The 50,292-nt window shown below is 65.2% G+C and carries 44 protein-coding genes; 22 read left to right on the forward strand and 22 right to left on the reverse strand.

The features are described 5' to 3' along the window. Positions 1-106: 106 nt before the first annotated feature. The 9 genes from POF53_RS20215 to POF53_RS20255 form a co-directional block, all read right to left on the reverse strand. Positions 107-3,154, reverse strand: a complete 3,048-nt coding sequence (locus POF53_RS20215) for a multidrug efflux RND transporter permease subunit (RefSeq protein WP_498969153.1) — start codon at positions 3,152-3,154, stop codon at positions 107-109. Between the two features lie 13 nt (positions 3,155-3,167). Continuing rightward, entirely contained in the window at positions 3,168-4,310 is a 1,143-nt protein-coding gene (locus POF53_RS20220) for an efflux RND transporter periplasmic adaptor subunit (RefSeq protein ID WP_232854655.1), read from the reverse strand. 175 nt (positions 4,311-4,485) lie between these two features. After that, a complete protein-coding gene (locus tag POF53_RS20225; RefSeq protein WP_232854654.1) occupies positions 4,486-5,583 on the reverse strand; it encodes a DUF1513 domain-containing protein in 1,098 nt (365 codons plus the stop codon). Between the two features lie 2 nt (positions 5,584-5,585). Further along, complete coding sequence (locus POF53_RS20230; protein WP_203647884.1) at positions 5,586-6,650, reverse strand: imelysin family protein; 1,065 nt, start codon at positions 6,648-6,650, stop codon at positions 5,586-5,588. A 19-nt stretch (positions 6,651-6,669) separates the two neighbouring features. Beyond that, positions 6,670-8,091, reverse strand: a complete 1,422-nt coding sequence (locus tag POF53_RS20235; RefSeq protein ID WP_498969155.1) for a di-heme oxidoreductase family protein — start codon at positions 8,089-8,091, stop codon at positions 6,670-6,672. 298 nt (positions 8,092-8,389) lie between these two features. Then, the gene (locus tag POF53_RS20240; protein ID WP_203647882.1) at positions 8,390-9,727 is read right to left on the reverse strand and encodes an imelysin family protein; all 1,338 of its coding nucleotides are present in this window, start codon (positions 9,725-9,727) and stop codon (positions 8,390-8,392) included. A gap of 158 nt (positions 9,728-9,885) precedes the next feature. After that, the gene (locus POF53_RS20245; RefSeq protein WP_050703880.1) at positions 9,886-11,937 is read right to left on the reverse strand and encodes a putative bifunctional diguanylate cyclase/phosphodiesterase; all 2,052 of its coding nucleotides are present in this window, start codon (positions 11,935-11,937) and stop codon (positions 9,886-9,888) included. A gap of 321 nt (positions 11,938-12,258) precedes the next feature. Then, positions 12,259-12,855, reverse strand: a complete 597-nt coding sequence (locus POF53_RS20250) for a superoxide dismutase (RefSeq protein WP_203647881.1) — start codon at positions 12,853-12,855, stop codon at positions 12,259-12,261. A 354-nt stretch (positions 12,856-13,209) separates the two neighbouring features. Next, positions 13,210-13,809, reverse strand: coding sequence for a LysE/ArgO family amino acid transporter (locus POF53_RS20255; RefSeq protein ID WP_186713154.1), 600 nt, complete (start codon positions 13,807-13,809; stop codon positions 13,210-13,212). A gap of 125 nt (positions 13,810-13,934) precedes the next feature. Between POF53_RS20255 and POF53_RS20260 the strand changes: the two genes are divergently transcribed. The 3 genes from POF53_RS20260 (at position 13,935) to POF53_RS20270 (ending at position 16,782) form a co-directional block, all read left to right on the forward strand. After that, on the forward strand, positions 13,935-14,825 hold the full coding sequence (locus tag POF53_RS20260) for a LysR family transcriptional regulator ArgP (RefSeq protein WP_186713153.1): 891 nt from the start codon (positions 13,935-13,937) through the stop codon (positions 14,823-14,825). A 49-nt stretch (positions 14,826-14,874) separates the two neighbouring features. Next, positions 14,875-15,870: an NAD-dependent epimerase/dehydratase family protein gene (locus POF53_RS20265; RefSeq protein ID WP_203647880.1), complete on the forward strand. Its 996-nt coding sequence runs from the start codon at positions 14,875-14,877 to the stop codon at positions 15,868-15,870. An 87-nt stretch (positions 15,871-15,957) separates the two neighbouring features. After that, entirely contained in the window at positions 15,958-16,782 is an 825-nt protein-coding gene (locus POF53_RS20270) for an ATPase (protein ID WP_234562680.1), read from the forward strand. 65 nt (positions 16,783-16,847) lie between these two features. Here POF53_RS20270 and POF53_RS20275 read toward each other — a convergent pair whose 3' ends face one another. Continuing rightward, entirely contained in the window at positions 16,848-17,897 is a 1,050-nt protein-coding gene (locus POF53_RS20275; protein ID WP_203647878.1) for an alkene reductase, read from the reverse strand. Between the two features lie 24 nt (positions 17,898-17,921). Next, a complete protein-coding gene (locus POF53_RS20280) occupies positions 17,922-18,224 on the reverse strand; it encodes an ArsR/SmtB family transcription factor (protein ID WP_203647877.1) in 303 nt (100 codons plus the stop codon). A gap of 151 nt (positions 18,225-18,375) precedes the next feature. On the opposite strand from POF53_RS20280, the gene POF53_RS20285 reads away from it, so the two are divergent. Next, on the forward strand, positions 18,376-18,960 hold the full coding sequence (locus POF53_RS20285) for an acyl carrier protein phosphodiesterase (protein WP_203647876.1): 585 nt from the start codon (positions 18,376-18,378) through the stop codon (positions 18,958-18,960). A gap of 132 nt (positions 18,961-19,092) precedes the next feature. Here POF53_RS20285 and POF53_RS20290 read toward each other — a convergent pair whose 3' ends face one another. Then, positions 19,093-19,875: a lysophospholipid acyltransferase family protein gene (locus tag POF53_RS20290; protein WP_254464482.1), complete on the reverse strand. Its 783-nt coding sequence runs from the start codon at positions 19,873-19,875 to the stop codon at positions 19,093-19,095. Next, on the reverse strand, positions 19,875-20,630 hold the full coding sequence (gene olsB / locus POF53_RS20295) for an L-ornithine N(alpha)-acyltransferase (protein WP_028689712.1): 756 nt from the start codon (positions 20,628-20,630) through the stop codon (positions 19,875-19,877). Before olsB ends, POF53_RS20290 begins: the two co-directional genes overlap by 1 nt. A gap of 133 nt (positions 20,631-20,763) precedes the next feature. Here olsB and POF53_RS20300 point away from each other — a divergent pair, with 133 nt between their 5' ends. From POF53_RS20300 to POF53_RS20330, 7 genes are all read left to right on the forward strand, one after another. Next, positions 20,764-21,651, forward strand: coding sequence for an acyl-CoA dehydrogenase middle domain-containing protein (locus POF53_RS20300; protein ID WP_203647874.1), 888 nt, complete (start codon positions 20,764-20,766; stop codon positions 21,649-21,651). Positions 21,652-21,769: 118 nt separating this feature from the next. Then, a complete protein-coding gene (locus POF53_RS20305; RefSeq protein ID WP_498969161.1) occupies positions 21,770-22,846 on the forward strand; it encodes a serine hydrolase domain-containing protein in 1,077 nt (358 codons plus the stop codon). Continuing rightward, positions 22,843-23,139: a hypothetical protein gene (locus POF53_RS20310; RefSeq protein ID WP_498969164.1), complete on the forward strand. Its 297-nt coding sequence runs from the start codon at positions 22,843-22,845 to the stop codon at positions 23,137-23,139. The genes POF53_RS20305 and POF53_RS20310 overlap by 4 nt, the downstream gene beginning before the upstream one ends. Before the next feature lie 44 nt (positions 23,140-23,183). Next, a complete protein-coding gene (locus tag POF53_RS20315; protein ID WP_254464480.1) occupies positions 23,184-23,765 on the forward strand; it encodes a YceI family protein in 582 nt (193 codons plus the stop codon). Position 23,766: 1 nt separating this feature from the next. After that, entirely contained in the window at positions 23,767-24,924 is a 1,158-nt protein-coding gene (locus tag POF53_RS20320; protein ID WP_498969166.1) for a phospholipase D-like domain-containing protein, read from the forward strand. A 74-nt stretch (positions 24,925-24,998) separates the two neighbouring features. After that, positions 24,999-25,577: a DJ-1/PfpI family protein gene (locus tag POF53_RS20325; RefSeq protein WP_062572944.1), complete on the forward strand. Its 579-nt coding sequence runs from the start codon at positions 24,999-25,001 to the stop codon at positions 25,575-25,577. A 250-nt stretch (positions 25,578-25,827) separates the two neighbouring features. Next, complete coding sequence (locus POF53_RS20330) at positions 25,828-26,418, forward strand: GNAT family acetyltransferase (protein ID WP_203647869.1); 591 nt, start codon at positions 25,828-25,830, stop codon at positions 26,416-26,418. Between the two features lie 115 nt (positions 26,419-26,533). On the opposite strand, the gene POF53_RS20335 is transcribed toward POF53_RS20330, so the two are convergent. Then, on the reverse strand, positions 26,534-28,057 hold the full coding sequence (locus POF53_RS20335) for a fumarate hydratase (RefSeq protein WP_186713142.1): 1,524 nt from the start codon (positions 28,055-28,057) through the stop codon (positions 26,534-26,536). Positions 28,058-28,434: 377 nt separating this feature from the next. Here POF53_RS20335 and POF53_RS20340 point away from each other — a divergent pair, with 377 nt between their 5' ends. Continuing rightward, entirely contained in the window at positions 28,435-29,355 is a 921-nt protein-coding gene (locus POF53_RS20340) for an iron-sulfur-binding ferredoxin reductase (RefSeq protein WP_232854647.1), read from the forward strand. 95 nt (positions 29,356-29,450) lie between these two features. On the opposite strand, the gene pyk is transcribed toward POF53_RS20340, so the two are convergent. Next, positions 29,451-30,905, reverse strand: coding sequence for a pyruvate kinase (gene pyk, locus POF53_RS20345; RefSeq protein WP_023631128.1), 1,455 nt, complete (start codon positions 30,903-30,905; stop codon positions 29,451-29,453). A 181-nt stretch (positions 30,906-31,086) separates the two neighbouring features. On the opposite strand from pyk, the gene POF53_RS20350 reads away from it, so the two are divergent. From POF53_RS20350 to sbcB, 3 genes are all read left to right on the forward strand, one after another. Then, complete coding sequence (locus tag POF53_RS20350) at positions 31,087-31,473, forward strand: tetratricopeptide repeat protein (protein WP_050703897.1); 387 nt, start codon at positions 31,087-31,089, stop codon at positions 31,471-31,473. A gap of 123 nt (positions 31,474-31,596) precedes the next feature. Further along, entirely contained in the window at positions 31,597-31,956 is a 360-nt protein-coding gene (locus POF53_RS20355; protein ID WP_023631126.1) for a PilZ domain-containing protein, read from the forward strand. 61 nt (positions 31,957-32,017) lie between these two features. After that, the gene (gene sbcB, locus POF53_RS20360; protein ID WP_498969171.1) at positions 32,018-33,448 is read left to right on the forward strand and encodes an exodeoxyribonuclease I; all 1,431 of its coding nucleotides are present in this window, start codon (positions 32,018-32,020) and stop codon (positions 33,446-33,448) included. A 75-nt stretch (positions 33,449-33,523) separates the two neighbouring features. On the opposite strand, the gene mvaT is transcribed toward sbcB, so the two are convergent. Continuing rightward, positions 33,524-33,901, reverse strand: coding sequence for a histone-like nucleoid-structuring protein MvaT (mvaT, locus tag POF53_RS20365; protein WP_028690229.1), 378 nt, complete (start codon positions 33,899-33,901; stop codon positions 33,524-33,526). Between the two features lie 301 nt (positions 33,902-34,202). Here mvaT and purU point away from each other — a divergent pair, with 301 nt between their 5' ends. Further along, entirely contained in the window at positions 34,203-35,054 is an 852-nt protein-coding gene (gene purU, locus POF53_RS20370) for a formyltetrahydrofolate deformylase (RefSeq protein ID WP_186713139.1), read from the forward strand. A gap of 154 nt (positions 35,055-35,208) precedes the next feature. Here the strand turns inward: purU and gpgF are convergent, their stop codons facing one another. The 4 genes from gpgF to POF53_RS20390 all read right to left on the reverse strand — a co-directional run bounded on the left by gpgF (position 35,209) and on the right by POF53_RS20390 (position 40,166). Continuing rightward, positions 35,209-36,198 (reverse strand): glucosaminyl phosphatidylglycerol flippase, encoded by a 990-nt coding sequence (gpgF, locus tag POF53_RS20375; RefSeq protein WP_203647864.1) that lies wholly within the window; start codon positions 36,196-36,198, stop codon positions 35,209-35,211. Next, positions 36,195-36,959, reverse strand: coding sequence for an N-acetylglucosaminyl phosphatidylglycerol deacetylase (gpgD, locus tag POF53_RS20380; protein WP_234560694.1), 765 nt, complete (start codon positions 36,957-36,959; stop codon positions 36,195-36,197). Before gpgD ends, gpgF begins: the two co-directional genes overlap by 4 nt. Further along, positions 36,952-38,073, reverse strand: a complete 1,122-nt coding sequence (gene gpgS, locus POF53_RS20385) for an N-acetylglucosaminyl phosphatidylglycerol synthase (RefSeq protein WP_254464234.1) — start codon at positions 38,071-38,073, stop codon at positions 36,952-36,954. The genes gpgD and gpgS overlap by 8 nt, the downstream gene beginning before the upstream one ends. Positions 38,074-38,291: 218 nt before the next feature. Then, positions 38,292-40,166: a methyl-accepting chemotaxis protein gene (locus tag POF53_RS20390; RefSeq protein ID WP_203647861.1), complete on the reverse strand. Its 1,875-nt coding sequence runs from the start codon at positions 40,164-40,166 to the stop codon at positions 38,292-38,294. A 190-nt stretch (positions 40,167-40,356) separates the two neighbouring features. On the opposite strand from POF53_RS20390, the gene POF53_RS20395 reads away from it, so the two are divergent. Next, the gene (locus POF53_RS20395) at positions 40,357-41,814 is read left to right on the forward strand and encodes a helicase HerA-like domain-containing protein (RefSeq protein WP_498969175.1); all 1,458 of its coding nucleotides are present in this window, start codon (positions 40,357-40,359) and stop codon (positions 41,812-41,814) included. Positions 41,815-41,950: 136 nt separating this feature from the next. On the opposite strand, the gene POF53_RS20400 is transcribed toward POF53_RS20395, so the two are convergent. Both POF53_RS20400 and POF53_RS20405 read right to left on the reverse strand, forming a co-directional pair. Then, on the reverse strand, positions 41,951-43,423 hold the full coding sequence (locus POF53_RS20400; RefSeq protein WP_203647859.1) for an inorganic phosphate transporter: 1,473 nt from the start codon (positions 43,421-43,423) through the stop codon (positions 41,951-41,953). A gap of 312 nt (positions 43,424-43,735) precedes the next feature. After that, complete coding sequence (locus tag POF53_RS20405; protein ID WP_050703906.1) at positions 43,736-43,936, reverse strand: hypothetical protein; 201 nt, start codon at positions 43,934-43,936, stop codon at positions 43,736-43,738. Positions 43,937-44,503: 567 nt separating this feature from the next. On the opposite strand from POF53_RS20405, the gene pcaR reads away from it, so the two are divergent. The 5 genes from pcaR (at position 44,504) to pcaF (ending at position 50,164) form a co-directional block, all read left to right on the forward strand. Next, positions 44,504-45,373: a pca regulon transcriptional regulator PcaR gene (gene pcaR / locus POF53_RS20410; protein WP_232854642.1), complete on the forward strand. Its 870-nt coding sequence runs from the start codon at positions 44,504-44,506 to the stop codon at positions 45,371-45,373. A gap of 438 nt (positions 45,374-45,811) precedes the next feature. Further along, on the forward strand, positions 45,812-47,158 hold the full coding sequence (gene pcaK, locus POF53_RS20415; RefSeq protein WP_203647857.1) for a 4-hydroxybenzoate transporter PcaK: 1,347 nt from the start codon (positions 45,812-45,814) through the stop codon (positions 47,156-47,158). A gap of 167 nt (positions 47,159-47,325) precedes the next feature. Then, the gene (locus tag POF53_RS20420) at positions 47,326-48,186 is read left to right on the forward strand and encodes a CoA transferase subunit A (RefSeq protein WP_203647856.1); all 861 of its coding nucleotides are present in this window, start codon (positions 47,326-47,328) and stop codon (positions 48,184-48,186) included. Beyond that, complete coding sequence (locus POF53_RS20425) at positions 48,183-48,962, forward strand: CoA-transferase subunit beta (RefSeq protein ID WP_110737384.1); 780 nt, start codon at positions 48,183-48,185, stop codon at positions 48,960-48,962. Before POF53_RS20420 ends, POF53_RS20425 begins: the two co-directional genes overlap by 4 nt. Next, positions 48,962-50,164 carry a 3-oxoadipyl-CoA thiolase gene (gene pcaF / locus POF53_RS20430; RefSeq protein WP_498969178.1) on the forward strand — a complete coding sequence of 401 codons (1,203 nt, stop codon included), beginning with the start codon at positions 48,962-48,964 and terminating at the stop codon, positions 50,162-50,164. The genes POF53_RS20425 and pcaF overlap by 1 nt, the downstream gene beginning before the upstream one ends. Positions 50,165-50,292: the final 128 nt, after the last annotated feature.

Consider the following 50,292-nt stretch of genomic DNA (forward strand, 5'->3'; position numbering starts at 1 on the left):
AACGGTTTTGCCTACTTTTCCCTAGAGAAAAGTAGGTCGCCGTAAAGGCGAAAAGGTGACTAAGTGTCGACATATTCTACGAATGCGCATAAAAAAACCAAAACAATCACCCGCGAACACCAACGATACCCCGCCCTCCCTTATGCGCCAAAACACTATAAATACAAGGCAAAACAAACAACGTAAACAACGTCCCAACCGACATCCCGGTAGCAATCACCATCCCGATATCAAACCGGCTGACCGCCCCGGCCCCAGAGGCCAAAATCAAGGGCACCATGCCAAACACCATGGCCGCCGTGGTCATCAGCACCGGCCGCAAGCGAATCGCGGCAGCTTCCTCAATCGCCTCCCGTACCCCAAGCCCCCGCTCATCCCGTAGCTGATTGGCAAACTCGACAATGAGAATCCCATGCTTGGTGATCAGCCCGATCAGGGTCACCAAACCCACCTGGGTATAGATGTTCATGCTCGAAACCCCCAGGAACAACGGCAACAACGCCCCGCAGATCGACAACGGCACCGTCACCAGAATCACCAGCGGATCCCGAAAACTCTCGAACTGCGCCGCCAGCACCAGAAAGATGATCGCCAGCGCCAGGCCGAAGGTCACCCACAACGCGCTGCCTTCCTGGACGAACTGCCGCGCCGTCCCGGCATAGTCCAGCGAGAACCTCTCGGGCGCCTCCTCGCGGGCGATGGCGCGCACGGTCTCCAGTGCCTCGCCCATGCTCACCAGCGGCACGCCCTGGATGATCGCCGAGTTCAACTGCTGGAACTGGTTGAGCTGGCGCGGCCGGGCGCGGTCGCTGAGGGTGATCAGGGTCGCGAGCGGCAGCAATTGCCCCTGCTCGTTCTTCACGTAGTAGTTGTTCAGCCAGTCAGGGTTGGCCCGGTACGGGCGCTCGACCTGGGCGATGACCTTGTAGCTGCGGCCCTCCAGGGTGAAGCGGTTGATCTCGGCCTCGCCCAGCAAGGTCGCCAGGGTGCTGCCCAGGGTGTCCATCGACACACCCATCTGCGCCGCCTTGGCACGGTCGATGTCGATCACCACCTCGGGCTTGTCGAAGGCCAGGTCGATGTCGAGGAAGGCGAACTTGCCCGACGCCTGGGCGCGCTCCTTGACCTTCTGGGCCACCTCCAGCAGGGCTGGGTAGTCACCGGCGGTGTTGATCACCAGCTGGAACGGCAGACCCTCGCCAGTGCCGGGCAGCGACGGCAGGTTGAAGCCGAAGATCTGCAGCCCGCCGATCTGCTCAAGCTCGGCCTGCACCAGCGGCAACAGCTGCATCTGCGTGCGCTCGCGCTCGTTCCAGGGCTTGAGCAGGAAGCCACCGATCCCGCTCTGCACACCGTTGAAACCGTTGATCTGGAACGATGAGTAGTACTCGGGGAAGCGCTTGAAGATCGGCGTGAACTGGTCAGTGTAGGCGTTGAGGTAGTCCAGGTTGGCGGTCTGCGGCGAGCTGCTCATCATGAAGATCACCCCCTGGTCCTCCTCCGGCGCCAGTTCGTTGCGGGTGAACATCAGTAATACCGGGATCAGGCACAGGATCAGCACGGCGAACACCAACACCACCGGGCGGCTGTTCAGGGTGCCGTGCAGCAGGCGCTGGTAGCGCACCTTGAGCGCGTCGAAGATCAGGTCCAGGCGGTGCGCCAGGCCGCTGGGGTTCTGCTCGTGACGCAGCAGCAGGGCGCACATCATCGGCGACAGGGTGAGGGCGACGATGCCGGAAATGACCACCGCCCCGGCCAGGGTCAGGGCGAACTCCTTGAACAAGGCACCGGTCAGCCCGGTGAGAAAGCCGATGGGTGCGTACACCGCGGCCAGGGTGATGGTCATAGACACCACCGGCAGGGCGATTTCGCGGGCACCTTCCAGGGCCGCGTCGAAGGGCGTCTTGCCCTCCTCGATATGACGGTGAATGTTTTCCACCACCACGATCGCGTCGTCCACCACCAGGCCGATGGCCAGCACCATGGCCAGCAGCGTCAGCAGGTTCAGGGAGTAGCCCATCATCTGCATGAAGAACAGCACGCCGATCATCGACAGCGGGATGGTCACCACCGGGATCACCACCGAGCGCAGGGCGCCGAGGAACAGGAACACCACGACGATGACGATCAGCACCGCTTCGCCGAGGGTCTTGATCACCTCGTCGATGGAGGCCTGGATGAACAGGGTGGCGTCGTAGGCGATGGATACCTTGAGGCTCGAAGGCAGCTCCTCTTCCAGTTGCGGCATGATCCGCCGCACCTCCTTGATCACCTCCAGCGGGTTGGCCGCCGGCGTGGCCTTGATGCCGATGTACACCGATGGCGTGCCGTCGAACGAACTGACCGTGTCGTAGTTTTCCGCGCCCATTTCCACCCGTGCCACGTCGCCCAGCAGAACCCGGCTGTCGCCGCTGGTCTTGACCGGCAGGGCGGCGAAGGCCTCGGCCGATTTCAGCTCGGTGGTGGCGTTGATGCTGGTGACCACGTACTCGCCCTTCACCTCGCCGGCGGCGGAGAGGAAGTTGTAGCGGCGTACGGCGTTGGTCACGTCCACTGCCGACAGGCCGAAGCCGGCCAGCTTCACCGGGTCGATCCAGATGCGCATGGCGAACACCTGGTTGCCGAGGATCTCGGCCTCGGCCATGCCTGGCAGGGTGGCCAGCTTGGGCTGGATGACCCTGGACAGGTAGTCGGTGATCTGCGGGTTGCTCATCTCGTTGCTGTAGAAGCTGATGTACATCAGCGCCGAGGCATCGGCGGCTTCCTTGCTCAGCACCGGGTCCTCGGAGTCCTGGGGCAGCTTGTTGCGCACCTCGTTGGCCTTGGCCAGCAACTGGGTGAACAGGCGGTCGGTGTCGGCGCCGATCCGCGCATAGACCGAAATGATCGAGAAGTTCTGTCGGCTCACCGAGGTCATGTAGTCGATGCCGTCGGCGCTGGCCAGGCTCTGCTGCAAGGGCTGGGTGATGTAGCCCTGGATGGTCTCGGCATTGGCCCCGGGGTAGGCGGTGGTCACGGTGATCAGGGCGTTTTCCATCTGCGGGTACTGGCGGATCTGCAGCTTGCTCCAGGCCTGCAGGCCGAGCAGCAGGATCAGCAGGCTGACCACGCAAGCCAACACCGGGCGGCGGATGAACGGGTCGGTGAACGCCATGGCCGCCTCCCGTTCACTTCGCGCCGGGCGCGGCGGGCTTGAGGGCGCTGTCGGCGCTGATGCGGATCGCCGCGCCGGGCGTCAGCTTGAGCTGGCCGGCGGTGACCACCTGATCGCCGGCCTGCAGCCCCTTGAGCACCACGACCCAGCCCTCGCGACGCTCGCCGGTCTGTATGGTGAGCTGCTCGGCGATCAATTGCGGCTGGCCGTTGGCGTCGCGCTGGGGCTGGCCGTCCTCGCCCTTTTTCTCGCTGACCCGGTACACCGAGTTGCCGTAGAGGGTGTAGGTGATGGCGTTCTCCGGCACCACCACCAGCGGCTGCGGGTCGGGCAACAGTACTTGCAGGCTGGCGAACATGCCCGGCAGCAGCTTGCCCTCGGGGTTGGCCAGGGTGGCGCGGACCAGCAGGTTGCGGGTGCTTTCCTCGACCTTGGGGTTGATCGCGCTGAGGCTGGCGGGGAAGGTCTGGTCGGGGTAGGCGGCCACCTGTGCCAGCACCCGCTGGCCGAGGCTAAGGTGCGGCAGCGCCTGCTCGGGCACATTGAAGTCGACATAGAGGCTGGACAGGTCCTGCAGGGTGGCGATCACCGTGCCGCTGGCCAGGTAGGCGCCGACATCCACCTGGCGGATGCCGATGGTGCCGCTGAACGGGGCGCTGATGCTCTTTTTCGCCAGCGAGGCCTTGAGCTGTTCGACCACCGCCTGGTTGCGCCGGTACTGGGTGGTCAGGCGGTCGAACTCGCCGCGGGAGATGGCCGAATCACCGACCAGCTGGCTGCCTCGGCCAAAGTCGACCTTGGCCAGCCCCAGGTCGGCCTGGGCGGTGCCGAGCAGGGCGGTTTCCTGGTCGCTGTCCAGTTGCAGCAACAACTGGCCAGCCTTCACCTGTTGCCCGGACTCGAAGTGCAGCGACTTCACCGTGCCGGCGACTTCCAGGCTCAGCTCCACGCCCTGATAGGCCTTGAGGCTGCCGACCGCCGGCAGGCGCTCCTGCCACTGGCGCAGCTCGGCCTGGGCCGCGGCCACGCTCACCGGCGGCCGGGGCTGCGAGAACATCTGCACCTGCTGGTAGATGGAAAAGGCCTTGATGCCCCCCAGGATCAACACGATCAGCAGGACGACGGCCAACATGATCAGCATGCGGCGGCGCAACATGGTCCGGTTCCCTGGATGTGGGTTATCGATTTGTCGGGCACGACCACGGGCGATCCGGCCCACGTGCGGTGGGGGAAAGTATTGTCGGTTTTTGCGAAAAGAGGAGGGATAAACTTGTGCCGGCCAAATCGCGGGGCAAGTCGCATCGGCGCACCGCGATAGTCTCTACAGCCAATCAGACCAGGTGCAGGTGGTTATCCCAGAAGCCTGAAGGCAGGTTCATCGGCTGGCCGATCAGCTCTGCCTTGCGGCAATCGTAGAACCGGCAACGCCCCTGCCCGGAAGTGACGACGAAGCCATCCTTCACCGCCCCGACCCCGGCGCAATCTGGCATCGGCGCGTCGAGCTTCACCGCGCCGCTGTCCAGGTCCCAGATGAACAGGCGATTGGCCCGTGGCGCGGTCAGTGCCACCAGGCGCAGGTCGCTGTGAATCGCGACGCTGGCAGTGTACTGGGCCATCGACTGCAGCTGGCGCTCCGGCACCGGGAAGGCCTTGAACGGCTCGCCCGGACGCTTGATCGCCAGCAGCTCGGCGGTCTCCTCGGCGCCACCCATGAACTGCTGGCAGGCGGCGATGGTGCCATCGTCGCCCACCGCCAGGTGGCGCACGCTGTTCATCTGCTGGGCCAGGGTCTCCTTGCTCAGCAGGGTGCCGTCGCGCTGCATCAGCACCAGGCTCGGCTGCATGGCGTCGAGGTTCATCTCTACCCGGCTCTCGGCCTCGGTGCGGATACCGCCGTTGGCCACCACCAGGGTCTCGCCATCGGGCAGCCAGGCCACTTCGTGGGGGCCGATGCCGTGGGTGGAGAGCTCGCCGCTGTGCACCAGGCGCTCGCCTTCGAAACGGTAGACGCCCAGTACGCCGCGACCGGGGTCGGTGGTGTCGTTCTCGGTGGTGTACAGCCACTCGCCATCCTTGTGGATCACCGCATGGCCGTAGAAGTGCCGCTGCGGTTGCGAGGCGAGGGTCTGCAGCAGCCGGCCGTCGCGCAGGTCGACCAGGTAGCTCTCGGTACCGGGCCGGCGCGCGACGAACAAGGCGATCGGCAGCGTCGGGTGGTTGATGATCGCATGGCAACGCTGGGCCACCTGGGTGCTGAACACCTGGGTGCCGTCCAGGCGAAAGCCCACGGCGTAGTGCTGGCCGTCGCCGTCGTCGCGCGCCGACAGCAGCAAGGGTTCGCTGCCTTTGCCGCGGAACAGGCTCCAGCCGCCCAGGGTCAGGGCACTGAGCAACACGCTACCGAGTTTCAGGGCCTGGCGTCGCAGCATGATCAGTCACCGTCGTTGGCATTGAAGCCCAGCTGGATGTTCAACGCCTTGGCCAGCTCGCCCTCGTGCAGGCGGTGGACGACGTTGAGCGCGTCGTAGATCTGGTTGAGGGTCTGCTTGCCGGCGTCGTCGGCAAGCAGCTCGCCCAGGGTCTTCTGGTTGTCGGCCAGCAGTTTGATCGCCGCAGCGTAGGCGTCGTCGATCTTTTGCGCCAGTGCCGTCTGGTCCTTGCCCAGCAGGCCGCGCAGGCCCTGGTTGTCGACCCCGACCCAGACCGTCTGGGCGGCTTTGAGCGAGGCTTCCAGGCTCTTGATCGAAGAGTGGCTGCGCCAGGCTTCGGCCTGCAGCGGCTGCGCGATGCCCTTGCTCTGCCGGCCCATCGGTGCGCCGAGCTTCTTCTTCAGGGTATCCAGGGCGGTGACCTGGGCACGCAGCAGGTCGGCGATCGCCTCGTGGGAATCGGCGTAGCGCTGGTTGGGGAACTTGGTCATCTGCGACAGCATGCCGTCGGTGCTGTTCCAGCCCTTGAGGATTTCCTCGGCGAGGGCCTTCTGGTGTTCGCCGATGGCCACCAGCAGTGGGCAGTAGCGAGCTTTCTGCTCGGCGCTGGCGATGTCCGGCTTGCTGTCGAACAGGATGTATTCGTAGGCCGACAGGCCACGCACCACGACGCTGGCCTTGCCCAGCGACTCGGTGGTGACAGGCTGCTCGCCGCTGACCAGTTGCTCGACCTGGCGACCGACCAGGTTCTTCTTGTCCGGCCAGAACTGCACCTGCCAGGGGCGGTTGCCCTCGGCCAGCGGGCCGACCAGCAATGGCTGCAGCTCGGCCCAGGCCTTCTGCGCGTTGAGGAAGTCGGCGCGGGCGGTCTCCAGGGACTGTTTGCCTTCGCAGTAGGCCAGGGCGCTGGCGGCCAGCTGCCGGTCGGCCTCGACCCAGCGGCTGTAGGTCGGCAGGATCACCTGTTTGGCGATGGCCGCGGAGGTCACCGCCTGCGGGTCTTGCGGCGAACAGGCGCCGAGGGCGAGTGCGGCGAGGCTGGTGAACAACAGTTTGGGTCGGAACATGCCCGGCTCCTTGTGCGGTTTAAAGGGAATTCAGGAACGCCAGCAGCGCGGCGCGCTGCTCGGCATTGAAGGTCAGTACGTGATCGCGCGCTGCTTGGGCCTCGCCACCGTGCCAGAGCACGGCTTCGAGCAGGTTGCGGGCGCGGCCGTCGTGGAGGAACTGGCTGTGGCCGCTGACGGTTTCGCTCAGGCCGATGCCCCACAGTGGCGGGGTGCGCCAGTCCTGGCCGTTGGCGGCGAACTCGGTGCGCTCGTCGCTAAGGCCCGGGCCCATGTCGTGCAGCAGCAGGTCGCTGTAGGGGCGGATCACCTGGCCGGCCAGTTCCGGTTCGGCCGCATCGGCGGCAGTGGTGAATTGTGGCGTGTGGCAGCCCTGGCAGCCGGCCTGGTAGAACAGGTTCTTGCCCGCCAGCACCTGCGGTGCATCGACATTGCGCCGGGCCGGCACGGCGAGGTTACGGGTGTAGAAGGTGACCAGGCGCAGGATGTTGTCGCTGACTTCCTTCTCGCCGCCCTGGCCGTCGCCGTTGGGCGCGGCCAGGCAATCGACCTGCGCCGCGGTGCAGTCGTCCTTTGGCAGCAGGGTGGTGGTCAGGCCCATGTCGCCGGCGAAGGCGTGCACGTTCTGCTGGTTGACGTTGGGCTGCCCGGCCTTCCAGCCGAAGCGGCCGACCACGGTCTTGCCCTGGGCGTCGTCCCAGACCCGGTTGGCGCGGCCGCGGATGCCGTCGCGGTTGAGGTCATCCGGGTCCTCGTTGGCCAGCAGGTCGGCTTCGGGGATGGCTTCGAGCAGGCCCAGGCCGATCATCGGCGGGGCGACCCGGGCCGAGAAGCGGGTGTCCGGGTGCAGCGGGCCGTAGCCGAGCTGGCTGATCTGCAGGGTCGGGCGGCGCAGTTCGACCTGGTGGCCGTCCTTGAAGGTGACGCTGTGGTTGTCGTAGCCCACCCGTACCTTGCCTTCCGGGGCCACGCCGGGGATGGCCATGTCCTGCAGCTGGGTGCCGTAGACCGGTTCGGGGACCACGCCCAAACGCTCGATCTCGCGGGCGTAATAGGGCTGGTCGGGGATCGACAGGCGCACCAGCATCGACACCGCGTTGCTGTCGTCCGGCTCCGGCGGATGGCCGCGACCGTCACGCACATGGCAGTTCTGGCAGGCGTTGGTGTTGAACAACGGGCCGAGGCCATCGCGGGCGGTGGTGGTGGACGGTGCAATCACCCAGGGGTTGCGAAAGAAGCTGTTGCCCACGGCGAAATCCAGGCGCCGCTCGGGTGTGAGGTTGGCCGAGGGCAGCGAATAGGCGTTGCGGTCGCTGCGTTGCACCGTGGCCTTGCCGCCGGAGAGGGCTTCGCCGGGCTCGGCCTGGGTGAAACGCGGAGCGTCGTCACAGGCGGCGAGGGCGAAGGCCAGCAGCAGGGGGCTTAGGCGGAGCAAGGACATCGAGGATCCTGGGCATGGGCGAAAAACCGGCGTGCAAGCTTATCAGGCCAGGGATGTTTGAATAAGAGCAATTTGCAATTGCTGGATGAAATCGATGTCAGTTGGCCTATCGGTAGGAGCGGCCTTGTGCCGCGAAAGGGCCGCGAAGCGGCCCCGGGATTTCGGAGCTGATGCAGAAACTGCCGGGGCTGCGTTGCAGCCCTTTCGCGGCACAAGGCCGCTCCTACAAGGGGGCGGTGGTGTTGCTGGAAAACAAAAAGGCGGCCCGAAGGCCGCCTCTGCTGAACCACGACGCTGATCAGAACTCGTGATCGGCGGTATCCGGGTTCAGGTTGTCGATGCCCAGCTTGCCCGCGGCCTGCTCGATCGCGCCGGTCTGCTTGACCAGCGAGGCGATGGCGTCACGCACGATCTGGTTGCCGGCGGCGTTGTCGGCGGCGATCAGCTGGTCGTAGTGCTCGCCCTTGAGGGCGTGATCGACGATCACCTGGATCTTGGCCTCGGTGGCTTCCAGGTCGGCCTTGAGGGTGGCGTCGGTGGCCGGGTCGGCCTTGGCCACCAGCGACGACAGGCTCGGGCCGCTCAGCTTGGTACCGTCGACACGGGTGTACTCGCCCAGGTAGACGTTGCGGATGCCCTTGGCGTCGTAGAAGTGCGAGTAGTGGGTGTTGTCGCTGAAGCAGTCGTGCTCGTCTTCCGGCGAGTTGGCTTCCAGCGAGACCTTCATGCGCTCACCGGCCAGCTCGCCCAGCGACAGGCTGCCCATGCCGAACAGCATCTTGCGCAGGCCGTCGTTGGCCGGCTCGCCCTCGAGGGTGGCGCGGTAGTTGTCGGCGACGTTCGGCGCCCAGTTGCCGACCATCTCCTCGAGGTCCTTGACCAGCAGGTCGGTAACCGCTTTCAGGTAGGCGCGGCGACGGTCGTTGTGGCCGCCCGTGGCACCCTTGCCTTCCAGGTAGTCGGAAGCCGGACGGTTGCCCGCGCCTGGGCCTGTGCCATTGAGGTCCTGGCCCCAGAGCAGGAACTCGATGGCATGGTAGCCGGTGGCGACGTTGGCCTCCGAGCCGCCCAGCTCGTTGAGGGTGGCGAGCTTCTCGGGGGTGATGTCCTTGACGTCGATCTTGTCTTCGCCGACCTGGATCTCGGTGTTGGCGATGATGTTGGCGTTGGCCGCCGGGTTGCCCAGGGCGTGCTCGTAGCTCTTGTCGACGTAGTCGATCAGGCCTTCGTCCAGGGGCCAGGCGTTCACCTGGCCTTCCCAGTCGTCGATGATGGTGTTGCCGAAGCGGAACACTTCGCTTTGCAGGTACGGCACGCGCGAGGCGACCCAGGCATCACGGGCGGCCTTCAGGGTCTGGTCGTTGGGCTTGGCCAGGAACGCGTCGACGGCGGTCTGCAATTGCTTGGCGGTGCTCAGCGAGTCGCTGTACACGGCATGGACCATGTCGGCGTAGTGCTTGACCACGGCCTTGGCGGCCGCTTCATCGACAGCCCCCGGCGCTGCGGCGGCGGTGCTGGCGGCGGCAGGTGCCTGGGCTTGCGGTGCGGCGGCCTTGTCGTCCTTGCCTTCGCCGCAACCGGCGAGGGCGATGGCGATGGCCAGCAGACTGGCGGAGGCCAGAGGCATTCGAATCATTGTGGTTTCCTGCGTCGTGTGGTTGGACCAAGGGTGGACCGTGCGCCGTGGCACGCGAAACCGCCACATCATGCGAAAGATTTGCATTTGCTGTAAAGGGGCGGGCGCGCATTTCATGCAAACGCCCGTTCGCGGTGCACCGCCAAGGCCGGCGGGGCTTACAGGGCGGAAACCTGGTTGCGTTGCGCCTGTTTGAGGAAACTGGTCAGTTCGCGCGCGGACAACGGCTTGCTGTAGTGGTAGCCCTGACCCTCGTGGCAGCCCTGGGCGATGATGTAGCTCTCCTGCTCGGCGGTCTCGACGCCTTCGGCGATCACCTGCATGCCCAGGCTCTTGCCCAGCTGGATGATGGCGCGAACGATGGTGGCGTCGTCGTCATCGTCGAGCAGGTCCTGGACGAAGCTCTTGTCGATCTTGATCTTGTCCAGCGGCAGCGATTTCAGGTAGCTGAGCGAGGAATAGCCGGTGCCGAAGTCATCGATGGCGATCAAGGCGCCGGAGCGGCGCAGGCTCAGCAGGTGCTGGGCGGCGGTGCTGATGTCTTCCATCAGGCCGGTCTCGGTGACTTCCAGCTCCAGGCTGCGGGGTGGCAGGCGGTAGGCCTGCAGCAGGTTGTTGACCACCCGCGGCAGTTCGTTGTGGTGCAGTTGCACGGTGGACAGGTTGACCGCCATGCGCAGTTCGCTGAAGCCCTGGTCGTGCCATTCGCGCAGTTGCCGGCAGGCCTGGTCGAGCACCCATTCGCCGATGCTGATGATGCTGCCGTTCTGCTCGGCCAGGGGGATGAACTGGTCGGGCGGGACCATGCCCAGCTCCGGGTGCTGCCAGCGCAGCAGCGCCTCGACGCCGACCACGCGGTGGTCGCGGTAGCTGATCTGCGGCTGGTACACCAGGTACAGCTGGTTGCGCGGCAGGGCTTCGCGCAGGTCCTTTTCCAGCTCGCGACGGCGGCGCATCTCGCTGTCGACACTGGCGATGTAGAACTGGTAGCGGTTACGTGAGCGGGCCTTGGCCAGGGTCATGGTCTGCTCGGCTTTCTGCAGCAGCTTCTCGGTGCTGTCGCCGTCCTCGGGGAACAGGGTAATGCCGATGGTGGCGCGCAGGCGGATCTGCTGGTGGTCGAGGTCGAAGGGCGCCTCGAGGTCGTCGAGGATGCTCTGGGCCAGTTCGGCGGCTTCATAGGGCTGCTCGATGTTGGCCTGGACCAGGGCGAACTGGTCGCCCCCCAGCCGGGCCAGGGCGCCAAGGCGGCCGCTGTGGGCGCGCAGGCGGTCGGCCAGGGCCAGCAGCAGCTGGTCGCCGACCTGGTAGCTGAACTGCTCGTTGATGCCCTTGAAGTCGTCCAGGCCCACGCACAGCACGGCGACGCGGCGTTGCAGGCGGCCACCGTCGTCCAGGATCTTGTCCAGTTGCTGTTGCAACTGCTGGCGGTTGGGCAGGCCGGTGAGGAAGTCGTACTGGGCCATGCGCTGCAGGCTGTTCTCGGCCTCGTGGCGCAGGTGGGTGTTGCGTTCGATGGAGGCCAGCAGCTGGTTGGCGGTGTTGACCCAGAGGCCCAGCTCGTTGCGCTCGTGACCCTTGAGCTGCGGGATCTGGTGCTGGCTGGGGCGGTCGGGGTTTATCTGGGTCAGGTGGTCGATGATCTTCGACAGTGGCTTGGTCAGCAGCCAGTGGTACACCAGGTACAGCACCAGGCCCATGGCCAGTGCCCTGAGCACGCCGGAGATGAAGATGATCACGGCGTTGATCAGGAAGTCCTCGCCGTAGGAGGAGGTGTCGAGGGTGATGCTCAGGTCGCCGTAATACTCGCTGTACGGGCCGCGGCCGACCAGCTGCGTGGTGTAGGTGCGCTCCTGGCCGAGGATCAGGTCGGTCAGCCAGCGCATGGACATGTCCTGCAGCGGCCGGGATTTTTCCGCCAGCATGGTTTCGTTCGGGTGGCCGATGGAGGCCATGCGCACCGATTCGTCCTGGAACAGGCCTTCCATCACCTGCATGCCCATTTCCCGGTCGAGGCTGTACACCGCCTGGGTCGATGGGTCGCGGAACATGTCGAGGATGCGCTGGGCATCGTTGTTCACGGACTGGCGGGTCTTGTAGGCGTCATAGACGATCTGCGCACAGCTGAGTACGACGCCGACAGCCAGCGCCGAGAGCAGTACGACCCTCAGCAGCTTGACCGATAAGCTGTTTCGAAATTCCAGCTTCAATGGGGTTTCCTTAATCCATGCGCATGCCATTATTTTGCCATCAACCATGGCGGGAGACTATCGACCCGATACCCCGGCAGGCAACCCGTCCGTCGACGGAATTGCCCTTGGCTCTGTATCGGTCGAGCGGTCATGCGACTTGAGTGCGCTGCGTCAACTTTCCAGATGGTTGATGTTAGCGCGCTATGCGGGCTGAGCAAGAGCGCGGAGATGGGTTGCAAACAATTCTGTCAGGTATGCCGTTACCGAATGCGGCGACATCCCGCCAGGCAATAAAAAACCCGGCACTCAGGCCGGGTCTTTTGAATTCAAGGCGAATGATCAGGCCTTGAAGGTCTTGCCTTCGAACTGCTCGGCAACGAAGGTCCAGTTGACCAGGTTCCAGAACGCCTCGACGTACTTCGGACGCAGGTTGCGGTAGTCGATGTAGTAGGCGTGTTCCCAGACGTCGCAGGTCAGCAGCGGGGTGTCGCCGCTGGTCAGCGGGCAGCCGGCGCCGATGGTGCTGGCCAGGGCCAGGGAGCCGTCGGCCTTCTTCACCAGCCAGCCCCAGCCGGAGCCGAAGGTGCCGACCGAAGTCTTGGTGAACTCTTCCTTGAACTTGTCGAACGAACCGAAGGCGGCGTTGATGGCCTCGGCCAGGGCGCCGGTCGGCTGGCCGCCGCCGTTTGGCGACAGGCAGTTCCAGTAGAAGGTGTGGTTCCAGACTTGGGCTGCGTTGTTGAAGATGCCGCCCGAAGAGCTCTTGACGATCTCTTCCAGGGTCTTGCCTTCGAATTCGGTGCCTGGGACCAGGTTGTTCAGGTTCACGACATAGGTGTTGTGGTGCTTGTCGTGGTGAAACTCCAGGGTTTCCTTGGAGATGTGCGGCTGCAGGGCATCGTGGGCGTACGGCAGCGGCGGCAATTCAAAAGCCATGGTGGATCTCCTGATTCAGGTCTGTTTGCGGTTTGCGCCAGGCCTCACGGGTGGCCTGATGAGCGTCGGCGAGTTTGTACCCTTTGCGACGCAAGGGCAGGATCATAGCACCGGCCCGGGCGCTTAACCACGCAACATCTGTGGGGAATAGAGGTTCCAGAGCGGTTGGCCGGGCCCGACAGGCGGCCCCTTCCAGGCGATGTGCTATCCCTGTAGGAGCGGCCTTGCGCCGCGAAAGGGCCGCAAGGCGGCCCCGGCGATCTTTGCATGCACGCTGAAATCCTGGGGCCGCTACGCAGCCCTTTCCGGCCGGTCCGACGTCTCGGCAAGGCCGCTCCTACACAGGGGCGCGGTTCAGTTGAAAATGAGCTGCGCCGCCACCGCGAACATCATCACCGCCACCATCAGGTCGAGCATGCGCCAGGTCGCCGGGCGTGCCAGCCACGGCGCCAGCCAGGCAGCGCCGATCGCCAGGGTCGAGAACCACACCAGCGAGGCACTGGCGGCGCCGGCCACGTAGGCGCCGGGCACGGTCTGCTGTGCGCCGAGGGAGCCGATCAGCAGCACGGTGTCCAGGTACACATGGGGGTTGAGCAGGGTCACCGCCAGCGCGCTCAGCAGCACCGCGCGGCGCGAGCGCACACCCTGGCCTTGCTGGTGCTGCAGGCTTTGCTTGGAAAACGCGCTGCGCAGGGCCTTGGCGCCGTACCAGATGAGGAACACCGCGCCACCCCAGCGCGCCACGGCCAGCAGCGTGGGGTTGTGCGCCAGCACCGTGGCCAGGCCGAACACGCCGGCGGCGACCAGCAGCGCGTCGCAGACCACGCACAGCGCCGCCACCGGCAGGTGATGCTCGCGGCGCAGGCTCTGCGCCAGGACGAAGGCGTTCTGCGCGCCGATGGCCATGATCAGGCCGAAGGCCACCAGCATGCCGTTGAGATAGCTTTGCCACATAGCGGGAACACTCCACGGGCACCGATGCAAGCATCGGCACGGATCAACAAGAAAGATGTGGCTATTGTCAGGGCTGCAGCTGTATAAGAAAAACAAATAGAGCTGATCAGTCATTAGAGAAATCGATGTTCGACTACAAGCTGCTCGCCGCCCTCGCCGCGGTGATCGAACAAGGCGGTTTCGAACGCGCCGCCCAGGTGCTGGGGTTGTCGCAATCGGCCATCTCGCAACGCATCAAGCTGCTCGAAGCGCGGGTCGGCCAGCCGGTGCTGGTGCGCGCCACGCCACCGAGCCCGACCGAGGTCGGCCGGCAGTTGCTCAACCATGTGCAGCAGGTGCGCCTGCTCGAGCGCGACCTGCAGCGCCAGGTGCCGGCGCTGGACGAGGAAGGCATGCCCGAGCGCCTGCGCATCGCCCTCAACGCCGACAGCCTGGCGACCTGGTGGGCCGGTGCGGTGGGGGCCTTCTGCGCGCAGCAGCAGGTCTTGCTTGACCTGGTGGTCGAGGACCAGGAGGTCGGCCTCAAGCGCATGCGTGCCGGCGAGGTTGCGGCCTGCCTGTGCGGCAGCGAACGTCCCGTGGCTGGGGCGCGCAGCCTGCCGCTGGGGTCGATGCGCTATCGAGCGCTGGCCAGTCCCGCGTTCATGGCGCGCTACTTCCCCCAGGGTTTCGCGGTCGAGCGGTTGGCCCGTGCCCCGGCAATCGTGTTCGGGCCGGACGATTTTCTCCAGCATCGCTACCTGGCGTCGCTAGGCGTGCAGGAAGGTTTCCTGCATCACCTATGCCCCTCGTCCGAAGGTTTCCTGCGCATGACCGAGGCCGGCCTGGGCTGGGGGCTGGTGCCGGAGCGGCAGGTGGCCGAGCAGCTGGCCCGTGGTGAGCTGGTGGAAATCTGCGCCGATACTCCCATCGATGTACCGCTGTACTGGCATCATTGGCGCAACGGCGGGCAGTTGCTCGCCCAGCTGACCGACCACCTGCGCCATTCGGCGCGGCAGTGGCTGGTGCCCTTGTAGGCACATCGGGCGTCAGTTGCATCCGAAATCTGGCAAGGCGGAGTCTTACATGCGAATTCTGGTCACCGGCGCGAGCGGCTTCATTGGCGGGCGCTTTGCGCGTTTCGCCCTGGAGCAGGGCCTGGAGGTGCGGGTCAATGGTCGGCGGGCAGAGGGCGTGGAGCACCTGGTCAAGCGCGGGGCGCAGTTCATCCCGGGCGACCTGGGCGACGCCGAATTGGCCCGGCGCCTGTGCCAGGGTGTGGATGCGGTGGTGCATTGCGCTGGCGCCGTGGGCACCTGGGGCCGCTACCAGGACTTCCACCAGGGCAACGTGGTGTTGACCGAGAACGTGGTCGAGGGCTGCATCAAGGAGCATGTGCGGCGCCTGGTGCACCTGTCGTCGCCGTCGATCTACTTCACCGGCCGGTCACGCCTGGATATCCGCGAGGACCAGGTACCGCGCCGCTTCCATGACCATTACGCGCTGACCAAGCACCTGGCCGAGCAGAAAGTGTTCGGCGCCCAGGAGTTCGGCCTGGAAGTGCTGGCGCTGCGACCGCGTTTCGTCACCGGGGCCGGCGACGCAAGCATCTTCCCGCGGCTGATGCGCATGCAGGCCAAGGGGCGCGTGGCGATCATCGGCAATGGCCTGAACAAGGTCGATTTCACCAGTGTGCACAACCTCAACGAAGCGCTGCTCAGTGCGTTGTTCGCCGAGGAGCAGGCACTTGGCCAGGCCTACAACATCAGCAACGGCCAGCCCTTGCCGCTGTGGGACGTGGTCAACTACGTGATGCGCCGCATGCAGTTGCCGCAGGTCACCCGCTACCGCTCCCCCGGCCTGGCCTATGGCCTGGCGGCGCTCAACGAGGCCGCCTGCCTGCTTTGGCCCGGGCGTCCGCAGCCGACCCTCAGCCGCACGGCGGTGCAGGTGATGAGCAGCGATTTCACCCTCGATATCGGCCGCGCCCGGCAGTACCTGGACTACCGACCCCAGGCCGATGTGTGGTCCGCGCTGGATGAATTCTGTGCCTGGTGGCAGGCGCAGGCGGGACAACGCTGAACCTGTGGGCGGGATGATGGTCATCAGTGCGCCGCCCAGGCGGTTTATACTCATGTCTCTTTGCTACCACCGCGGTTGAATGCACCCATGCGTAACGACGCCCACGACGATTTTGACGATGTGCCCACCTTGCGTGCCGGCACCCCCGACGACGATGAACTGCTGCCCGCCCATGTGGCCCGCAGCCGCCAGAAGGCGGCGCGCCCACGCAGCAATGGCCCGCTGTGGGCCTTGCTCGGTGCCTCGTTCATCGCCCTGGGCGGGCTTGGCTGGTGGAGCTTCCAGCAGATCACCCTGATGGAGCAGCAACTGGTCGCGACCCAGGAAAGCTTTGCCCGCATCAGCGAGGAAGCGGCCGGGCGGTTGCAGGCAATCAGCGGCAAGGTCGATGCCAGCGAGTCCAGCAACAGCACTGGCAGCGAGGCGTTGAAGCTGCAGATTCGCCAGTTGCAGGCCTCGCTGGCCGAGCAGGGCAAGCAGCAACAGGGCGTCGCCGGCCAGGCCGGCGACCTGGGCAAGCGCCTGGAGCAGGTGCTGGCCGACACCCGCGAACAGCAGAAGGTGGTGACCGAGTTGCAGGGACAGTTGCAGGCGCAGCTCAAGGCGGTCAACGCTGAGCTTGCGACGCTCAAATCGGGCCAGGTGGATGGCGGCAAGCTGGATGGTCAGCTCAAGAGCCTGAGCAATGAAGTGGCGGCGCTGAAGAAACAGGGCAACCCGAGCGCGGCCATCGAGCGCCTGGAGCAGGATGTGCTGGTGCTCAAGAGCCAGGTGGACAACCGCCCGGCCACATCGGCCGGCGGCGCCTCGGTGCAGGAGTTCGATGCCTTCCGCGGGCAGGTGACGCGCAACATCAGTACCCTGCAGAGCCAGATCCAGAACCTGCAGCAGCAGATCAACGCCCGGCCCTGAGTCCTTGGACTATCGCTGGGCAAGCCCGCTGCCACGACGACGAACCTGCCCTACGTTCGCTTCACTCACATCCGTGGATAGTCGATGTAGCCCACGGCCCCCTTGGCGTAGAAGGTTTCCGGACGCGGCGCATTGAGCGGCGCGTCGGCGGCCAGGCGCGCGGGCAGGTCGGGGTTGGCGATGAACGGGATGCCGAAGGCCACCGCATCGGCCTTGCCGCTGGCCAGGGCAGCGTTGGCGCTGGCCTTGTCGAAGCGCTCGTTGACGATATACGGGCCAGCGAACGCCGCCTTGATCAGTGGGCCGATGCTGTCGTCGCCTTCCTTCTCCCGCGAGCAGATGAAGGCGATGCCACGCTTGCCCAGCTCCCGTGCCACGTAGGTGAAGGTCTCGGCACGGTCGGCGTCGCCCATGTCGTGGGCATCGGCCCGTGGCGCCAGGTGCACGCCCACGCGGCCCGGGCCCCATACCTCGATGGCGGCGTCGGTAACTTCCAGCAGCAACCGCGCGCGGTTCTCCAGCGAGCCGCCATAGCGGTCGGTGCGCTGGTTGGTGCTGCTCTGCAGGAACTGGTCGAGCAGGTAGCCATTGGCGCCGTGGATCTCCACGCCGTCGAAGCCGGCGGCCTTGGCGTTCTCGGCGCCGCTGCGATAGGCCTCGACGATGTCGGCGATCTCTTCGGTTTCCAGGGCTCGTGGGGTCGGATAGTCGCTCAATGGGCGCACCAGGCTGACATGGCCCTTGGGCTGGATCGCGCTGGGGGCCACCGGCAGCTCGCCGTTCAGGTACGACGGGTGGGAGATGCGCCCGACATGCCACAGTTGCAAGAAGATCCGCCCACCGGCGCCGTGGATGGCCTTGGTCACGTTGTGCCAGCCACGCACCTGCTGGTCGTTCCAGATTCCCGGGGTATCCGGATAGCCGACGCCCATCGGCGTGACCGAGGTCGCTTCGCTGAGAATCAGGCCGGCGCTGGCGCGCTGTACGTAGTACTCGGCCATCAGCGCGTTGGGCACGCGGCCTTCGTCGGCGCGGCAGCGGGTCAACGGGGCCATGATGATGCGGTTGGGCAGTTCCAGGTCGCCCAGCGTGATCGGGTCGAACAGCGTAGTCATATGCGAAGCCTCGCGTGGATCAGGTCAGAGCTCTTGGCTCATTTGCTCGAGGAACGCCTTGATGGTCGCCTCGTTGCGTTTGAAGAAATGCCACTGGCCGATCTTCTGGCTGCTGATCAGGCCGGCGCGCTGCAGGGTGGACAGGTGGGCGGAGACGGTCGACTGCGACAGGCCGCAGCGTTGGTCGATCTGCCCGGCACACACACCGTGCTCGGTGCTGTGGTGCTGGTCGGGAAACTGCGCGGCCGGATCTTTCAGCCAGTTGAGGATGTCTCGCCGGACCGGGTGGGCCAGGGCTTTTATGATTTCGTCGAGATCGAGGGGCATGGTTGGCTCGTGGTGTGTAGCGGTATATCGTGATGGAGCGAAATATAAATCGCTGCATCGCGATATACAAATATGAAAGGGTTCTGAGGCAAGCGTCATTGGCTATATCGGTTCATGACGATATGGGGGTGGGCGGTGCTAGACTGGCGCCATGAACTACCTCGCGCACCTTCACCTGGGCGGCCCGGCGCCGCAACAACTGCTCGGCAGCCTGTATGGCGACTTCGTCAAGGGCACGCTGGAGGGACGTTTTCCGCCGGCGCTGGAGGCTTCGATCCGGCTGCACCGGCACATCGACAGCTACACCGACAGCCACCCGCTGGTGCTGGCGGCGCTGGCGCGTTTCCCGCGCGAGCGGCGGCGCTTCGCCGGGATCGTGCTGGATGTGTTCTTCGATCATTGCCTGGCCAGGCACTGGGGGGAGTACGCGGAGCAGCCGCTGGTACAGTTCACCGGTAACTTCTACAAGGTGCTGCTGGCTGAACCGCAGCTGCCGGGCCGGCTGGCACGGATCGCGCCGTTCATGGCGGCGGATGACTGGCTGGGGGCCTATGGCGACTTCGCCACCCTGGAGCAGGTGTTTGGCGGCATTGCCCGGCGCTTGTCACGGCCCGAGGGGATGGACGGGGTGATGGGGGAGCTGGAGCGTCTGTATGAGCCTTTGTTGGCGGATTTTCGTGAGTTCTATCCGCAACTGCAGGCGTTTGCGGTAGCGCGAAGAGTGGCAGGCAGTTGATGCTCTCCTGCCTGTGCTGGCCTCTTCGCGGGTAAACCGCTCCCACAGGTACAGTGCACTAGTTGAAGCTGGCGTTGCCCTTGTGGGAGCGGGTTTACCCGCGAAGAGGCCGGCACAGCTGACGTCAACTGTTCAGGCCGCCTTGGCCAGGCGGCGCGGCTCGACTTCCACGATGCCGAACAATGCCTGGCGCACCGCCTGCTGCGCCTGGAACGCCAGCGCCGCGCGTTCCTGGCCTTCGCTGCCAATCGGAGGCAACAGGTGGATCACCACCTCGCCCCGGTCGTGGCCAAAGATCCGCATCAGATGGGACACCAGGTCGTCCTCGCCAATGAACGGCGCGATCGAATCGGCTTGACCCGCGCGCAGATACTGGATCGCCACCGGCTGCAGCGGCGTGCCCTGATCGATGGCCCCGGCGAGTAGACGTCCATGGAAGGTACGCAGGGTGCGACCGTCGGTGGTGGTGCCTTCCGGGAAGATCAGCAGGGGGCGTTGCTCGCCCAGCTGTTCGCTGATCTGCTGGCGCAGGCGTTGGGCATCGCCACCGCCACGGCGGATGAACAACGTACCGGCTTTTTCGGCCAGCCAGCCGGCCACCGGCCAGTGGCGGACCTCGGCCTTGGACAGGAACGACAGCGGTGTGAGCATGCCGAGCAGCGGGATATCGGTCCACGATACATGATTGCAGACCCAGAGCATTGGCCGTTGTGGCAGTTCACCCCTGACCTTTACGTCGAAGGGCAGGGCGGCAACCAGGCGGCCCATGAACAGGCGTGTCCAGCGCTGGCGGTGTTCGATCGAGGCCTTCAGGCCCAGGCGTTCGCCCAGGGCGATGATGCTGGCCATTGCCAGCCCCAGGGTCAGCACCAGGAACAGCCGCAATAGGCGGGCAGCGGCCCGCAGGCGCAGCATCAGACCGCCGCCTTGAAGTGACGGGCGTAGCGCGGGCAGAGGTCGTCGCGCTTGAGCAGGATGAACACGTCGGCGACCTGGAAGTCCTCGTCCCAGCAAGGCTCGCCGCAGATCTTCGCGCCCAGGCGCATATAGGCCTTGAGCAGCGGCGGCATCTCGGCGATGACGTTGTTCGGCAACGGCAGGCTGGGCAACGGGTTCTTCGGTTCGGCGCGCAGGTGTTCGGTGCACAGGTAGCGTTCGCGCAGGCGCTGCATGATCGCGTGGGCTTGTACGCCGCCGTCCTGCATGGGGATGCTGGCGCAGCCCATCAGGTAGCTGTAGCGGCCTTCGTTGAGCACTTCGGCCAGCTCGCTCCAGAGCACGGCGATGGTGCCGCCGTTGCGGTAGGCCGGGTCGACGCAGGTGCGGCCCAGTTCGAGGATCGGGCCCTGCAGCTGCAACAGCCCGTGCAGGCTGAATTCTTCTTCGCTGTAGAAGCGGCCCAGGCTGCTGGCGGCCTGGTGGTCGAGCAGGCGGGTGGTGGCGACCAGTTGGCCGGTGGCCAGGTCGCGCACGCCGATGTGGCGGCAGTGGATGTCGTAGTCGTCCATGTCCAGGCCGTGTTCGGCGCCCTTGAGCTTGGCCTTGAATTCGGCGCTGAACACCTTGAAACGCAGGGCCTGTGCTTCCTGCAGGGCCGCGGCGCCGACCAGGCGTTCGGCTTGCAGACGGCGTTCAGTGCTGTTGTCGCCAGAGCGAGCGATCCGAGTCATTGCGAGTCTCCATAAGCCAGCCAAAGGGTTGCGGCCGGTCGGCTTTGTTGTGCAAAGTCAGCCTAGGTACGCCCGGTGTCACCCCTGTGAATCTTTGGTGATGCTTGCGTGACACCCCTACAAGGAGCTTGCGATGGCCTGGTTGCAACGACTCAACGACCCCTTGCGCCACCCACTGGCGGCGACCTTGGGCGAAACCTATGCGGCGGTGCTTGAACGCCTGGGCGCCGTCGCGCCGTTCGAGCTGGCGGTGCTGGGCGGGCGGGCCATGGCCACGCCGGGCCTGGCCTTCCTGCTCGGTTACCAGGCGGCGCTGCGCGTGCTCTGGCCCAGCGCCCCCGCCAGCCTGGGGGCGTTGTGCGCCACCGAGCGGCGCAGCGTGCGCCCGGCGGACATGCACACCCGCCTCGATGGTTTGCGCCTGACCGGCAGCAAGGACTTCGTCACCGCCGGGCTGGACGCTGAATGGCTGTTGGTGGCGGCGCGCCATGAAGGGCCGGGCGAGGCGCCGCGGTTGCAACTGGCGGTGGTCTATCCGGGGGAGCCGGGTGTCAGCCTCGAGGCCTTGCCGACCCTGCCGTTGATGCCCGAAGTCGGCCATGGCCGGCTGCAGCTCAAGGAGGCCGCGTGCGAGTTGCTTGCCGGCGATGGCTGGGACGCCTACGTCAAACCGTTCCGTTCCCTTGAAGACCTTTATGTGCTCGCCGCGCTGGTGGCCTGGCTGCATGGCGTCGCCCAGGAATGCGCCTGGCCGCAGGACCTGCGGCTGCGGTTGATCGCGCTGCTGGCCGGTTGTGCCGAGGGCAGCCGGCAATGCCCGGACAGCGTGGCCTGCCACTTGCTGCTGGGTGGCCTGTTTGCCCAGTTCCAGGGCTTGCGGAGCGAGATCGACCAGGCGTTGGCCGCAGGGCCCGAGCACTGGGCGCAATTGTGGCTGCGCGACCAGGGCCTGCTGGCGCTGGCTGGCGCGGCCCGTGACAAGCGCCTGGCCAAGGCCTGGAGTGCCGCCGGATTGTCATGAAAGCCTGAGAAATTGGGGGCACCTTTGAACCTGGGCCGCCGTGCGCCCGATCGCGGGACCTGTGGGAGCGGGCTTGCCCCGCGATGGGCGCACAGCAGCCCTCTGCAGGTTGCTCCCCATGAAGGCACTATTGCTTGCCCTGGCCATGACCGCAGGCCCGGCCTTGGCCGAAGACTGGCCCACAGCGCAGTGGCCAGTCGATAACGCTGTCATCGACTGGCAAGCCGTCGACTCCTACGCCTTCGCGCCACGCGCTGCCGAACGCGGCGGCATTCGTACCGACGCACTGTTGATCATTCGCGATGGTCGTATTCTCCACGAGCGCTACGTTGAGCCAACCCGTGCCGACACACCGCACCTGACCTGGTCAGTCAGCAAGAGCGTGCTGGCCACGGTCATGGGCGTGGCCTACGGTGAGGGGCGCTTCAAACTCGACGAACCGGCCGTGCGCTACTACCCGGCCCTGCAGCAGCATCCCGGGCTGCGCCTGGCCGACCTGTTGCACTGGGCCAGTGGCCTGGCCTGGCAAGAGGACTACGAATTTGCACCCTTGAAGTCGTCGGTGGTGGCCATGCTCTATACCCGTGGCCGCACCGACATGGCGGCCTACACGGCGGCAATGCCCGCCGCCAGTGCGCCCGGCACGCATTTCGCCTATTCCAGCGGCGACAGCAACCTGCTCGCCGCCAGCCTGCGCGGCATGCTCGACCCCGCGGGCTATGCCGACTACCCCTGGCAGGCCCTGTTCACCCCGCTGGGGATCGACAGCGCGGTCTGGGAGCGGGATGGCGCGGGTACCTATGTCGGTTCTTCCTATCTCTATCTCGATGCCCGCGACCTGGCGCGCATCGGCCTGCTGATGCAGCGCGACGGACGCTGGCGCGAGGGCCAGTTGCTACCAGCTGATTGGGTGGCGTTCAACCGCACCCTGTTCAGCGCCGCCCAGCCGGTGCCGGGCGAAGCCAACCCCGGCGGTCATTGGTGGCTCAACCAGCCGCTGCCCGGGCAGTCGGCGCCGTGGCCGGATGCGCCAGCGGACACCTTCGCCGCGCTCGGCCATTGGGGCCAGGCGCTCTATGTGCTGCCCTCGCGCAAGCTGGTGATCGTGCGCTACGCCGATGACCGCGACGCCAGCTTCAGCCACAACGAACTGCTCAAGCGGGTGCTGGCCGCCGTGGCCGGGGAGGGCGCATGAAGCGGGTCGTGCTCGTGCTGTTGCTGGCCGGGTTGGCCTGGGCCTGGCATGAGCGCCGGGCGCTGGCGGACTTCCCGGGCATTCTCTCGGCCTATTCGGCGAAGGAGTATTGTTCGTGCCGCTTCGTCATGGGCTTCGCGCAAACCTACTGCCGAGGCTATGTACAGCAGTACCTGCCCTTGAGCCTGCTGGAGGAGGACGGCGCCCGGCGCCTGGTCACCGCCGAAGGCCTGGGGCGGCGTAACCAGGCCGCCTGGCAGGGAGTGCGCGAGGGCTGCCGCTTGCTGCCGTGAGACCGTGCGGGTAAGGTTGACGGCCTTGATTTACAGGATTTCACATGTTCAAGCCGTCCCGCCTGCTGCCCGCCCTCCTGCTCGCCCTGTGCCTGCCCGCTCACGCCAACTGGCACCTGGACGGCGAGTCCTCGCGCCTGTCCTTCGTCACCGGCAAGAACGGCAATATCTCCGAGGTCAACCGATTCCTGGTGCTGCACGGCAAGGTCGACCGCAAGGGCGCGGCCGAAGTGAGCATCGAGATGGACTCGATCAGCAGCGGTATCCCGCTGCGCGACGAGCGCATGCGCGACAACCTGTTCGCCTTCGAGCAGTTCCCCGAGGCCACGGTACAGGCGCAGATCGACCTGCGTCCGATCAACGACCTGGCCAATGGCGCGCAGCTGGAGCTGCGCCTGCCGGTCAGCGTCACCCTGCATGGCCAGACCCGCAGCTACAACACCCTGCTGCTGGCCACGCGCCTGGACGAGCGACGATTCCAGGTGGTGACCCTCGAGCCGCTGATCCTGCGCGCCTCTGACTTCGGCTTGCTGCCGGGTCTGGAAAACCTGCGCAAGCTGGCCGGGCTCAAGTCGATCAATCCCTCGGTGCCGGTGAGCGCGGTGCTGATCTTCACTGCCCGCTGACATGCCGGGGCCGGTCTTCCCCTGGCGGGATGGCAACCAGTTCGAACTGCTGATCGACGGCCCCGAGTTCTTTCCGCGCATGCTGCTGGCGATCGTGCGCGCCGAGTTCCAGGTCGACCTGGAGCTGTACCTGGTCGAGGGCGGCGCCTGCGCCGAAGCGGTGGTCGAGGCCCTGGAGCAGGCGGCGCGACGCGGCGTGCGCGTGCGCTGCCTGTTCGACGACTACGGCTCGCTGGCCTTCCCCACGGCCCTGCGCGAGCGTCTGCTGGCGGCGGGCGTCTACCTGCGCTGGTACAACCGCCTGCGCTGGCGCCGGGGTTTGCGCAACCTCTATCGTGATCATCGCAAGCTGCTGCTGGTGGATGAGCGGCTGGCGGTGGTCGGCGGCACCGGGGTCACCGATGAATTCTGGACGCCGGGCGAGGAGGCCAGCGAATGGCATGAGGTGATGGTGCGCATGCAGGGGCCGATCGTCACTGACTGGCAGCTGTTGTTCGATCGCCAGTGGCACGCCAACCAGCGCCGCACCGCCTGGCGTCCGCCCGAGGGCTTCGGCCTGCCGCGCCTGCCCCAGGTCCCGGCTCAGGGCCAGGGCATGGGTCGGGTGGCCTACGCCGACGCCCGCCAGCACAAGGACATCCTGCATGCGCTGGTGCGCGCCCTGAACAGCGGCCAGCGCCGTATCTGGCTGGCCACGCCTTACTTTCTACCGACCTTCAGCGTGCGCCGCTCCCTGCGCCGCGCTGCGCAGAAGGGCCTCGATGTGCGACTGCTGTTGACCGGCCCGCGCACCGATCATCCGGCGGTGCGCTATGCCGGGCACCGCTACTATCCGCGACTGCTGCGCGCCGGGGTACGGATCTTCGAGTACCAGCCGTGCTTCCTGCACCTGAAGATAGTGCTGGTGGATGACTGGGTCAGCGTGGGGTCGTGCAATTTCGATCACTGGAACCTGCGCTTCAACCTCGAAGCCAACGTCGAGGCCCTCGACCCGCCGCTGACTGCCGCGGTGGCCGCCAGCTTCGAGCGCGACTTCGCCCAGAGCCTGGAAGTCGATCTGGCGCGCTGGCATGCGCGGCCGTTGTGGCGGCGGGTGCAGCAGCGCCTGTGGGGCTGGCTCGACCGGGTGGTGGCCAACCTGTTGGATCGCCGAAACTAGCGTCGTATATCGCCTTCTGGCAAAGCGGACTATCGTGCAGGGACTGTTCCCAGACAACCGAAGGAGTGGATGCGATGACGGCGAAGAAGATTCTCATGCTGGTGGGCGATTACGTCGAGGACTACGAGGTCATGGTGCCATTCCAGGCCCTGGCCATGGTCGGCCATACCGTCCATGCCGTGTGCCCGGAGAAGATTGCCGGGCAGACGGTGCGCACGGCGATCCACGATTTCGAGGGCGAGCAGACCTACAGCGAGAAGCCGGGACACAATTTCGCCCTGAACTACGACTTCGTCCAGGTGCGCGCCGAAAGCTACGACGCGTTGCTGATTCCCGGTGGCCGCGCCCCGGAATACCTGCGCCTGAACGACAGGGTGCTGGAGCTGGTCAAGGCCTTCGACCAGGCTGGTAAGCCGATCGCGGCGGTGTGCCATGGGGCCCAGTTGCTGGCGGCGGCAGGTGTGCTCGAAGGGCGTGAGTGCAGCGCGTATCCCGCCTGTGCACCCGAGGTACGGCTGGCGGGTGGGCGGTTCATCGATATCGCGGTGGACCAGGCCCACGTGGACGGTAACCTGGTGACGGCACCGGCCTGGCCTGCGCATCCGGCGTGGCTGGCGGCGTTCTTGAAAGTGCTGGGCACCCGTATCTCCTGACTGACACGCTGAACTGTAGGAGCGGCCTCGTGCCGCGAATGGGCCGCAAAGCGGCCCCAGGATTTCAGCGTGCATGCAAAGATCGCCGGGGCCGCTTTGCGGCACATTCGCGGCACGAGGCCGCTCCTACAGGGATCGAGCATTTGTAGCGGTCATGGAGAAATACCTGTCGCGCAGGGGAAAGGCCGCAGGGCAGGGTGGGTGCTAGGGTGGACCTCAGTCATAGCCATCGACAGGACGACCGCCCCGCATGGAAATCCGCTTGCTCCATGGCGCCGCCATCGCGCCTTACATCGATGATCTCGCGCACCTGCGTCTGACGCTGTTTCGCGAGTTTCCCTATCTCCTGGACAGCTCCCTGAGCCACCAGGCCGATTACCTGGCCAGCTACGCCGAGTCCGGCCGCAGCCTGGTGGTACTGGCGCTGGACGGCGACCAGGTGGTGGGCGCCGCCACCGGCCTGCCGCTGGTGGATGTCGATCCCGAGTTGCAGCAACCGTTCCTCGCCCAGGGGCGCGACCCGGCCTCGGTCTACTACTTCGGCGAGTCGGTGCTTTTGCCGGCGTACCGTGGACAGGGCCTTGGCGTGCGCTTTTTCATCGAGCGCGAGTCCTATGCGCACAAGCTGGCCGAGTTCGACTGCTGCGCGTTCTGTGCGGTGGAGCGCCCCTCCGGACACCCACGGCGTCCGGCGGACTACAAGCCATTGCAGGGCTTCTGGCGCAACCGCGGCTTTCTGCATGAGCCGTCGCTGCGTACCGCCTACCGTTGGCGGGACCTCGACGAGCAGGCGCAGTCGGCGAAGATCATGTCGTTCTGGCTCAAGGCGCTGCCTGCTTGACAATCGAGGACTGTGAAACGACAACGGCCCCATCGAGGGACAAGCCCGGCCCCCACACGTCAGCGTGGGAGCGGGCTTGCCCCGCGATGGGGCCGCCGCTGTTACAGCAGGAGGCTTACTTTACTTCAACCGCCAGGCTCTCGGCGATCTTGCCCTGCCACAGCGCGGGACCGGTGATGTGCACCGACTCGCCCTTGCTGTCCACCGCGACGGTGACCGGCATGTCCTTCACGTCGAACTCGTAGATCGCTTCCATGCCCAGTTCGGCGAAGGCCAGGACCTTCGACTTGCGGATGGCCTGGGCCACCAGGTAGGCGGCGCCGCCGACGGCCATCAGGTACACGGCCTTGTTGTCCTTGATCGCCTCGATGGCGGTCGGGCCACGCTCGGACTTGCCGATCATGCCCAGCAGGCCGGTCTGTTCGAGGATCTGGCGGGTGAACTTGTCCATGCGGGTGGCGGTGGTCGGACCGGCCGGGCCTACCACTTCGTCACCGACCGGATCGACCGGGCCGACGTAGTAGATGAAGCGGCCCTTGAGGTCGACCGGCAGCTCTTCGCCGCGGTTGAGCATCTCGACCATGCGCTTGTGCGCGGCGTCGCGACCGGTGAGCATCTTGCCGTTGAGCAGGATGGTCTCGCCCGGCTTCCAGCTGGCGACTTCTTCCGGGGTGATGTCGTCGAGGTTGACGCGACGGGCGCTCGGGCCGGCTTCCCAGACGATTTCCGGGTAGGCGTCCAGCGACGGCGCTTCCAGCTCGGCCGGGCCGGAACCGTCGAGCACGAAGTGGGCGTGACGGGTGGCGGCGCAGTTGGGGATCATGCACACCGGCAGCGACGCGGCGTGGGTCGGATAGTCCATGATCTTGACGTCGAGCACGGTGGTCAGGCCGCCCAGGCCCTGGGCGCCGATGCCCAGCTGGTTGACCTTGTCGAACAGCTCCAGGCGGATTTCCTCGAGGCGGTTCTGCGGGCCACGGGCCTTCAGCTCATGGATGTCGATGGATTCCATCAACACTTCCTTGGCCATGACCGCGGCCTTTTCGGCGGTGCCGCCGATGCCGATGCCGAGCATGCCAGGCGGGCACCAGCCGGCGCCCATGGTCGGGACAGTCTTGAGCACCCAGTCGACGATCGAGTCGGACGGGTTGAGCATGGCCATCTTCGACTTGTTCTCCGAGCCGCCGCCCTTGGCTGCGACATCGACCTCGACCTTGTCGCCAGGGACGATCGAGTAGTGGATCACGGCCGGGGTGTTGTCCTTGGTGTTCTTGCGGGCACCGGCCGGGTCGGCCAGGATCGAGGCGCGCAGGACGTTCTCGGGCAGGTTGTAGGCGCGGCGCACACCTTCGTTGATCATGTCGTCGACGCTCAGGGTGGCGCCGTCCCAGCGTACGTCCATGCCGACGCGGATGAATACGGTGACGATACCGGTGTCCTGGCAGATCGGGCGGTGGCCGGTGGCGCACATGCGCGAGTTGATCAGGATCTGGGCGATCGAGTCACGCGCGGCTGGCGACTCTTCACGCAGGTAGGCTTCGTGCATCGCCTGGATGAAGTCGACGGGGTGGTAGTACGAGATGAATTGCAGGGCGTCGGCGACGCTCTGAATCAGGTCGTCTTGCTTGATCACGGTCATGCAGCGCGCTCCTCTTAAAGACGGGAACATTCGAAAAGGCATTCCGACAATGCACACCTGTATGTCAGGAACGCCTGGCAAGGCGCCGGCTGGTCGGGCCGGCACAAAAAGGCGCGGCAGTATACCGTGCCGCGCCTTCGGAAACACCTGCACGTGGTCTGGACCAAGGTCGGCAGGGAAAGGGCATCCTTTTTGCTGATGACGTGAGCGTTGCAATGCAGTTCAATGAGATCAGCGTAATGTTGACCGGGGCTGCCTTGCGGCCCTTCGCGGGTAAACCCGCTCCCACAGGGCCATGCATTTCCCCTGTGGGAGCGGGTTTACCCGCGAAGGGCCGCAGAGCGGCCCCAATCGCTTGTACTTGGAGATGAACTGACATGCCAGAAGTTTGCGTGGGCGAGCGCCGCTGGGCGGTGCCGGCCGGCAGCAACCTGCTCGATGCGCTCAACGACGCCGGTTGCACCGTGCCCTACAGCTGCCGCGCCGGTAGCTGCCACGCCTGCCTGGTGCGCTGCCTGGAGGGTGTCCCCACCGACGCGAAACCCGAGGCATTGGCGGCGGACAAGCGTGAGCAGGGCTGGCGCCTGGCCTGCCAGTGCGCGGTCGCCAGTGACTTGCGGGTGGCGCTGTTCGACCCCCGAAACGATGGCCTGCCGGCCACGGTGATCGGCCTGGACTGGTTCGCCGATGTGCTGCGCCTGAGGCTGCAACCGGAGCGGCCATTGCGCTACCAGGCCGGGCAACACCTGGTGTTGTGGAGCGGCAGCGTTGCGCGGCCCTATTCGCTGGCGAGCCTGCCGGGCGAGGACGACTTCCTCGAGTTTCACCTGGATTGCCACCGTCCCGGAGCGTTCTGCGACCAGGCAAGGCAGCTTCGCCTGGGGGATGTGCTGAGGCTCGGCGAACTGCGCGGCGGTGCGTTGCACTATGACCCGGACTGGCAGGCGCGGCCGCTCTGGCTGCTGGCGGCGGGCACCGGGCTGGCACCGTTGTGGGGCATCCTGCGCGAGGCGTTGCGACAGGGGCACCAGGGGGAAATTCGGGTGCTGCACGTGGCACACACCGCTGAGGGGCACTATCTGGCGCAGTCGTTACAGGCGCTGGACGGAGTGACGGTCGAATGGGTGTTGGCGGCGCAGCTGGATGAAGCGCTGGCTGGGTTGAAACTGATGTCGCGTCAGACCATGGCGCTGGTGTGCGGGTCGCCTGGGAGCGTGGAGCGCTTTGCCCGACGGCTGTTCATTGCTGGGGTGCCACGTAGTCAGATATTTGCGGACGTATTTACCGAGCATGTTTGAGGGCTGAAAAGCATCGCGGGGCAAGCCCGCTCCCACAAGTGCCGAGGGGATCGGCGTGGGAGCGGGCTTGCCCCGCGATAGGGACTGCCGAGGGATCAACCAACCAGCGGATCACCCACGTGCAGGATCTTCATGCCATTGGTGCCACCGATGGTGTGGTAGCTGTCGCCCTTGGTCAGGATCACCCAGTCACCTTGTTCGACCAGGCCGCGCTTGAGCAGCTCGTCGACCGCCGCCTGGCTCACCTTGTCGGCCGGCAGCGAGGCCGGGTCGAAGGCAATCGGGTAGACGCCGCGGAACATGTTGGCACGGGCCTGGGTGGCGCGGTGCGGCGACAGGGCGAAGATCGGCACGTGCGAACGCAGGCGCGACATGATCAGCGGGGTGTAGCCACTTTCGGTGAGGGCAATGATCGCCTTGACGCCGGGGAAGTGGTTGGCGGTGTACATCGCCGCCAGGGCGATGGACTCGTCGCAGCGCTCGAAGGTGGTGTGCAGGCGGTGGCTGGACTTCTGGCTGGTCGGGTGCTTCTCGGCGCCCGAGCAGATACGGGCCATGGCCTGTACGGCTTCGATCGGGTAGCTGCCGGCGGCGCTTTCGGCCGACAGCATCACCGCGTCGGTGTTGTCGAGCACGGCGTTGGCCACGTCGGACACTTCGGCGCGGGTCGGCATCGGGTTCTGGATCATCGACTCCATCATCTGGGTCGCCACGATCACTGCCTTGTTGTTGCGGCGGGCGTGCTGGATGATCTTCTTCTGGATGGCGATCAGCTCGGCGTCGCCGATTTCCACGCCCAGGTCGCCACGGGCGACCATGACGGCGTCGGAAGCGAGGATCAGCTGGTCGAGGGTCTCGTCATCGGCCACGGCTTCGGCGCGTTCGATCTTGGCCACCAGCCAGGCGCTGCCGCCGGCTTCGTCACGCAGCTTGCGCGCGTATTCCATGTCGCTGGCGTCACGCGGGAACGATACGGCCAGGTAGTCCAGGTCCATTTCCGCGGCCAGCTTGATGTCGGCCTTGTCTTTTTCGGTCAGGGCCGGCGCGGTCAGGCCGCCACCCTTGCGGTTGATGCCTTTGTGGTCGGACAGCGGGCCACCGATGATCACCACGCAGTGCAGGGCATCGGCGGTGGCGGTTTCGACGCGCATGACCACGCGGCCGTCGTCGAGCAGCAGTTCGTCACCGACGCCGCAGTCCTTGACCAGGTCGGGGTAGTCGATGCCGACGATATCCTGGTTGCCTTCGGTCAGCGGGTGGGCGGTGGAGAAGGTGAACTTGTCACCGACTTTCAGTTCGATGCGCTTGTTGGCGAATTTGGCGATGCGGATCTTCGGACCCTGCAAGTCGCCCAGCAGCGCGACATGGCGGCCGTTCTTGGCGGCGATGTCACGGATCAGGCGGGCGCGGGCCTTGTGCTCGTCCGGGGTGCCGTGGGAGAAGTTCAGGCGTGCCACGTCCAGGCCGGCGAGGATCAGCTGTTCGATCACTTCCGGCGAATTGCTGGCGGGGCCAAGGGTGGCGACGATTTTGGTACGGCGGATGGTCATGCACAGACTCCTATAGTGAAGCGCAGCGAAAGGCTACTCCTCAATTGCGCTGTAGTCATTGTTCCGTTGCACTACCCGCACACGAAGCAGGGTTGCGTTTGAACGGTACGGGTATGCTTGCAAATGGCGGTGAAGATTTGCCGTGAAAGGCCGATACACTGCCCATCAAAGGAGAATTTCCATGCGCACCCTGATCGTTTTGACCATGGCGGCCAGTGTCGTCGGCTGCACCCGCTGGTCCATGGACCACCACTTGAACAATGCCTATCGCGCCTACGACCGTGGCGATTGCGCGAAAGTCATGCTGGAGCTGTCGCAGGTCGACCGCACCAGCCGCGCCCGACCGTTCATCCACCCGGAGGTGTCGCTGCTGCGTGGCCAGTGCCTGGAGCGGCAGAAGCTCTTCGTCGACGCGGCGCAGACCTACCAGTACCTGATCCAGCAGTACCCGCGCAACGAGTACGCCTACCGCGCCCAGGCCCGCCTGCAGACGCTGGAAAAGCTCGGGCACCTGCGCGGCAGCGAGGCGACGGTGGCGAGTCCCGTGAACACTACACCTTGGCGTTAATCCCAATGTGTCGATGATTTCATGTAGTCCGTCCGTCGGACTGGGCTAATCTGTTAGAGAGTCGTAACGTTCATCGCCAGTACCTTGTCTTCCTGGCCCCGGGTACAGGATTTCACTGCGATCATGTTTATCGAGCGACACATACAACGTCATCAGCTGCCTTGCGTGCTCAAGGTGTTCAACCGCTGCACCGACCAGCAGATCGGCTATCTGGGCAACGCCTCGGAAGACGGCCTGATGCTGATCAGCCAGTTGCCGGTGCTGGTGGGGCCGGACTTCGAACTGCAGCTACGGGTGCCCCTCGCCGGCGGCGGGCTGCAGTTCATCAACCTGACCGCCAGCTGCCTGTGGTGCCGCGAGGATGAGACGCCGGGGCATTTCGATGCCGGCTTCATGCTGCTGCAGGCACCGCAGGAATACGATGAATTCGTTCGCTCCCTGCGCGACTTCTTCAGCTTCAGGCCCATGAACGCCTCCGCCTGAGGCTGGCCCAGCCCTCCCACGTGCCGTTAGACTCTGGTCGACCTCGATACAGGAAGACCCCGTGAGCTCCAGCATTTTCTGGCACGACTACGAAACCACCGGCATCACTCCGCGCAGCGACCGCCCGCTGCAGGTGGCCGGCGTGCGCACCGACCTCGACCTCAACGAGATCGAGGCACCTATCAGCCTCTACTGCCGCCCCTCGGACGATATCCTGCCGCACCCCGCGGCCTGCCTGGTGACCGGCATCACTCCCCGGCAACTGGCCGACCAGGGGCTGTGCGAAGCCGAATTCATGACCCGGGTGCATGATCAGCTGGCGCGCCCCGGCACCTGCGGCGCGGGCTACAACACCTTGCGTTTCGACGATGAGGTTACCCGCTACAGCCTCTACCGCAACTTCTTCGACCCCTACGCCCGGGAATGGCAGGGTGGCAACAGCCGCTGGGACCTGATTGACGTGGTCCGCACCGCTTATGCGCTGCGCCCCGAGGGGATCGTCTGGCCACAGCAGGACGGGCGTACCAGCCTGCGCCTGGAACTGCTGAGCAAGGCCAATGGCATCGACCACGGCCATGCCCACGAGGCGCTTTCCGACGTGCGGGCGACCATTGCCCTGGCCCGCTTGATCCGCGAGAAACAGCCGCGGTTGTATGACTGGTTGTTCCAGTTGCGCAGCAAGCACAAGGTCATGGAACAGGTTCGGCTGTTGCAACCGCTGGTTCATGTATCCGGGCGTTTCTCGGCTCAGCGCAACTATATCGGCGTGGTACTGCCTTTGGCCTGGCATCCGCGCAACCGCAACGCGCTGATTGTCTGCGACTTGCAACAAGATGCTTCGCCGCTGCTCCATGAAAGTGCAGAGGCATTGCGCCAGCGCCTGTATACGCGGCACGAAGACATGGCCCAGGGCGAACTACCGGTACCGCTGAAGTTGGTGCATATCAATCGCTGCCCGGTATTGGCGCCACTGTCGGTATTGCGCCCGGCCGACCAACAGCGCCTGGGGCTCGAGTTGTCGGCATTGCAGGTACAGGCGGAGCAGTTGGCCAACCAGCAGGCCGTTTGGGGAGACAAGCTGGACATCATTTATCAGGAAGAAGGCTTTGCCCCCAGCGAAGACCCGGAGCAACAGTTGTATGACGGTTTTCTTGGCGATCGCGACAAGCGCCTGAGCGAACAAGTACGGCGTGTGGATCCGGCGCAATTGGCGCATGGACAATGGATGTTCGATGATCCGCGGCTGCCTGAACTGCTGTTCCGCTATCGCGCGAGAAACTTTTCCGACACCCTTGATGAACAAGACCGCGCACGTTGGCATGCGTTCTGTCAGCAGCGTCTTACAGATCCTACTTACGGTGCGCCTAATACCGTGGCGGACTTCGAGCAGGCATGCCAGAGCAGTTGGGCCGATGCCAGCGAAGCGGGACGGCAGGTGCTGGAGGCCTGGCAAGCCCATGTCCGGCAACTGAAAGTGCAGTACCAGCTTTGAAATGTGCAGATAAACAAAAAACGCCGGCAAGTGCCGGCGTTTTTCATGTTGAAACCAATGCGCCTGATAAGCGAATCAGTCCAGCAGGGTGGCCCAGCTTTCAACGACGTCGCCGCCCCACTTGGCTTTCCACTCTTTCAGGGTCTTGTGGTTGCCACCTTTGGTTTCAATAACCTCGCCGTTGTGCGGGTTCTTGTATTGCTTGACCTTGCGTGCACGCTTGGTGCCGGTGGTCTTGACTGCGCCGCGCGGGGCTTTGCTCAGCTTGCTTTCCGGATCGAGCAGGGCGATCACGTCACGCAGCGACTTGCCGTTTTCGGCCATCAGCTCGCGCAGTTTCTTTTCGAACTCCAGTTCTTTTTGCAGCTTGCCGTCTTGCGACAGGTTGGCCAGGCGGGCTTGAAGTTCCTTGATGGCTTCTTCGGTGGCGCGGTATTCGTTGATCAGGGACATGATGTGTTCCTTAATGCATGTTCAGAGAGAGACAGTGGGGGCAATAATAGACAGGCGAAACTCTCAAGTAAACAAATTAATATTGATCACGCATTTAATAGTAGGCACTGACTGCGCAGTCATTAGGTTAAGAAAAATTTACAATTTGTCTGGGGCGCTGGCTATTTCCCCTTGGGAAGAAGGGAATAGGGCTGTACGACTGGGTCCTTGAGCCAGGTGGCGCGGGGGGGTAGATGCTTACTGCGTTTTTCCCGGCAGGTCGCTAGAATATGCGCCTTTGCGAAGTTCTGGAGTCTCCCTCATGCGCACCTATCGACTGGTGATTGCCTGCCCCGACCGCGTCGGCATCGTGGCAAAAGTCAGTAATTTCCTGGCCCTCTACAATGGCTGGATCAACGAAGCCAGCCACCACTCCGACGAGCAGAGCGGTTGGTTCTTCATGCGCCATGAGATCCGCGCCGAGTCCCTGCCGTTCGGTATCGAGGCTTTCCGCGAGGCGTTCGCCCCGATCGCCGAAGAGTTCTCCATGACCTGGCGGATCACCGACTCGGCGCAGAAGAAGCGCGTGGTGCTGATGGCCAGCCGTGAGTCGCACTGCCTGGCCGACCTGCTGCACCGCTGGCACACCGACGAGCTGGACTGCGAGATTCCCTGCGTGATCTCCAACCACAATGACCTGCGCAGCATGGTCGAGTGGCATGGCATTCCGTTCCACCATGTGCCGGTCGATCCGAAGGACAAGCAGCCGGCATTCGCCGAGGTCTCGCGCCTGGTCGCCGAGTACGGCGCCGACGCCGTGGTGCTGGCGCGCTACATGCAGATCCTGCCGCCGCAGCTGTGCCAGGCATACGCTGAAAAAGTCATCAATATCCACCACAGCTTCCTGCCGTCGTTCGTGGGGGCCAAGCCGTACCACCAGGCGGCGCTGCGCGGCGTGAAGCTGATCGGCGCGACCTGCCACTACGTGACCGAGGAGCTGGACGCCGGCCCGATCATCGAGCAGGACGTGGTGCGTGTCAGCCACGCCGACAGCATCGAGGACATGGTGCGCTTCGGCCGTGACGTGGAGAAGATGGTCCTGGCCCGTGGCCTGCGCTACCACCTGGAAGACCGCGTGCTGGTGCACGGCAACAAGACCGTGGTGTTCAACTGAGTCGAGGGCCCTGGCATGGCAGACCCGCGTGACAAGGCCGGCGCCTCGGCGCCACCCACCTTGGGCGAAGGCTGCCTGGCTCGCTTCGACCCCGAGGCGTTGAGCGATGAGGACGGCACCGAGTTTCCCGGTGCCGCCGAGCTTTGGGGGCGCCTCAACCCGTCTGGCGACGACGCTCCAGTCGCGGATGTGCCAGCAGGTACAGGAGCACCGGCCCACCCGCCAGCAGATAGAAGTAATAGGTAACCGCGCGCCAGATCAGGATCGCCGCTGCCGCCGTCGAACTGCCCACCAGTGGTGACAGCAAGGTCGCCGAGGTCAGCTCCGCCGCGCCGGCACCGCCCGGCAACAGGCTGAACTGCCCGGCACTGAGCGAGAGCATCTGCACCAGGAAACTGGCAATCCACCCCAGGTCCACCCCCAACCCCCGCAATGCCAGATATAGCACGCTGTAGCGCAGGCACCAGTGCGCGCAGGTGAGGATGAACACCAGCGCCAGCGTACGCCGGGGCATGCGCCAGGTATCGGCCAGGGCATGGACAAAGCGCAGCAGCTTGCGTGCCCAGCGTCGTCGGCGTGCTGGCGCCATGCCCAGGCGATGCAACAACCGGCCGTTGCCACGCATCACCCGGCGTCGATAGCGAAGCAGCAGGAAGATCCCCGCAAGTGTGGCACACAGCAGCAGGGCGCTGCCCAGCAGCATCTGCGCCTGGCTGTGGCCAAGGTGGTGGAACAGGGCGTAGGCGGCAATCGACAGCATCGCGCAGAAGAAGAACAGCAGGTCATTCAACTGGTCCATGGCGAACACCGCGCCACTGCGCGATGGCGCGATGCGCTCGCGGGCCAGCAGTGTCATCAGGGTCAACGGGCCACCGCTGCCGCCCGGCGTGGTGCAGATGGCAAACTCGGTAGCCATCACCACGCCCAGGCTGTGCATCCGTCCCACCCGTGCGCCCTGGTCACCCAGCAGCAGGCGCAGACGGGCGGCATTGAGAATCCAGCACAGCAGGATCATGGCCAGCAACAGCAGCAGCAACCCGGGTTCGAAGGCGCGCAGGCGCGGGAGCAGGTCGCTGCCGCCGAACAGGGCGGGTACCAGCCCCGCCAGCAGCAGTGCCAGGGCCAGCCAGCCCAGGCGCTTCATGGGGCGGCCTGGCGCGCCAGCCAGGCCGACTTGGTCAGTGGCTCACGGCCTTGGGCCAGCAACTGGTGCAGGGTGTCGAGCCAGTAATTGCGTGCGCTGGCGTGGCGCATGTCGACCGGGTGCAGGCCCAGGCGCAGGGTGTCGGCTTCGCGCCAGCGGCGGCATTGCCAGTCGCTGACCACCCTCGACAGGCCGCGGCGCCAGGCGCTGCGGGCGCTCCACACCAGTCCTGGGGCATCGAAGGCGGTGAAGTCCGGCAGCCGGTACAAGTGACGTGGAGAGCTGGTATAGCGCAGTGGCAACTGTCGCAAAGCCTGGCGGGTGCCTTCGCTCATCAGCCAGGCGGGGGCGACGAAGCCTGCCACCGGCCAGCCCTGTCGTTTGAACACTGCCAGCCCGGCTTGCAGGCGCAGCAGGGCGTCTGCCTGGTCCAGCCCATGGAACTCGCCCTCGTGGGTATAGATCCGGCGCATGAAATATTCGCCCGGTCCGCGCGGTGGCGGGCCATCGTCGGCGTGGTAGTAGCCATGCAGGGCCAGCTCGTCGCCCTGGGCCAGGCGCCGCTCGAGCAGGCGGCAGAAGGTGGGTGAACGGGTCAGCGGGTTGCGATGGTGGAAATCCGGTACCACCAGCCAAGTCATCGGCACGCCACCGAGTTCGTCGATGGCCTGGACGAAGGGCTGGTAGTCCGGCCAGGTTTCGGGCGAGATATCGTGCAGCACCAGCATCAGGCTGCGCGTGTCGGCTCGGCCCTCAGCCATGGGCGCGCACCGGCAGCGGGTGGCCGAGCACTGCCTGGTAATGCTGGAGCAGACCGTTGACGACGCTGTCCCAGCTGTAGTGGCGCTCCACGTGGTGACGGGCGTGGCGGCCGAGCTCGCGCACACCGTTGTCGAAGACCTCGCGCACGGCTTCGGCCATGGCCTGGCCATTGTTGGGCGGACACAGGCGGCCGCAGCGTTCGTCGACGATTTCGCTGAATGCGCCGGCGCGCACGGCCACCACGGGCGTGGCGCTGGCCATGGCTTCGAGGATCACCAGGCCGAAGGTTTCCTGGTCGCCGGCGTGCACCAGCAGGTCGGCACTGGCCAGCAGCCGGGCGACCTCCTGGGGCGGGCGGAAGTGGTCGATCACGCTGACGTTGTCCGGCACGCTGGCCGGCATGTTCGAGCCCACCAGCAGCAGGTGGTAGGGCTGGCCGAGTGCGTGCATGCAATCGAGCAGCACCGGCAGGTTCTTTTCCCGTGAGCCGCGGCCGGCGAACACCAGCAGGCGGCTGGTATCGGCGATGCCCAGCTCGGCGCGCAGGCCGGGGTCGTACCTTTCTGGGTTGAACAGCGCCAGGTCCACGCCCAGGCGCTGCACGTGCACGTTCTCCACGCCCAGCCGGCGCAGCTTGTCGGCCATCACCTGGCTGGGTGCCAGGACCCGGTCGAAATGCCCGTATAGCTTGCTGACATAGGCCTCGACATTGGGGGTGAACCAGTTGCCCATGCGATTGCTCACCAGCAAGGGCAGGTCGGAGTGATAGAAGCCTATTACCGGGACATCGAGCTTGCGCCGCGCTTCAAGGGCCGCCCAGGCGGTGAGGTAGGGGTCGCCGACCTCGATCAGGTCGGGCTGCAGGCGGCGCAGTTCCTTGCACCAGGGCGCCAGGCGCACCGGGAAGCGGTAGCCGTTGCCGAAGGGCAGGGGCGGGGCAGGCACGTGGTAGACACCGTCGACCTGGCTGGCATTGGCACCGGGAATCAACAGGCTGTGGCGAACGCCGGGCATGGCGTCGAGGCGGCGGTGTTTGGCATCAAGATAGGTCCGCACGCCGCCGCTGGCCGGGGCGTAGAACATGGTGATGTCGGCGATGTGCACGATCAGCATCCCTCCGGGATCGTCCTCGGGTGTGTCATTCGGCGGTAATGATCCGGCGATGACGCGCCTGAGGGTTGACCTACCTGAAGGATAGTTTGTTCGATCGCCGAGGGTGGAGTACGGGTGAATGGCGTTGCGCCCTTCGCGGGCAAGCCCGCTCCCACAGGGCCGGCAGAGATCCTGTGGGAGCGGGCTTGCCCGCGAATCAGGCGACGCGTTTGCTCAGGTCAGATGCGGAAGCTGCCGACCAGTTGCTTGAGGCGACCGGCCTGCTGTTCGAGGTCCGAGCAGGCGCGCAGGGTGGCCTGCAGGTTCTCGACGCCTTCCTGGTTGAGCATGTTGATCTCGTTGATGTCCATGTTGATCGAGTCGACCACGGCGGTCTGCTCTTCGGTGGCGGTGGCCACCGACTGGTTCATGCCGTCGATCTCGCCGATGCGCTGGGTGACGCTGCCCAGGCGTTCGCCGGCCTGGTTGGCGATGTCCATGCTGTCCTGGCTGTGGCGCTGGCTCTGGCCCATGGTGTCGACCGACTCGCGGGCGCCGACCTGCAGCTCCTCGATCATCTTCTGTACCTGCTGCGCCGACTCCTGGGTGCGGTGCGCCAGGTTGCGCACCTCGTCGGCGACCACGGCGAAGCCACGCCCGGCCTCACCGGCGCGGGCGGCCTCGATGGCGGCGTTGAGGGCAAGCAGGTTGGTCTGCTGGGAAATGCTGGTGATCACCTCGAGGATCTGGCCGATGTTGACGGTCTTGTTGTTCAGCGTCTCGATATGCTCGCTGGAGGTGACGATCAGGTCCGACAGGCGGTTCATCGCATCGATGTTGCGCTGCACCACCTGCTGGCCTTCCTCGGCCAGCAGCCGCGCCGAGCTGGCATGCTGCGAGGCCTGGGCGGCGTTGCCGGCAATCTCCTGGGCAGCGGCGCCGAGCTGGTTGATTGCGGCGGCGACACTGTTGGTGCGGTTGGACTGCTCGTCGGAGTTGCTCATCGACGAGTTCGAGGCGCTGATCACCCGCAGTGCCACTTCGTTGACCTGCTCGGTGGCCGAGGACACTTCGCGGATCGAACCGTGGATGCGCTCGACGAAGCGGTTGAAGGCGGTACCGAGGATACCGAACTCGTCGTGGTTGTGGATTTCCAGGCGGCGGGTCAGGTCGCCTTCACCCTCGGCGATGTTCGACATGGCGCGGGTCATGGTGTGCAGCGGCTGCATCAGCACGCGGATCAGCAGGCCGAGCAGGGCGATGATGATCACCACTGCCACCAGCGTGGCGATCACCGCCGAAGTGCGGAAGGTGCTGAGCATCGAGAAGGCCTTGTCCTTGTCCACCGACAGGCCGATGTACCAGTTGGCCGAAGGCAGGCCCTTGACCGGAGTGAAGGTCAGCAGGCGGGTTTCGCCGTTGAGCGTCACTTCGGTCAGGTTGCTGGACAGCCTCGGCGTGTTCTGCGGGAACAGGTCCGACAGCGTCTTCATCACCAGGTTCTTGTCCGGGTGCACCAGGATCTTGCCCTGGTCGTTGACCAGGAAGGCGTAGCCCATGCCGCCGAAGTTCAGCGAGTTGATGATCTGCACCAGGCCGTCCAGGGCCAGGTCGCCGCCGACCACGCCGACCGAACGCGAGGCGGTGCTGATGATCGAGATGACCAGCTCGTTGGTGGCCATGTCAATGTAGGGTTCGGTGAGGATCGGGCCGTTGGCGTTCAGGCCGTCCTTGTACCAGGGGCGCACGCGCGGGTCGTAGCCGTCAGGCATCTTGGTGTCCGGGCGCACGGTGAAGGTGCCGTCGGGCTGGCCCAGGTAGATGGTCTGGAAGCTCGAGGTCAGCGCGTTCTGGCCCAGCAGGGTGCCGGTGTTCTGTGGGTACTGGGCAATGTTCTGGGCGACGTTCTCGACCAGCTTGATGCGCCCTTCGAACAGGTTGCGGATATTGGTGGAGGTGGACTCGCCCATCTCAGCCAGGTAGTTCTCCAGGTCTTCGCGAATGGCGTTACGCTGGAGGTAATCGTTGTACAGGGTGAATAGGCTGAAGGCGAGTATCACGATCAGTGATGCCGCCAGAAGAATCTTGTGGCTGAAACGAAGGCTTTTATTCATAACGTGATCGTGTCCGCTAAGGTTTTTTATCGGGTCGTTCGCACAAAGCACGGCTGGAAAACAGTGCAACAATTCCCGTGGGTCCTTTTCGGGTTGTTACTGTCTTTCTGGGTAGAATCATTTTGAAATATCGGCTGTCACGCGGCGGAACTTGAGCAGGGGATGAAAGAAGATGTCAGATTCCTTACGAATGGTAGTAGGAGCGGGTCCTGATGGTCAGCCGGTATTCCAGTCCATGCGCCTGGCCAACCGGCATGGCCTGGTGGCCGGGGCAACCGGCACCGGCAAGACGGTCACCCTGCAACACCTGGCCGAGCTGTTCAGCGATGCCGGGGTCGCGGTATTCGCCGCGGATGTGAAGGGCGACCTGTGCGGCCTCGGCGCGGCCGGGGCGCCCCAGGGCAAGGTGGCCGAGCGGATCGCCGGCATGCCCTGGCTGAACCACAAGCCCCAGGCTTATCCGGTAAGTCTTTGGGATATCGCGGGGCAATCGGGGCATCCCTTGCGCACCACCCTGAGCGAAATGGGACCGTTGCTGCTGGGCAATCTGCTGGAGCTCACCGACAGCCAGCAGGCCGCCTTGTATGCGGCGTTCAAGGTGGCTGACCGCGAAGGCCTGCTGCTGCTCGACCTGAAAGACCTCAAGGCTCTGCTCGCGCACCTGAAGGACAATCCCCAGCTGCTGGGCGAGGACAGCGCCTTGATGACCAGCGCCTCCACGCAGGCCTTGCTGCGCCGCCTGGCGACCCTGGAGCAGCAGGGCGCCGAGGCGCTGTTCGGCGAGCCGGCGCTGCAACTGGAGGACCTGCTGCGCCCCGAAGGCGATGGTCGCGGGCGTATCCATCTGCTCGATGCCAGCCGCCTGGTGCATGACGCGCCCAAGGTCTATGCAACCTTCCTGCTGTGGCTGCTGGCCGAACTGTTCGAGCAACTGCCGGAGCGTGGCGATGCCGACAAGCCGGTGCTGGCGCTGTTCTTCGACGAAGCGCACCTGCTGTTCAACGGCACGCCCAAGGCGTTGCAGGACCGTCTGGAGCAGGTGGTGCGGCTGATCCGCTCCAAGGGTGTGGGGGTATATTTCGTCACCCAGTCACCAGGCGACCTGCCGGATGCGGTGCTGGCCCAGCTCGGGCTGCGCATCCAGCATGGCTTGCGGGCATTCACCGCCAAGGAGCAGAAGTCGCTGCGCGCCGTGGCCGATGGTTTCCGCCCCAATCCGGCGTTCGACAGCCTGGCGGTGTTGACCGAACTGGGCATTGGTGAGGCGCTGGTCGGGACGTTGGAAGAGAAGGGCACGCCGGCCATGGTCCAGCGGGTGCTGATCGCGCCACCACAGTCGCGGATCGGGCCGTTGAGCGCAGTCGAGCGGCAGGCCCTGATCGCGGCATCGCCGCTGGCCGGGCGCTATGACAAGCCGGTGGACCGTGAGTCGGCCTATGAAATGCTTACCCAGCGCAAGGGCGAGCCGGTGGAGCCGGCGCCCCAGGCCAAGGCCGATGAGGACAGCTTCGCCGACAAGGCCGGTGAGTTCCTGCAGAGCGCGGCGGGGCAGGCCATCAAGTCGGCGGTGCGCCAGGCGGCCAACCAATTGGGGCGGCAGCTGGTGCGTGGGTTGATGGGGTCGTTGTTGGGGGGCAGGAAGCGTTGAGTTTCCTGTACCGACCTCTTCGCGGGTAAACCCGCTCCCACAGGGATATCCCACTGCCCTGTGGGAGCGGGTTTACCCGCGAAGAAATACCCACGAAAAAGGCGCCCGAGGGCGCCTTCTTCTATTGCCGTACCACTCAGCCAATGGCCTTGGTGGCTAGCCAGAACAGGCCGGCGGCCAGGCCCATCGTTGCCGGCAGGGTGAGCACCCAGGCCAGCAGGATGGTCTTCACGGTGCCGCCCTGCAGGCCGCTCTTGTTGGCGACCATGGTACCGGCGACACCTGACGACAGCACGTGGGTGGTGGACACCGGCAGGCTGAACACGTTGGCCATGCCGATGGCGCAGGCCGCGGTGATCTGTGCCGACATGCCCTGGGCATAGGTCATGCCCTGCTTGCCGATCTTCTCGCCAACGGTCAGCACCACGCGCTTCCAGCCGACCATGGTGCCCAGGCCCAGGGCCAGGGCGACGGCGACGATCACCCAGAATGGTGCGTACTCGGTGGTGGCTGTCAGGTCCTTGCGCAGTTTCTCCAGGTCGGCCTTTTCACGGGCCTGCAGGCCCGGCAGTTTGCCGACCTTCTTCGCCGTGTCGTCCAGGCACAGCAGGTAGCGACGCACTTCGACGCGCTTCTCGGCGCTCAGGGCGCGGTAGTCGGTCACCCCGGCGAGCGACGATTGCAGCGCGGTGATGGTCGGCTCGGTCTGTTGCGGATTGCAGCTGAACTGTTCCGGCAGATCGCTTGCCTGCGCCTTGCCCAGCGCCAGGAACTCGCCCAGGGTCGCGGCGTTGCGCTGGTAGAACTGGCTCAGGTGCAGGGTGGCGTCGCGGGTGCGCTCGATCTGGTAGGTGGTGCTGTTCAGGTCGAGGACGAACTTGGCCGGGACGATGCCGATCAGCACCAGCATGATCAGGCCGATGCCCTTCTGGCCATCGTTGGAGCCGTGCACGAAGCTCACGCCCATGGCCGAGATCACCAGCACCAGGCGGTTCCAGAACGGCGGGTGCTTCTTGTCGTCGAGCTTGCGGCGCTGGTCCGGGGTCTTGTGCATCTTCGACAGCGGACGCCACCATTTCAGGCCGATCAGCAGCAGGGCGGCGACAGCGAAGCCGGCCATGGGCGAGAGCACCAGGGACATGCCGATGTCGATCGCCTTCTGCCAGTTGACGCCGTCGCCCAGCGGAATGTCGCTGATCAGGGCGTTGGCCAGGCCGACGCCGAGGATCGAGCCGATCAGGGTGTGCGAGCTGGAGGCCGGGATACCGAAGTACCAGGTGCCCAGGTTCCAGGTGATGGCCGCGGCCAGCAGCGAGAAGACCATGGCCAGGCCGTGGCCGGTGTTCACATTGATCAGCAGTTCGACCGGCAGCAGGTGGACGATGGCATAGGCCACCCCGACACCACCGAGCAGAACCCCGAGGAAGTTGAACACACCGGAGAAGAACACGGCCAGGTGCGGTGGCATGGCCTTGGTATAGATGACAGTGGCTACCGCGTTGGCGGTGTCATGAAAGCCATTGATGAACTCGAATGCGAGCACGAAGGTCAGAGCGAGCGTCAGGCTCACGATAACCCAGGCATCCAGTCCGCTGAATAAATCGATCATGAAGGTTGTCTGGCGGTCTTAGGGGGGGCGGATTATGCCAGAAAACCATGGCAATCGATGCACCCGCCACTGACCGATGGCAGGGGAATGACGACCCCGCACCTGCATGGCGCAGGTGAGCTTTCGCGCAAAAACGTCGTAAAAAATCGATAAATTTCAGAAAAATCAGCGATTTGAGACGATTTTCGTAGAGAGCCCGCAATTTAAACGCTTGTATGAAATTTGTGTGATTCCATTTCATATCGAGCATTTTCACCCAGGATGCCTTGCCGCAACCGTTGCTCGATAGCGGCGCCATGACATCGTGTGACTTCACTCGCCGTCGCTGCGCAGTTCCTTTTCGATCTTCTCGATTTCCTGGGCGAAGGCCTGGTCGAGAATGCTGGCGCGTTTACGCCAGGGTTTGCGTTCCGGGTCGGGTTGTGCGGCATAGGTGGTGACTTCACCACCGTAAACATCCTTGTAACGTTCGGCCTGGCGCTCGAGTTCCGCGCGCAGTTCTTCTTTCGTCACAGTAATACCTGAATAGGTTGAAGTTGGGCGTCAGCCGCTAAATACACACGCAGGATGTGGAAATTCAGCAACGCGAACACATCGTTGCACTGCAAGGACAGAGTGTGGGAGGGCGACCTGCGGCGCACCACACGACAAGCCACTGCTCAGGCAGCGGGCAGGCGTCAGGAAGGCAACGAAAGTTTGTCGATTGGATCCGTTATACAGCGCAGACAATCAACATGAGCCGATTATAGCAATCGGCAATTCGAAGGCTATCGTTCTTTACCCGCCATTGACAATAGTCCTGAAGTTATTCTTTGCGGACAGAGGGTTTGTCCGAGCGGACTGCTGAAAGTTCAAGTTGTTGTGGTAGGCAAGTTTGCCGATGGGTGTCGGAAATGAAAACGGCCTCGCTGGGAGGCGAGGCCGTTGCCTGGGACTTCTACGGTGGGTACCTGACCAGTCTCTCCAAAGAAGCCACATGTGGCAGGGGAAAGGTATAAGCAAAAGTGTCAGCGGTCAATTGCGATTATCGGCCGTTCGTTCGATAATCGAACGAGGTAGCGATTTTTTTGAGGCATGTCCATGAGCGAAGAAACCAGCGGCCCGCCAGCGAACGAGCCCGCGCGCAATACCAGCCCCACCCTGGCACCGCCGATCGTGGCGTCCGCGGCCAAGCGCATCCAGGCCTTCACCGGCGATCCGGATTTCATGACCTCCCTGGCTCGTGGCCTTGCGGTGATCCAGGCGTTCCAGGAGCGCAAGCGACACCTGACCATTGCCCAGATCAGCCACCGCACGGAAATTCCCCGGGCGGCGGTACGGCGTTGTCTGCATACGCTGATGAAGCTTGGCTACGCGACCACCGACGGGCGAACCTATTCGCTGTTGCCCAAGGTGCTGACCCTTGGCCATGCCTACCTGTCGTCCACGCCGTTGGCGGTATCGGCCCAGCCCTACCTCGACCGGATCAGCGACCAGCTCCACGAGGCGGCCAACATGGCCACGCTGGAGGGCGACGACATCCTTTATATAGCGCGCTCGGCCACGGTCGAGCGGTTGATCTCGGTCGACCTGTCGGTCGGTGGGCGGCTCCCGGCCTATTGCACGTCGATGGGCCGCATCCTGCTGGCGGCGCTGGACGACGCCAGCCTGCACGAATATCTGGAGCGGGCGGACCTCAAGGCGCGGACCAGCCGTACCCTGCACGATCCGGCATCGCTGTTCGCCTGCATCCAGCAAGTGCGCGAGCAGGGCTGGTGCGTGGTTGATCAGGAACTGGAGCAGGGCCTGCGTTCGATTGCCGTGCCGATCTATGACGCCTCGGGGCAGGTGCTGGCGGCGTTGAACGTGAGTACCCATGTCGGTCGGGTCAGCCGTGGGGAACTGGAGCAGCGTTTCCTGCCGATCCTGCTGGCGGCCAGCCAGGACCTGTGTCACCAGTTGTTTGGCTGATCCGCACAGACGCTCCTCATTCCTGCGCACAATCCTGTGGCACCTGCTTCGCCGGTGTTCGCGGCTGAAGCCGCTCCCACGGGATTCCCACTGTCTCAGACGTTGTGCAGTACTTGTGGGAGTGGAGTTTGCACATGACAGTTGCTCGCACAGGAACCGGGCGCTTTGTGTTCGATAAACGCACAGTGTCGTTCCCGACGAATTGCGCCGCCCAGGCCTGCTGATTAATGTCTGTCGCACGAGTCGGCTTCGCCGACCGGACAATAACAACAGGCCCGAGGGCATCCCCATGAAGACCATCCCTTCGCTGTCGCGGCCGCACCCGCGCGCAGTGCTGCTGCACGCCGGCTGATCCAGTTCGCCGTATCCACCGTTTGCTGTTCCTGCGCATCAGCGATGCGCGGTAGCCTGCCTGTGCCCAACTCCCGGATAACAACAATGAACAAGCCACAATCCGCTGTCGGCAACTGCCTCGATGTCCAGTCCCTCATCAACGACCAACCGCTGTCGCGCTATCAATGGCGGGTGGTGATCCTGTGCTTCCTGATCGTCTTCCTCGATGGCCTGGACACCGCCGCCATGGGCTTCATTGCCCCGGCGCTGTCCCAGGAGTGGGGCATCGACCGCGCCAGTCTCGGCCCGGTGATGAGCGCCGCGCTGATCGGCATGGTCTTCGGCGCCCTCGGCTCCGGCCCGCTGGCCGACCGCTTCGGGCGCAAGGGCGTGCTGGTGGGCGCGGTGCTGGTGTTCGGCGGGTTCAGCCTGGCCTCGGCCTACGCGACCAATGTCGAGCAACTGCTGGTATTGCGCTTTCTGACCGGCCTGGGCCTGGGGGCGGGCATGCCCAATGCCACCACCTTGCTCTCCGAGTACACCCCGGAGCGGCTCAAGTCGCTGCTGGTGACCAGCATGTTCTGTGGCTTCAACCTGGGCATGGCCGGGGGCGGTTTCATCTCGGCCAAGCTGATCCCGGCCTACGGCTGGCACAGCCTGCTGGTGATCGGCGGGGTGCTGCCGTTGCTGCTGGCACTGGTGCTGCTGGTCTGGCTGCCGGAGTCGGCGCGGTTCCTGGTGGTGCGCAACCGTGGCACCGAGAAGGTGCGCCGGACCCTGGCGCCGATTGCTCCGGCGCTGGTGGCACAGGCCGCGAGCTTCAGTGTGCCGGAGCAGAAGGCGGTGGCGGCGCGCAACGTGTTCGCGGTGATCTTCTCGGGTACCTATGGCCTGGGCACCGTGCTGCTGTGGCTGACCTATTTCATGGGCCTGGTGATCGTCTACCTGCTGACCAGCTGGCTGCCGACCCTGATGCGTGACAGCGGCGCGAGCATGGAGCAGGCCGCCTTCATCGGCGCGTTGTTCCAGTTCGGCGGCGTGCTCAGCGCGGTGGCCGTGGGGTGGGCGATGGACCGCTTCAACCCGCACAAGGTGATCGGCGTCTTCTACCTGCTGGCGGGTGTGTTCGCCTATGCCGTGGGGCAGAGCCTGGGCAACATCACCTTGCTGGCCACGCTGGTGCTGGTCGCCGGCATGTGCGTGAACGGCGCGCAATCGGCCATGCCGTCGTTGGCGGCGCGGTTCTACCCAACCCAGGGGCGCGCCACCGGGGTATCGTGGATGCTCGGGATCGGTCGCTTCGGCGCGATTCTCGGTGCCTGGAGCGGGGCGACGCTGCTGGGTCTGGGGTGGACCTTCGAGCAGGTGCTGACCGCGTTGCTGGTGCCAGCGGCGCTGGCCACCATCGGCGTAGTGGTGAAGGGGCTGGTGAGCCACGCCGACGCGACCTGAGGCGATAGGTACGCGTTAGATAGTAGAGTAACAAATGGTTCGATAATCGCACAAAAGTGCGATTATCGGATTGTTACCATCCCGACAGCCGCCGTAATCTGGGCCCATCGCAGCGACGCAATGGCCCGCTGCTCACTGACTCGACTCGACCTGACCAGGAGTCTCTAATGGCAGCAATCCTCTCGCTTCACGAGGCCGTGAAGCAGTTCATCCAGGATGGCGACAGCGTCGCCCTCGAAGGCTTCACCCACCTGATTCCGACGGCGGCCGGTCACGAGATCATCCGCCAGGGCAAGCGCGACCTGACCTTGGTGCGCATGACCCCGGACCTGATCTACGACCAGCTGATCGGTGCCGGCTGCGCGCGCAAGCTGATCTTCTCCTGGGGCGGCAACCCCGGCGTTGGTTCGCTGCATCGCCTGCGCGACGCGGTGGAGAAGCAGTGGCCGCACGCCATCGAGATCGAGGAACACAGCCACGCCGACCTGGCCAACGCCTATGTCGCCGGCGCCTCCGGCCTGCCGTTCGCGGTGCTGCGGGCTTACGCCGGCTCCGACCTGCCGAAGGTCAACCCGCTGATCAAGAGCGTCACCTGCCCGTTCACCGGCGAGGTGCTTGCCGCCGTGCCGTCGGTGCGCCCGGACGTCACCGTGATCCATGCGCAGAAGGCCGACCGCAAGGGCAACGTGCTGCTGTGGGGCATCCTCGGCGTGCAGAAGGAGGCGGCCCTGGCGGCCAAGCGCTGCATCGTCACCGTCGAGGAGATCGTCGATGACCTGAATGCGCCGATGAATGCCTGTGTGCTGCCGACCTGGGCGCTCAGCGCGGTGTGCCTGGTGCCCGGCGGCGCCCACCCGTCCTACGCCCACGGCTACTACGAGCGCGACAACCGCTTCTACCAGGCCTGGGACCCGATCGCCCGCAACCGCGAGTCGTTCACCGCCTGGATCGATACCTTTATCCATGGCACCCGGGACTTCACCGAATTCCAGGCCAAGCTGGCCAGCACCGCGGAGGCCGCGCAATGAGCTACTCCACTTCCGAAATGATGACCGTCGCGGCGGCCCGTCGCCTGCGCAACGGTGCCGTGTGCTTCGTCGGCATCGGCCTGCCGTCCAAGGCCGCCAACCTGGCACGCCTGACCTCGTCGCCTGATGTCGTGCTGATCTACGAGTCCGGCCCGATCGGCGCCAAGCCTAGCGTGCTGCCGCTGTCCATCGGTGACGGCGAGTTGGCCGAAACCGCCGACACCGTGGTACCGACCGGCGAGATCTTCCGCTACTGGCTGCAGGGCGGGCGCATCGACGTCGGCTTCCTCGGCGCGGCCCAGGTCGACCGCTTCGGCAACATCAACACCACGGTGGTCGGCGACTACCACGCGCCGAAGACTCGCCTGCCGGGTGCCGGCGGTGCACCGGAGATCGCCGGTTCCGCCAAGCAGGTGTTGATCATCCTCAAGCAGTCGCCGCGCGCCTTCGTCGACAAGCTCGACTTCATCACCTCGGTCGGCCACGGCGAAGGCGGCGACTCGCGCAAGCGCCTGGGCCTGCCCGGCGAGGGGCCGGTCGGCATCATCACCGACCTGTGCATCTTGGAGCCGGAAGCGGGTACCCATGAATTCGTGGTCACATCGATCCACCCGGGCGTGACCCGCGAGCAGATCGTTGCCGCCACCGGGTGGGCGATCCGCTTCGCCGACGACGTGCAGCAGACTGCGGCACCCAGCGATGTCGAGCTGTCCGCCCTGCGCGACCTCGAAGCGCGCACCGCCGCCGCCCATGGCCAGACGGCAGGAGAAGCCTGATGCGTGACGTCTTTATCTGCGACGCCATCCGCACCCCCATTGGCCGCTTCGGCGGCGCCTTGGCCAGTGTGCGCGCCGACGACCTGGCGGCGGTGCCGCTCAAGGCGCTGGTCGAGCGCAATCGGCAGGTGCAGTGGGGGCTGCTCGACGAAGTGTTCCTTGGTTGCGCCAACCAGGCCGGCGAGGACAACCGCAACGTGGCGCGCATGGCGCTGCTGTTGGCCGGCCTGCCGCAAAGCATTCCCGGCGTGACCCTCAACCGTCTGTGTGCTTCGGGCATGGACGCCATCGGCACCGCCTTTCGTGCCATCGCCAGTGGCGAGATGGAACTGGCCATTGCCGGTGGCGTCGAGTCGATGTCCCGCGCGCCGTTCGTGATGGGCAAGGCCGAGAGCGGCTACTCGCGCAATATGAAGCTCGAGGACACCACCATCGGCTGGCGCTTCGTCAACCCGTTGATGAAGGCGCAGCATGGCGTGGACTCGATGCCCGAGACCGCCGACAACGTCGCTGACGACTACCAGGTGTCGCGCGCCGATCAGGACGTCTTTGCCCTGCGCAGCCAGCAGAAGGCCGCCGCCGCGCAGGCTGCCGGTTACTTCGCCGAAGAGATCGTGCCGGTGCGTATCGCCCACAAGAAAGGCGAGACGGTGGTCGAGCAGGATGAGCATCTGCGCCCGGACACCACGCTGGAGGCGCTGAACAGGCTCAAACCGGTCAATGGCCCTGACAAGACGGTTACCGCAGGCAATGCCTCGGGCGTCAACGATGGCGCCGCTGCATTGATCCTGGCCTCGGCCGAGGCGGTGAAAAAGCATGGCCTGACGCCACGCGCCCGGGTGCTGGGCATGGCCAGTGCCGGCGTGGCGCCACGGGTGATGGGTATCGGCCCGGTGCCGGCGGTGCGCAAGCTGACCGAGCGGCTGGGTGTGGCGGTGGCAGATTTCGATGTCATCGAGCTCAACGAGGCGTTTGCCAGCCAGGGGCTGGCGGTGCTGCGCGAGCTGGGCTTGGCGGACGATGCGCCGCAGGTCAATCCCAACGGCGGTGCGATCGCCCTGGGGCACCCGCTGGGGATGAGCGGGGCGCGCCTGGTGCTGACGGCGTTGCATCAGCTGGAGAGGAGCGGTGGGCGCAAGGGGTTGGCGACCATGTGCGTGGGCGTCGGTCAGGGCCTGGCGTTGGCCATCGAGCGGGTCTGAAGTTGGACTCGCCCCCTGTAGGAGCGGCCTTGTGCCGCGAAAGGGCTGCGCAGCGGCCCCGAGACTTGTGTTCCAACGCGAATACCGCCGGGGGGGGGGGGGGGGGGGGGGGGGGGGGGGGGGGGGGG

This window comes from Mitsuaria sp. RG, assembly GCF_028369275.1.
GTDB classification, from domain to species: domain Bacteria; phylum Pseudomonadota; class Gammaproteobacteria; order Pseudomonadales; family Pseudomonadaceae; genus Aquipseudomonas; species Aquipseudomonas peradeniyensis.

Excerpts from the sequence above, each read along its gene's own strand:
- POF53_RS20215 (WP_498969153.1), bottom strand. The coding sequence starts at position 3,154 with ATGGCGTTCACCGACCCGTTCATCCGCCGCCCGGTGTTGGCTTGCGTG.
- POF53_RS20220 (WP_232854655.1), bottom strand. The coding sequence starts at position 4,310 with ATGTTGCGCCGCCGCATGCTGATCATGTTGGCCGTCGTCCTGCTGATC.
- POF53_RS20225 (WP_232854654.1), bottom strand. The coding sequence starts at position 5,583 with ATGCTGCGACGCCAGGCCCTGAAACTCGGTAGCGTGTTGCTCAGTGCC.
- POF53_RS20230 (WP_203647884.1), bottom strand. The coding sequence starts at position 6,650 with ATGTTCCGACCCAAACTGTTGTTCACCAGCCTCGCCGCACTCGCCCTC.
- POF53_RS20235 (WP_498969155.1), bottom strand. The coding sequence starts at position 8,091 with ATGTCCTTGCTCCGCCTAAGCCCCCTGCTGCTGGCCTTCGCCCTCGCC.
- POF53_RS20240 (WP_203647882.1), bottom strand. The coding sequence starts at position 9,727 with ATGATTCGAATGCCTCTGGCCTCCGCCAGTCTGCTGGCCATCGCCATC.
- POF53_RS20250 (WP_203647881.1), bottom strand. The coding sequence starts at position 12,855 with ATGGCTTTTGAATTGCCGCCGCTGCCGTACGCCCACGATGCCCTGCAG.
- POF53_RS20255 (WP_186713154.1), bottom strand. The coding sequence starts at position 13,809 with ATGTGGCAAAGCTATCTCAACGGCATGCTGGTGGCCTTCGGCCTGATC.
- POF53_RS20260 (WP_186713153.1), top strand. The coding sequence starts at position 13,935 with ATGTTCGACTACAAGCTGCTCGCCGCCCTCGCCGCGGTGATCGAACAA.
- POF53_RS20265 (WP_203647880.1), top strand. The coding sequence starts at position 14,875 with ATGCGAATTCTGGTCACCGGCGCGAGCGGCTTCATTGGCGGGCGCTTT.
- POF53_RS20270 (WP_234562680.1), top strand. The coding sequence starts at position 15,958 with ATGCGTAACGACGCCCACGACGATTTTGACGATGTGCCCACCTTGCGT.
- POF53_RS20275 (WP_203647878.1), bottom strand. The coding sequence starts at position 17,897 with ATGACTACGCTGTTCGACCCGATCACGCTGGGCGACCTGGAACTGCCC.
- POF53_RS20280 (WP_203647877.1), bottom strand. The coding sequence starts at position 18,224 with ATGCCCCTCGATCTCGACGAAATCATAAAAGCCCTGGCCCACCCGGTC.
- POF53_RS20285 (WP_203647876.1), top strand. The coding sequence starts at position 18,376 with ATGAACTACCTCGCGCACCTTCACCTGGGCGGCCCGGCGCCGCAACAA.
- POF53_RS20290 (WP_254464482.1), bottom strand. The coding sequence starts at position 19,875 with ATGCTGCGCCTGCGGGCCGCTGCCCGCCTATTGCGGCTGTTCCTGGTG.
- olsB (WP_028689712.1), bottom strand. The coding sequence starts at position 20,630 with ATGACTCGGATCGCTCGCTCTGGCGACAACAGCACTGAACGCCGTCTG.
- POF53_RS20300 (WP_203647874.1), top strand. The coding sequence starts at position 20,764 with ATGGCCTGGTTGCAACGACTCAACGACCCCTTGCGCCACCCACTGGCG.
- POF53_RS20305 (WP_498969161.1), top strand. The coding sequence starts at position 21,770 with ATGAAGGCACTATTGCTTGCCCTGGCCATGACCGCAGGCCCGGCCTTG.
- POF53_RS20310 (WP_498969164.1), top strand. The coding sequence starts at position 22,843 with ATGAAGCGGGTCGTGCTCGTGCTGTTGCTGGCCGGGTTGGCCTGGGCC.
- POF53_RS20315 (WP_254464480.1), top strand. The coding sequence starts at position 23,184 with ATGTTCAAGCCGTCCCGCCTGCTGCCCGCCCTCCTGCTCGCCCTGTGC.
- POF53_RS20320 (WP_498969166.1), top strand. The coding sequence starts at position 23,767 with ATGCCGGGGCCGGTCTTCCCCTGGCGGGATGGCAACCAGTTCGAACTG.
- POF53_RS20325 (WP_062572944.1), top strand. The coding sequence starts at position 24,999 with ATGACGGCGAAGAAGATTCTCATGCTGGTGGGCGATTACGTCGAGGAC.
- POF53_RS20330 (WP_203647869.1), top strand. The coding sequence starts at position 25,828 with ATGGAAATCCGCTTGCTCCATGGCGCCGCCATCGCGCCTTACATCGAT.
- POF53_RS20335 (WP_186713142.1), bottom strand. The coding sequence starts at position 28,057 with ATGACCGTGATCAAGCAAGACGACCTGATTCAGAGCGTCGCCGACGCC.
- POF53_RS20340 (WP_232854647.1), top strand. The coding sequence starts at position 28,435 with ATGCCAGAAGTTTGCGTGGGCGAGCGCCGCTGGGCGGTGCCGGCCGGC.
- pyk (WP_023631128.1), bottom strand. The coding sequence starts at position 30,905 with ATGACCATCCGCCGTACCAAAATCGTCGCCACCCTTGGCCCCGCCAGC.
- POF53_RS20350 (WP_050703897.1), top strand. The coding sequence starts at position 31,087 with ATGCGCACCCTGATCGTTTTGACCATGGCGGCCAGTGTCGTCGGCTGC.
- POF53_RS20355 (WP_023631126.1), top strand. The coding sequence starts at position 31,597 with ATGTTTATCGAGCGACACATACAACGTCATCAGCTGCCTTGCGTGCTC.
- mvaT (WP_028690229.1), bottom strand. The coding sequence starts at position 33,901 with ATGTCCCTGATCAACGAATACCGCGCCACCGAAGAAGCCATCAAGGAA.
- purU (WP_186713139.1), top strand. The coding sequence starts at position 34,203 with ATGCGCACCTATCGACTGGTGATTGCCTGCCCCGACCGCGTCGGCATC.
- gpgF (WP_203647864.1), bottom strand. The coding sequence starts at position 36,198 with ATGAAGCGCCTGGGCTGGCTGGCCCTGGCACTGCTGCTGGCGGGGCTG.
- gpgD (WP_234560694.1), bottom strand. The coding sequence starts at position 36,959 with ATGGCTGAGGGCCGAGCCGACACGCGCAGCCTGATGCTGGTGCTGCAC.
- gpgS (WP_254464234.1), bottom strand. The coding sequence starts at position 38,073 with ATGCTGATCGTGCACATCGCCGACATCACCATGTTCTACGCCCCGGCC.
- POF53_RS20390 (WP_203647861.1), bottom strand. The coding sequence starts at position 40,166 with ATGAATAAAAGCCTTCGTTTCAGCCACAAGATTCTTCTGGCGGCATCA.
- POF53_RS20395 (WP_498969175.1), top strand. The coding sequence starts at position 40,357 with ATGGTAGTAGGAGCGGGTCCTGATGGTCAGCCGGTATTCCAGTCCATG.
- POF53_RS20400 (WP_203647859.1), bottom strand. The coding sequence starts at position 43,423 with ATGATCGATTTATTCAGCGGACTGGATGCCTGGGTTATCGTGAGCCTG.
- pcaR (WP_232854642.1), top strand. The coding sequence starts at position 44,504 with ATGAGCGAAGAAACCAGCGGCCCGCCAGCGAACGAGCCCGCGCGCAAT.
- pcaK (WP_203647857.1), top strand. The coding sequence starts at position 45,812 with ATGAACAAGCCACAATCCGCTGTCGGCAACTGCCTCGATGTCCAGTCC.
- POF53_RS20420 (WP_203647856.1), top strand. The coding sequence starts at position 47,326 with ATGGCAGCAATCCTCTCGCTTCACGAGGCCGTGAAGCAGTTCATCCAG.
- POF53_RS20425 (WP_110737384.1), top strand. The coding sequence starts at position 48,183 with ATGAGCTACTCCACTTCCGAAATGATGACCGTCGCGGCGGCCCGTCGC.
- pcaF (WP_498969178.1), top strand. The coding sequence starts at position 48,962 with ATGCGTGACGTCTTTATCTGCGACGCCATCCGCACCCCCATTGGCCGC.